Source organism: uncultured Eudoraea sp. (genome assembly GCF_947258925.1).
GTDB lineage: Bacteria > Bacteroidota > Bacteroidia > Flavobacteriales > Flavobacteriaceae > Eudoraea.
Window position 1 is genome coordinate 1 of the sequence record NZ_CAMYKG010000024.1, and the last position, 57,671, is coordinate 57,671.

Annotated in this window: 39 protein-coding genes and 1 pseudogene (1 of these 40 running past the window's edge); 16 read left to right on the forward strand and 24 right to left on the reverse strand. The window is 38.7% G+C overall.

Features of this window, described 5'->3' with window-relative positions:
- On the forward strand, positions 1 to 324 hold a 324-nt coding region (locus Q0X77_RS09740), incomplete at its 5' end, for a hypothetical protein (protein ID WP_297796647.1).
- Positions 325 to 360: 36 nt separating this feature from the next.
- On the opposite strand, the gene Q0X77_RS09745 is transcribed toward Q0X77_RS09740, so the two are convergent.
- The 9 genes and pseudogenes from Q0X77_RS09745 to Q0X77_RS09785 form a co-directional block, all read right to left on the reverse strand.
- Positions 361 to 1,614 (reverse strand): OmpA family protein, encoded by a 1,254-nt coding sequence (locus Q0X77_RS09745; RefSeq protein WP_297796650.1) that lies wholly within the window; start codon positions 1,612 to 1,614, stop codon positions 361 to 363.
- 116 nt (positions 1,615 to 1,730) lie between these two features.
- Positions 1,731 to 2,192, reverse strand: coding sequence for a hypothetical protein (locus Q0X77_RS09750; protein WP_297796653.1), 462 nt, complete (start codon positions 2,190 to 2,192; stop codon positions 1,731 to 1,733).
- An 11-nt stretch (positions 2,193 to 2,203) separates the two neighbouring features.
- Entirely contained in the window at positions 2,204 to 3,346 is a 1,143-nt protein-coding gene (bshA, locus tag Q0X77_RS09755; protein ID WP_297796655.1) for an N-acetyl-alpha-D-glucosaminyl L-malate synthase BshA, read from the reverse strand.
- A gap of 81 nt (positions 3,347 to 3,427) precedes the next feature.
- On the reverse strand, positions 3,428 to 6,352 hold the full coding sequence (locus Q0X77_RS09760; RefSeq protein WP_297796658.1) for a glycoside hydrolase family 3 N-terminal domain-containing protein: 2,925 nt from the start codon (positions 6,350 to 6,352) through the stop codon (positions 3,428 to 3,430).
- A gap of 121 nt (positions 6,353 to 6,473) precedes the next feature.
- Positions 6,474 to 6,956, reverse strand: coding sequence for an ABC transporter ATPase (locus tag Q0X77_RS09765; protein ID WP_297796660.1), 483 nt, complete (start codon positions 6,954 to 6,956; stop codon positions 6,474 to 6,476).
- 54 nt (positions 6,957 to 7,010) lie between these two features.
- Positions 7,011 to 7,802, reverse strand: a complete 792-nt coding sequence (locus tag Q0X77_RS09770) for a (Fe-S)-binding protein (RefSeq protein WP_297796662.1) — start codon at positions 7,800 to 7,802, stop codon at positions 7,011 to 7,013.
- 20 nt (positions 7,803 to 7,822) lie between these two features.
- Positions 7,823 to 9,148 carry a (Fe-S)-binding protein gene (locus tag Q0X77_RS09775; RefSeq protein WP_297796665.1) on the reverse strand — a complete coding sequence of 442 codons (1,326 nt, stop codon included), beginning with the start codon at positions 9,146 to 9,148 and terminating at the stop codon, positions 7,823 to 7,825.
- Positions 9,149 to 10,117, reverse strand: coding sequence for an MlaD family protein (locus Q0X77_RS09780; protein WP_297796668.1), 969 nt, complete (start codon positions 10,115 to 10,117; stop codon positions 9,149 to 9,151).
- Between the two features lie 766 nt (positions 10,118 to 10,883).
- Positions 10,884 to 11,648 (reverse strand): annotated as a pseudogene (locus tag Q0X77_RS09785) (N-acetylmuramoyl-L-alanine amidase); the annotation flags it as partial.
- Between the two features lie 294 nt (positions 11,649 to 11,942).
- Here Q0X77_RS09785 and Q0X77_RS09790 point away from each other — a divergent pair.
- Both Q0X77_RS09790 and Q0X77_RS09795 read left to right on the forward strand, forming a co-directional pair.
- Positions 11,943 to 14,600 (forward strand): putative LPS assembly protein LptD, encoded by a 2,658-nt coding sequence (locus Q0X77_RS09790; RefSeq protein WP_297796670.1) that lies wholly within the window; start codon positions 11,943 to 11,945, stop codon positions 14,598 to 14,600.
- 79 nt (positions 14,601 to 14,679) lie between these two features.
- Positions 14,680 to 15,060: a RidA family protein gene (locus tag Q0X77_RS09795; protein ID WP_297796673.1), complete on the forward strand. Its 381-nt coding sequence runs from the start codon at positions 14,680 to 14,682 to the stop codon at positions 15,058 to 15,060.
- Here the strand turns inward: Q0X77_RS09795 and Q0X77_RS09800 are convergent.
- The 4 genes from Q0X77_RS09800 to Q0X77_RS09815 form a co-directional block, all read right to left on the reverse strand.
- Positions 15,053 to 15,904, reverse strand: coding sequence for an N-acetylglucosamine kinase (locus Q0X77_RS09800; RefSeq protein ID WP_297796676.1), 852 nt, complete (start codon positions 15,902 to 15,904; stop codon positions 15,053 to 15,055). The two genes, Q0X77_RS09795 and Q0X77_RS09800, sit on opposite strands and share 8 nt — an antisense overlap.
- A gap of 79 nt (positions 15,905 to 15,983) precedes the next feature.
- On the reverse strand, positions 15,984 to 16,985 hold the full coding sequence (gene gap / locus Q0X77_RS09805; RefSeq protein ID WP_297796679.1) for a type I glyceraldehyde-3-phosphate dehydrogenase: 1,002 nt from the start codon (positions 16,983 to 16,985) through the stop codon (positions 15,984 to 15,986).
- Positions 16,986 to 17,007: 22 nt separating this feature from the next.
- A complete protein-coding gene (gene pfkA / locus Q0X77_RS09810) occupies positions 17,008 to 17,961 on the reverse strand; it encodes a 6-phosphofructokinase (protein WP_297796681.1) in 954 nt (317 codons plus the stop codon).
- A gap of 290 nt (positions 17,962 to 18,251) precedes the next feature.
- Complete coding sequence (locus Q0X77_RS09815) at positions 18,252 to 19,454, reverse strand: ATP-dependent 6-phosphofructokinase (RefSeq protein WP_297796684.1); 1,203 nt, start codon at positions 19,452 to 19,454, stop codon at positions 18,252 to 18,254.
- Positions 19,455 to 19,624: 170 nt separating this feature from the next.
- Between Q0X77_RS09815 and Q0X77_RS09820 the strand changes: the two genes are divergently transcribed.
- Entirely contained in the window at positions 19,625 to 20,677 is a 1,053-nt protein-coding gene (locus Q0X77_RS09820; protein WP_297796687.1) for a class I fructose-bisphosphate aldolase, read from the forward strand.
- A 126-nt stretch (positions 20,678 to 20,803) separates the two neighbouring features.
- Here the strand turns inward: Q0X77_RS09820 and Q0X77_RS09825 are convergent, their stop codons facing one another.
- Entirely contained in the window at positions 20,804 to 25,225 is a 4,422-nt protein-coding gene (locus tag Q0X77_RS09825; protein ID WP_297796690.1) for a translocation/assembly module TamB domain-containing protein, read from the reverse strand.
- Between the two features lie 92 nt (positions 25,226 to 25,317).
- Here Q0X77_RS09825 and tsaD point away from each other — a divergent pair, with 92 nt between their 5' ends.
- The 6 genes from tsaD to Q0X77_RS09855 all read left to right on the forward strand — a co-directional run bounded on the left by tsaD (position 25,318) and on the right by Q0X77_RS09855 (position 31,665).
- A complete protein-coding gene (gene tsaD, locus Q0X77_RS09830) occupies positions 25,318 to 26,343 on the forward strand; it encodes a tRNA (adenosine(37)-N6)-threonylcarbamoyltransferase complex transferase subunit TsaD (protein WP_297796693.1) in 1,026 nt (341 codons plus the stop codon).
- Between the two features lie 96 nt (positions 26,344 to 26,439).
- On the forward strand, positions 26,440 to 27,150 hold the full coding sequence (locus tag Q0X77_RS09835; RefSeq protein ID WP_297796695.1) for a 16S rRNA (uracil(1498)-N(3))-methyltransferase: 711 nt from the start codon (positions 26,440 to 26,442) through the stop codon (positions 27,148 to 27,150).
- Between the two features lie 153 nt (positions 27,151 to 27,303).
- On the forward strand, positions 27,304 to 27,945 hold the full coding sequence (locus Q0X77_RS09840) for a DUF4159 domain-containing protein (protein WP_297796698.1): 642 nt from the start codon (positions 27,304 to 27,306) through the stop codon (positions 27,943 to 27,945).
- 3 nt (positions 27,946 to 27,948) lie between these two features.
- Positions 27,949 to 29,037, forward strand: coding sequence for an AI-2E family transporter (locus Q0X77_RS09845; protein ID WP_297796701.1), 1,089 nt, complete (start codon positions 27,949 to 27,951; stop codon positions 29,035 to 29,037).
- 73 nt (positions 29,038 to 29,110) lie between these two features.
- Positions 29,111 to 30,223 carry a class I SAM-dependent methyltransferase gene (locus Q0X77_RS09850; protein ID WP_366939204.1) on the forward strand — a complete coding sequence of 371 codons (1,113 nt, stop codon included), beginning with the start codon at positions 29,111 to 29,113 and terminating at the stop codon, positions 30,221 to 30,223.
- 65 nt (positions 30,224 to 30,288) lie between these two features.
- Complete coding sequence (locus tag Q0X77_RS09855) at positions 30,289 to 31,665, forward strand: Gfo/Idh/MocA family oxidoreductase (protein WP_297796707.1); 1,377 nt, start codon at positions 30,289 to 30,291, stop codon at positions 31,663 to 31,665.
- A gap of 12 nt (positions 31,666 to 31,677) precedes the next feature.
- Here Q0X77_RS09855 and Q0X77_RS09860 read toward each other — a convergent pair whose 3' ends face one another.
- Together Q0X77_RS09860 and Q0X77_RS09865 are read right to left on the reverse strand one after the other, a co-directional pair.
- Entirely contained in the window at positions 31,678 to 32,622 is a 945-nt protein-coding gene (locus tag Q0X77_RS09860; RefSeq protein WP_297796710.1) for an alpha/beta hydrolase, read from the reverse strand.
- A gap of 13 nt (positions 32,623 to 32,635) precedes the next feature.
- Positions 32,636 to 33,352, reverse strand: a complete 717-nt coding sequence (locus Q0X77_RS09865; protein ID WP_297796715.1) for a M15 family metallopeptidase — start codon at positions 33,350 to 33,352, stop codon at positions 32,636 to 32,638.
- Positions 33,353 to 33,846: 494 nt separating this feature from the next.
- Between Q0X77_RS09865 and Q0X77_RS09870 the strand changes: the two genes are divergently transcribed.
- Both Q0X77_RS09870 and Q0X77_RS09875 read left to right on the forward strand, forming a co-directional pair.
- Positions 33,847 to 34,938 (forward strand): glycoside hydrolase family 130 protein, encoded by a 1,092-nt coding sequence (locus Q0X77_RS09870; protein ID WP_297796718.1) that lies wholly within the window; start codon positions 33,847 to 33,849, stop codon positions 34,936 to 34,938.
- The gene (locus Q0X77_RS09875) at positions 34,939 to 36,702 is read left to right on the forward strand and encodes an arylsulfatase (RefSeq protein ID WP_297796721.1); all 1,764 of its coding nucleotides are present in this window, start codon (positions 34,939 to 34,941) and stop codon (positions 36,700 to 36,702) included.
- 3 nt (positions 36,703 to 36,705) lie between these two features.
- Here Q0X77_RS09875 and Q0X77_RS09880 read toward each other — a convergent pair whose 3' ends face one another.
- The 5 genes from Q0X77_RS09880 to Q0X77_RS09900 all read right to left on the reverse strand — a co-directional run bounded on the left by Q0X77_RS09880 (position 36,706) and on the right by Q0X77_RS09900 (position 42,684).
- Positions 36,706 to 38,337, reverse strand: a complete 1,632-nt coding sequence (locus Q0X77_RS09880) for a sulfatase (RefSeq protein WP_297796724.1) — start codon at positions 38,335 to 38,337, stop codon at positions 36,706 to 36,708.
- Complete coding sequence (locus tag Q0X77_RS09885; protein WP_297796727.1) at positions 38,334 to 39,173, reverse strand: sugar phosphate isomerase/epimerase; 840 nt, start codon at positions 39,171 to 39,173, stop codon at positions 38,334 to 38,336. Before Q0X77_RS09885 ends, Q0X77_RS09880 begins: the two co-directional genes overlap by 4 nt.
- 14 nt (positions 39,174 to 39,187) lie before the next feature.
- Positions 39,188 to 39,904 carry a gluconate 2-dehydrogenase subunit 3 family protein gene (locus tag Q0X77_RS09890; RefSeq protein ID WP_297796730.1) on the reverse strand — a complete coding sequence of 239 codons (717 nt, stop codon included), beginning with the start codon at positions 39,902 to 39,904 and terminating at the stop codon, positions 39,188 to 39,190.
- A gap of 3 nt (positions 39,905 to 39,907) precedes the next feature.
- Positions 39,908 to 41,626, reverse strand: a complete 1,719-nt coding sequence (locus Q0X77_RS09895; RefSeq protein ID WP_297796732.1) for a GMC family oxidoreductase — start codon at positions 41,624 to 41,626, stop codon at positions 39,908 to 39,910.
- Between the two features lie 179 nt (positions 41,627 to 41,805).
- Positions 41,806 to 42,684 carry an AraC family transcriptional regulator gene (locus Q0X77_RS09900; RefSeq protein WP_297796735.1) on the reverse strand — a complete coding sequence of 293 codons (879 nt, stop codon included), beginning with the start codon at positions 42,682 to 42,684 and terminating at the stop codon, positions 41,806 to 41,808.
- A gap of 198 nt (positions 42,685 to 42,882) precedes the next feature.
- Here Q0X77_RS09900 and Q0X77_RS09905 point away from each other — a divergent pair, with 198 nt between their 5' ends.
- The 4 genes from Q0X77_RS09905 to Q0X77_RS09920 all read left to right on the forward strand — a co-directional run bounded on the left by Q0X77_RS09905 (position 42,883) and on the right by Q0X77_RS09920 (position 54,247).
- The gene (locus tag Q0X77_RS09905) at positions 42,883 to 44,706 is read left to right on the forward strand and encodes a sodium:solute symporter family protein (protein WP_297796738.1); all 1,824 of its coding nucleotides are present in this window, start codon (positions 42,883 to 42,885) and stop codon (positions 44,704 to 44,706) included.
- A gap of 699 nt (positions 44,707 to 45,405) precedes the next feature.
- Complete coding sequence (locus Q0X77_RS09910; protein WP_297796741.1) at positions 45,406 to 48,741, forward strand: SusC/RagA family TonB-linked outer membrane protein; 3,336 nt, start codon at positions 45,406 to 45,408, stop codon at positions 48,739 to 48,741.
- Positions 48,742 to 48,797: 56 nt separating this feature from the next.
- Positions 48,798 to 50,564 (forward strand): RagB/SusD family nutrient uptake outer membrane protein, encoded by a 1,767-nt coding sequence (locus Q0X77_RS09915; protein ID WP_297796744.1) that lies wholly within the window; start codon positions 48,798 to 48,800, stop codon positions 50,562 to 50,564.
- Between the two features lie 107 nt (positions 50,565 to 50,671).
- Positions 50,672 to 54,247: a VCBS repeat-containing protein gene (locus tag Q0X77_RS09920; protein ID WP_297796747.1), complete on the forward strand. Its 3,576-nt coding sequence runs from the start codon at positions 50,672 to 50,674 to the stop codon at positions 54,245 to 54,247.
- On the opposite strand, the gene Q0X77_RS09925 is transcribed toward Q0X77_RS09920, so the two are convergent.
- From Q0X77_RS09925 to Q0X77_RS09935, 3 genes are all read right to left on the reverse strand, one after another.
- Positions 54,244 to 55,752, reverse strand: a complete 1,509-nt coding sequence (locus Q0X77_RS09925; protein ID WP_297796749.1) for a sulfatase — start codon at positions 55,750 to 55,752, stop codon at positions 54,244 to 54,246. The genes Q0X77_RS09920 and Q0X77_RS09925 overlap by 4 nt on opposite strands.
- 253 nt (positions 55,753 to 56,005) lie before the next feature.
- Positions 56,006 to 57,094: a bile acid:sodium symporter family protein gene (locus tag Q0X77_RS09930; protein ID WP_297796752.1), complete on the reverse strand. Its 1,089-nt coding sequence runs from the start codon at positions 57,092 to 57,094 to the stop codon at positions 56,006 to 56,008.
- A gap of 93 nt (positions 57,095 to 57,187) precedes the next feature.
- Positions 57,188 to 57,671 carry the 3' portion of a PHB depolymerase family esterase gene (locus Q0X77_RS09935; protein ID WP_297796755.1) on the reverse strand. The gene runs 248 nt beyond the window's last position, so only the last 484 of its 732 coding nucleotides appear in the window; its start codon lies beyond the right edge, outside the window — the gene reads right to left on this strand; it ends in the stop codon at positions 57,188 to 57,190.

A 57,671-nucleotide genomic window follows, 5' to 3' on the forward strand; every position in this document is an offset into this window, starting at 1 on the left:
AAATCCAAAAATGTTCATTTGTTATATAGAGAAGTTAAAGCAAGATTTAAAAAGAAAGTAAAAGTTGATGAAAAACTAAATGAATCAGATCATAAATCAAAATACACCTTTGAAAAAGTAGCGGATTTACAGTGGTATGACAAGCTAGAAGAGGTTGATTTCAGAAAGAATTCCTTTTCTTTTTTGAAACAATCCGTATGCGATTTTTTGTATACTTCTTCGGAACATATTTCCAATATTGTAACTTTAGAAATAGAAAAAGATAAAACGTATTTGGTGAAAGGAAAACTGAATACTTCTAAAGTAACTTTTTATAATGATTAAATTCTTGGGCTACTGATTTCATAGAGTCAGCCCTCATTATTTATTCAAGCTAACCACATTTCCCATTACTTCTTCCACCATTTCGTAGTCTGTTATTCTGTTTATTCTATGCTCCTCTGAGGTACAGCGAACTCCGTCAGTACACCCATTAGAAATCTGAGTCTCACCGTAGCCTTTACCGTAAATTCGATCACTGCTGATTCCCGAAGCGACCACATACTTAACAGTCCTATCTGCCCTGCGCTGAGATAGCCATTGATTATACTTGGCCTCTCCCCTGGCGTCGGCATTTCCTTTGACTTCAATTATGACATCCGGGTACTTGTTCATAAATGCCACTAGTTCGTCCAGTTTTGCATGGTCTGAACTAACCAGATAAGAAGAATCAAACCTAAAATATACTTTATTCAGGTTGCCTAACTCATCCATTTTCTGCTTCTGCAGGGCTATTGCTTCCTGATTGGCACTCTTTTCAGCCGCAAGCCTTGCCTCCTCTTTTTCTCTCGCCAGTCTTTCTGCAAGGGCTGCAGCGGCAGCCTCGGCTTCCAATGCCGCATTTAATGAATCGTTTACACGTTTTGCCTCTGCGTCCATGGCCTCAATTAAAGCCAGTTTTTCCCGACCTTTTTTTGTCAGCTCCTTTTCTATCTTAAATTGATAAACAACACCTACAGCGTGTTGCAGATGATTAGAAGCCTCATTACCAAAGGACCATTTCCCTGTTGAATTGAAATCGAGTCCCCACCTATCCGAAAACCAGGTTCTAAAGCCGATAACTGCATTGTAAGTTCCCCTCGAAAGATCATTGGCGTACGTATAGCCTGCCCCAACACCCACATAAGGGTCAAACCAGCCTGTCTGACCAAATATTTTGTTTAAATCGTAACTAAACCTGGTATCAAAACCAAAATAGTCCTTATCCTCAGGGTTGACAACACCATCTATGATATTGCCTTCTTTGTATTTGTTATAAGTGACAATAGCTTCCAACCCTATACCACTTCTGAAATAACGGCCTATATTAATTCTGGAAGGAAAAGCAACAGCATTATACATATTTTTAGTCGTTGTGATATTGTTTAACCTGTTTCCCGAATCATTAATAAAATTCCAGCCTAAACCTACCATCCATGAACTTACCACCATACTGTCTTTTGCAGTCAACTGTAGCTCCTCCTGTTGATCCATGGATAGCGAATCGGGTTCTGTTGATTGAATTTCTTCCTGTGCGTAAAATGAAGTTGTTCCAATGAGAAGAATAGCAATGGCGCTTATTACGTAGGATTTCATAATGTAATGATTTAGGAGTATTACACTACAAAATTACTATCCATTACATACGATTCCTACAAAGTAAGTTGATGTGCAATTTTATTCGTTATGAAACCTATTATTATTATGGAAAATTACTTATTACTATCAAGGATAATTTCCTTTTCGATAAGTGGCATTTTATATAGATGAAAGGGCATTAAAACCGCAGTAGAAACATCTTTTTTTTGATTAGAATCAGTAACTCGTGAAAAGACCATTTTATTATCATTATCTTCTACCCTATTTAGTTCCGGAGTATTGATATCGGTCGTTTTTCCGTTGCAATAGATAACGACCATTTCTTTATTAAAATCTATTTCCGGAACAGAAAGTCCAGGCTTTCTGGTCATATTTACCTTGGTAAAGAAGCTTTTTAAAGTCTTAGTATCACGTATAACCATTAACTGTTCTGTTTCCGTACCACCATAATTATCGCTTAGCACAAGCATTAATGGGTTTTCTGCCGAAGCCTGATATTTGGTGTCATTATTCTTATCCTTTTGGCTTCCGCAAGTTCCCGTTAACATTAATAGTCCCAAAATAAGAATTCTCATGAGAAATTGCTTTAATAGGTATTATTGTAATGAGCCTTATAAGCCTTCTCATACAATGCCTCATACAGTGGTAATACGTTTTTAATATCAAAATTTAGGGCCACTTCGTACGCATTTTCTTTAAACTCAGCTAGTACAGAATCATCACCGAGAATTTTAAGGGCATTTTTAACCATATCATCCACGTCATTAACATCACTCAAATAACCGGTTACACCGTGTATGTTAACTTCAGGGATACCCCCGGTATTGCTGGATATTACTGGAGTCCTGTTGATCATTGCCTCCAGAGCAGCTAAACCAAAACTTTCCGATTTAGATGGCAATAAAAACAAATCTGAGAAGCACAAGATTCTGTCTATTTCATTACTGTTCCCCAGAAATACAACCTTATCCGTAATGCCTAGTTGTTCACATAAAAACTCGGCATGCTCCTTTTCAGGGCCTTCACCTACCATAATCAGTTTTGCGGCCAATTGCTTTTGAATACCATTGAAAACGTGAATTACATCCGGAATATGTTTTACTTTTCTAAAGTTACTTATATGTGTAATTATCTTTTCATCTTCATCCGCCATAAGAGTTCGCTGGCAATCCGTAAATTCTAAACTGTATTTTGTTTTATCTATAAAGTTGGGGATTACTTCTATTTCCTTTTTAACATCGAAAAAATCTATCGTTTTTTGCTTTAAATCTGCTGATACTGACGTTACTACGTCGCTCTTATTAATGCTGAAGTTTACTGCAGGTTTGTAAAAAGGATGATTCCCCACCAGAGTGATGTCCGTACCATGTAAAGTGGTGATCATAGGAATATAAATCCCGTCCTCTTCCAGTATTTTCTTTGCCATATACCCCGCATAAGCATGGGGTATTGCATAGTGCACATGAAGTAATTCAATTCCATATAACTTTATAGTATCAACAAGTTTACTCGAAAGTGCCAATTCATAGGGCTGGTAATGGAATAAAGGGTACTCCGGTACATGTACCTCGTGAAAATGAATTCTGCTGCTTAACAATTCCAATCGAACCGGTTGCCGGTATGTGATAAAATGAATCTCATGCCCCCTATTGGCCAAAGCTATTCCCAATTCCGTTGCAACAACACCACTACCTCCAAAGGTGGGATAGCAAACTATAGCTATTTTCATCTATTTAATTGTTTTAAGGCAATCACTGATTCCTTTAAAAATACTAAAAGAAGCGGTATTACTTTGGTACAAATCTAAGATTTAATTCTCTGCCTCATTGATAAGAGAATCATAAATTGCTTTTTGAATCCTCGACCTCAATTCTGATTTTACAAGAAGTCTATTTGTAGAAGAAGGGTAAGTTCGGTTCGACAAGAAAACATAAACAATCTCCTCTTCCGGGTCTGCCCAGGTAAAAGTACCTGTAAAACCACTGTGCCCGAAACTCTTTCTTGATACACATCCACATGTCGGTCCTTTCGCTTCCAGTTGTGGTTTATCGAACCCCACACCCCTGCGTACCTTTTTATCACAGAAATAGCACTTATTAAATTTTTCTATAGTACGTGCATTTAAGAATCGATCCCCACCATAATAACCTCCCTGAAGATACATTTGCATTATTTTAGCAACATCATTGGCATTACTGAACAACCCTGCATGCCCCCCTACTCCACCTTGCATTGCGGCTCCCATGTCATGTACATATCCATGGACGACTTTATACCTATAATACGTATCCACCTCTGAAGGTACGATAGTGTTAATTGAAAATTTGTCCAATGGATTATAAGAAGTGTAATTTGCTCCCAAAGGTTTAAAAAGGTAATTATCAATCAATCTGTCCAAACCGGAATTATAGGTATCCTCAATATATTTCTTGAACACATAATAAGGAACATCACTGTAGCGGTACCTATTGGATTTAAGACTTTGCCTTCCTATCCTATTGTAAATTGAATCCTTATAGGAGTCTGTTAAATACAAACCGTCCGTAATTTTTATAGAGAATTCGTCTGATGGGTTATTTCTATAAAATTCTGGTGAGGGTCTTCTTTTTTCATTCAAAGTCGCAAGGTAGAATGCAATCCATGATGGTAACCGGCCATAATGGCTTAAAGCTTTAAGAACCGAAACGTCTTTAAGTTCCGTATCTGCATATTCCGGTATTAAATCCTGAAAAGTATCATTCAGGGCTATTTTACCATCCTCTTCCATCTTCATAACTGCCGGAAGCGTGGAGAGTATTTTCGTAAGTGATGCAAGATCGTAGAGGTGATTTGTTGTAAGTGAGTCCTCAGATTTATATGTTGGCTTTCCAAAAGCTTTATTATAAATAACTTTGCCCCGTCTTGCAATCAGAACCTGTGCCCCCGGGAACATTAATGAGTCTATGCCATTTTGAACCAATTTATCGACCACCGCAAGCTTTGAGGAACTCATTCCTACCCTTTCGGGCTGACTATAGCCTAAACGCATTAGTGCCTTGGTTTTAACAGAAGTGTTTACAGGGAATTCGGAACTTACTGAAACAGGTAATACTCCTTTAGCGGAAACAGCCCCAAACAGTACTTCTGCCGCTTTCTGTTGCGCAAGCCTGCTGTTCTGATAAGCCATAACTACTCCGTCAACATATTGATAAGAAACAACATCCAATAGCGCATAGGGCTTCGCGAAAACAGTTAATAAAACATTAGAAGTCCGCTGCCTGGATATTTCCTGAAGCCAAAAAAGTTCTTTTTGAGAAAATTTATAAGGTTTCCATGGACTATCATTATTCTTATGAAGCCCGATAATAATGAGGTTATAATCAAATAGTTTCTTCTTTAAAGTCGCAATATCTTTGCCATTTACCTGAGTTACTTTTGCATATTTTTTTAATGTCTCCAAAAAAGTTGAATTCACTCCATCACCAAATTTTACATATGCAATTTTCTTGTTTTCAAGTTTTTTGATCCCAATAAGGTTTAATTTATCGCTGACAACCGTAATAGCATTTTCTATAGCTTCCTCATAGATGACATCATTTTCAGGACTATTAAGGTCTTCCAGAAGATTGTTAGTATCTACCGGTCTGTATTCATGCAGGCCTACCTTATATTTGGCCATTAATATCTTTTTCACGGAGTATGCCAAGCGTCGATCCGTTATCAGTCCATTCTGATAGGCCTTAATAAAGGTATCCTTACATTTTTTAAAATCTTTCGGCATAAGCAAAATATCATTACCCGCTAAAAAGGCTTCTAACTCTGTTATACCATTACTTGCGAAGTTCGAGACTCCTTTCATATTAAGTGCATCGGTAAATACCAGTCCTTCAAATTTCAATTCATTTTTAAGTAAATTGGTGATAATCTTTTTAGACAAGGATGAAGGGCGCCCATTTTCGGGTTCCAAATCCGGTACGTTTAAATGCGCAACCATTACGCTGCTAAGCCCCTCTTTTATAAGCTTTTTAAAGGGGTATAATTCAATACTGTCTAATCGTTGCCGCGTAAAATCTAAAGTAGGCAAGGATTTATGTGAATCTACAAAAGTATCTCCATGACCAGGGAAATGTTTCCCGCTTGAAAGCACTCCTGCACTTTCCATTCCTTTCATAAAAGCAATGCCTTTTAAGGCAACATTCTCTCTATCCTCGCCAAAAGATCTGTTCCCAATAATAGGGTTTCTCGGATCTATATTAATGTCAATATCCGGAGCAAAATTTATATGAACCCCAATTCTACTCGCATGTTTCCCGATTTGATACCCTACTTTTGAAACAACTGCAGTATCGGCGATAGCCCCCAAAGTCATGTTCCATGGGAAGGCATAAGTTGAATCCAGTCTCATCGCCAATCCCCATTCAGCATCCATTCCAATAAGAAGGGGTGTTTTAGCTAAAGATTGGTATTCATTCGTAAGTTTAGCCTGCTGCAAAGGCCCTCCTCTTGAGAAAATTAAGCCCCCAATTTTATGTTCTTTAACTAATCCTTTTGTTATTTCAATTCCTGCTTTGTCATTGCCCGAAGCCGCCATTACCATAAATAATTGACTAATCTTTTCATCCAAAGACATGACACTATACTGGTCGTTCACCCATTCAATCTGAGATAAGGTGTCTGAAGTTACTAAAGGTGCATATTGGCCCCTCGCAACGAGTAAAAAAGAAAATAAAAGAAAAGAAAGTAGGTGTCTCCCCATAAAATTCATATTCAAGGTACTAACTTAAAATCATAAATTATTATTGTCTTTCATCGATTAATGCTGCTGTATTGGGGTGTTAGAACTCCTTAACAGGAGTCCAGGCAGGCTAAATACAATTCTATAGAAAACGGCTATGCCAACTTTCTGATGCCGGCACCTCCCAGTGATTCATATATTCATATTTATTCGTAACCAAATTATTAAAAACAATGGTGTTTTTGGAAACTGATTTATTTTTAGCCATTTTTTTAAAATCTAACAAGGGTTTATATGCAATATATGTGCCTTGTTTGTACGATACATTCATTTTATCCATTAAATCTATGTCATAAGCCTTTTCCAACTGTTGGATAAAATGTACCGATGAATCAATAGAACAGCCTGAAGCAGCGTTAAAGTCCTGATCCAAGCCAATTATAATGAATCGTTTGTATTTAATTTCATATCCCGCTTTTAGGTCATCTCCGTGAGCAGTCCATTCGGTAATAAATGCATCGAAAGCTTTGGATATTTCTTCAAGTTCCTGTTCTGAGAGACTTCTGTTGGCCTGATATATCCAAACTCTTGCAGTATCAGGTAATGTTTCAAAATTTACCAGCATTATTTCTTTTTCATTTTTTTGTAATTCTAACTTCTAAAAGGCTGCATTTATCTCTTAAAGATCATTGGCGTTAGCTATCAACTCCGCAATATCCATTACCTTAACAGAAGCTTCTTTTTCCTTATTTTTTATTCCATCAGTCATCATTGTATTACAAAACGGACATCCGGCTGCAATAATATCTGCCTTGGTCTCCAGGGCCTGCTCTGTACGCTCAATGTTTACATCCTTATCCCCTTTTTCGGGCTCTTTAAACATTTGAGCCCCTCCTGCCCCACAACAAAGACCTTTTTTTCTACAATTCTTCATTTCTACCAAATGAGCGTCCAATTTCTCTATGATCTTTCTTGGTGCCTCATAAACATTGTTGGCCCTGCCCAGATAACAGGGATCATGGAAGGTGATTTTTTTCCCTTTATACCTACCCCCTTCCATAGTAATTCTTCCATCCTCTAACAATTTATTTATAAACTGGGTATGGTGCATAACCTGATAATTGCCGCCAAGTCCGGGGTATTCATTTTTAATTGTATTAAAGCAATGAGGACAAGCAGTAACAATACTTTTAATTCCATAGGCATTCATTACTTCGATATTCGTAACTGCCTGCATTTGGAATAAAAACTCATTTCCCGCCCTTTTTGCAGGATCACCGGTACAGCTCTCTTCGGTTCCAAGAACAGCAAAACTTACCCGGGCCTTATGGAGTATTTTAACCAATGCCTTTGTGATTCTCTTAGCACGATCATCAAAACTACCGGCGCAACCCACCCAAAATAATACTTCCGGTTCCTTACCGGCAGCAAACAATTCTGCCATAGTTGGTACTTTCAACTCCTCATTCATATGCTGTTGTGTTACACTTATTATGCTTCATCAACCCAATTAAGTCTATCCATTTGATTAAATGGCCAGGGTGCCCCATTATTTTCAATATTTCCCATCATCACATTGAGCTCACTTGGAGCGGCTGATTGTTCCATGACAAGGTACTGACGCATGCTAATAATAATGGATAATGGGTCTATGCTAACAGGACAAGCTTCTACACATGCATTGCAGGAAGTACAAGCCCATAATTCTTCTGGTTGTATAAAATTATTTAATAATTGATGATCATCTTGTACAAACTCTCCCTTGTTTTTATCCATATTCCTGCCAACTTCCTCCAGCCTGTCGCGCGTATCCATCATTATTTTCCTGGGAGAAAGTTGCTTGCCCGTAAGATTTGCCGGACATACGCTGGTGCATCTTCCACATTCTGTGCATGTATATGCATTCAACAGCTGTACTTTGGTAAGATCCATAACATCTGATGCTCCAAATTTATCAGGAGGGGGTGCATCCCCTGCAGGGACGGCATACGGATCGGCTTTAGGATCCATCATCAGTCTAACCTCCTTTGTTACCGCTTCAAGATTGGCAAATTGACCAGGAGTAGCCAGATTACCATAATAGGTATTTGGAAAGGCCAGCAATATGTGCAGATGCTTTGAATAATACAAATAATTCAAAAAGGCCAATATCCCTACTATGTGCATCCACCAGGCAACCCGCTCTATCAAGGTAATCGTACTTACAGACATTCCATCGAAAATTGAGCCCATAAATTGACTCACGGGGAAAAGCCCGGCTTTAGTATAATGAGGTGTATCTAGAAGTTGAAGCTGATAATCCGCAGCATTCATGGTAAGAAATAATACCATTAATACTAACTCAATGTATAAAATGAGGTTGGCATCCATTTTTGGCCATCCCTTCATTTCCGGCTTTATGAAACGTTTTATCCTTATGAAATTTCTTCGTAACCAGAAGATAATTACGGCTAGTATAACCAAAAGGGCAAGCACTTCAAAGGACGCAATAAGGATATTATAGACTGTTCCAAGGGGTGCAAAAACCCGATGTGTTCCAAGGACACCATCTATAATTATCTCCAGGACTTCAATATTAATAATAATAAAGCCCAGATAAACGATTACATGCAATAGACCGGCTATAGGACGAACCACCATTTTGGTTTGACCCAGGGCTATCCGAGCCATATTCTTCCAGCGCTGTGGCTTATTGTCTGAAGGCATATCTCCTCTGCCCAGATTTATATTCCTGCTTAGTTTCTTAACATTTCTTGTAAAAAAGCCAATCCCCAAAATTAGGATAAGAAGGAATATTAAATTTGGTAGATATTGCATTTATTCTTCAGGTTTTTTAGTCGCAGGATCATCTTCAGGAACCTCATAATCCTTTTGTTTTTTACCAAATACCGAAACATTCACATAGCGCTTAGGATTTAAACGAAAATCCTGAAGAAGGAGGTCCAATTCTTTGGAGGCCTCGGATAGGTTGTTATATAACTCCTCATTATTTACCAACTTACCAAGCGTACCTTCTCCCTTTTCAATTTTAGCCAGCATACTGTCCAGACTATTTAAGGTAGACTCCAAACTTCTAATAGTGTTGGCAAGTCCCACTTGCGCTATAGAATCAGAAAGTATAGAAAAGTTAGTTGTTATGGTATTAATATTGGTTATGGAACTATCCAGTTTACTCTTATTATCGGTTAATAATGAGTTTAGAGTAGCTGCACTGGATTGAAAACTGCCTACCGTAACATTGAGACCTTTTATGCTCTCGCGTAAGTTTCTTTTTGTGTCCTCATCCAAAACATCATTAAAATTTAATAGCAAGGAGTCGGCATTAGATACTGCTCCTTCAATTTTGGACTGCAGAGGAGCTAATTTTTGTTGTAACAAATCTGTCAACCCAGGCTTTATATTCGATCTTAAGGTATCCCCGGATTGGGCCATGGGCGCCCCGTCAAACACCGGGTTTATTTGTATTCCTTTACCCCCGATAATACCTGTATCATAAAGCTCCGCGGTACTATTTTCGGAAAATTCAAAATCACTATCGACAGAAAAAGTGACCAGCAGGTTACCACTACCGTTTCTAAAACTAATATTATTCACATTTCCTACATTGAAACCATTTATAGACACCTGGGTTCCAGGTTGCAAGCCACCAACGTGCTTATAAACTGCGTAAAATGTCCGGCTATTATTAAAAATCGGGGTCGCTTTTAGAAAACTGAAGCCCATTATAAACAGCAAAATACCTCCAATTACGATGATTCCCGTTTTAATTTCTCTGGATAGCTTCAAACGAATAAATTTAGATTACAAACAAAATTAGAAATAATTTTAAGAAGACCTCCCATTATTCCGAGACGTATTTTAAGGCTTCCGATAAAGGAATTCTTTTACCCTCTTTGTAGGCTACAATATAGGAAGTTGAATAACCTTTAGCATCCGCATTTGCCTTATATAGTTGTGCCTGAGAATAGGAATTCGTTTTTCCGTACATATAACGGACCAGGTTCTTATACCGTTCTGTTGAAAGAGAACTCAATCCATTAAATTCTTCCGGTAACAGAGGTAAAACTCTGGAACTGGCCAGTAATTGCACTTTAAATATTATTTGTGAATCTGAAACTATATCTTCTTTCTTGTATTCTTCTTTTTTCTTTTCAACGGCTGGTGTCGCTTCTGGCTCCTCAGTTAATGAAACCTTTCTCTCTGTGACCTCTTCCTGAGCCACTTCTTTTTTTACTGGTGGAATCTCCTCTTTCAATAGCTCCTCCTTCATTTCCGGGCTTTTGGCAGGCTCCTCAACTACTGCCTTTGGTTGTTCAGTTTTATTCGTATCGCTTGATGCTACAATAATTGCTTCTTTAAGTTCTTTCTGTGTTGCTTCCTTACTTATTTCAGCTTCAGCTTTATCTACAGACTGAGATGCGGTAACAGCCTCAGCGGCGACATCCTCGGTCGCTGTCGTTGTAATTTCTTTTGACGTAGTAGCAGCCTCTTCAGGCTTTGTGGTCGTGACCTCTCTGGAAGAAGTGGCATCCTCCAAATTTATCCTGGTATTATTTTTATAATTTACGATAGCATCGGCAATAGCCTTGCCCATTTCTTCCTGGCCTTTTTTAGAGTTGAGGTACAACCCTTCCGATTTATTGGTCAGAAAACCGGTTTCAATGAGAACACTAGGCATAAATGTCTGGTGAAGTACAATAAAACCTGCCTGCTTAACCTTTCTGTCGTTTCTACTCAAATGATTTGAAAAATTGTCCTGCATCATCTTAGCAAGCATAATGCTCTGATCCAAAAATTCTTCCTGCATTATGGTCAGACCAATTACAGACTCCGGAGAATTAATATCATAGGCTGCATAACGTGATTCATAATTGTCCTCCAGATATATCACCGAGTTCTCCTTTTTTGCGATTTCAAAATTCTGCTTATTCGCGTGCAAGCCAAGTACGAAAGTTCCGGCGCCATTGGCATCAGAAGTGTGCGAATCACAATGAACGGATACAAAAAGGTCTGCATTGGCCTTATTGGCAATTTCACCCCTCACAAACAGATCCACAAAAGAATCGTCTTTTCTTGTATAAATAACCTTTATTTCAGGATTGGCGGATAGCCTTCTGCCCACATTCAATACAATGCTTAATGCTATATTTTTTTCCATATATCCATTACCCAAATTACCCGGGTCATGTCCTCCGTGGCCTGCATCCAAAACCACTATAAATGGATCACTTTGAGGGTTTGTATTATCTACATCAAATGAACAGAGTAATAAAAAAACTGATGCCAGTGGTAAGAGAAAAAACTTATTAAACTTCATTTATATTGTTATTAGCTTTTAAAGAAAGTGAAACAAAATTCATCATTAAATCTTATCCGAAGGTAAAACACTTCAGAAATTATTCCTATTCCAAAACAAAAATACAAATATCTAATTTCATTTGACTAATGGATTTCTAAGCATTTACAGAGGTTAAATTTATTGTAATGTGCTACAAACAGACCAAAAAATATATGTAAGTTTGACTACCAAAAACGAAGCCTTACCGTTACAAAAATAGGATTTATCGCTTTGCAATCAAATAAACATTCTCTACTTTTCTTATTGCTGCTAATGACGGGCATTATCTCCCTCTCTGCTCAGGAAGACCTTGTGAGGCCTTTACCTATTAAAGCGGTAGGAGATACCATTACTGCACCTCTAATGCCTGCTCCGGCAGTAACAGATACCGTTTTAACAGATTCCGTTGCAACAGATTCGATTCGTCCAAAAACGAGTATTTTAACTGATAAAATTAAATATAAGGCAAAGGATTATGTTAAATTAAGTCAGAAAGACCAAAAGATTTACTTGTATAATGAAGCTGAAATTTATTACGAGGACATAGAATTAAAGGCCGGTATAATCATCATGGATTATGTTAAAAATGAAGTATATGCCGGAAGAATGAAAGATTCTTTGGGTAATTATTCGCAAATACCATATTTCAAACAGGGAGATAATGTAGTAATTCCCGATTCCATTCGATTTAATTTTGACTCCGAAAAAGCCCTGATTTTTAATTCCAGGACGGAACAGCAAGCAGGCTTAGGACAACTTGGTTCTGACGCTATGAAGGTATATGCTTCTGTTACCAAAAAGGAGAATGATTCTGTTTACTTCTTAAGTGAAGGAAAACTAACTACTTCCAACGATACCATAAACCCGGATTATTATATAAGGGTCCGAAAAGCCAAATTTGTTCCTAAAAAAAAGGTTATTGCAGGCTTCAGCAATATTTATATTGCAGATGTACCCACCCCAATAGCATTACCTTTCGCCTATTTTCCTCTGACATCGGGTAGAACAGCAGGGGTTATGATGCCTACTTTTGGAAATGATCCGGATAGGGGTTATTTTTTGCAAAACCTGGGATATTACGTACCTATTACTGATTACGCAGACCTCACCTTAACCGGGGATATCTACACTAATGGAAGCTGGGGATTCAGGACGCAGTCGGTTTACTCTAAGCGTTACAAATATCGGGGTAGTATAAATTTTCGCTATGAAAACCAGGTAACCAGTCAGAAGGGATTTGATGATTACAGCAGGGGTACCATTTACAATATTCAGATTTCACATTCGCAGGATTCTAAAGCAAATCCAAATTCCAGGTTGTCAGCCTCCGTGAACCTGGGAAGTAGCCAGTACTATAGAAATTCTTTACTTCAACAGAATTTACCCAACACGCAGATTAATAATTTGTCCTCATCAATTTCTTATTCCAGGACTTTTCCGGCTTATCCATCTGTAAATTTAAGTCTTACTGCCACCCATAACCAAAATACAAATACCGATGCTGTAAATCTCACCCTACCAACGCTACAAGCCAGTTTGGAACGAATTTTTCCGTTTGCAAAAAAAGATGGTATAAAAAAGGGGGCTTTACAGAATATAAATTTTCAATATGATCTTAACGCCCGAAACAGCATCACAACGACCAGTGAAGATTTTGGATCTTCAGATATGTTCAAAAACGCCCAGGTTGGGGCTCGTAACAGGATACCTTTGAGCACAAACTTTAAAGTAGCCAAATATTTTAGTGTAAGTGCCGGTGGTAATTATGAGGACATTTGGACCCTTGAAACATATAACCAACGTTTTGATGAAGAGTTGCAGGAAGTTGTCACTGACACCGTTAAAGGGTTTGACCGTTTTAATCAATATAGTCTTAACAGCAGCATTGGAACGACCGTTTATGGTACATTTAATCGTGGGGAAGACAAAAAAATACAGGCAATACGTCATATTATGAGACCTTCCATAAGTTACGGTTGGGCACCTTCTTTTGATCAATATTATGATGAATATATAAATGGAATTACCGGAGATACCATTGAGTACACCCGATTCCAAAACACGCTTTATGGAACACCGCGAAGCGGTAAATCCAGCGCATTGAGTTTTTCACTTGCAAATACCCTCGAGGCTAAGGTACGGGACAAAGATTCCACAAAACTGGAACCAAAAAAAGTGATGTGGCTAAATAGTTTTAATTTGTCTACGGGATACAATTTTGAGGCAGATTCGCTTAATTTAAGCCCTTTAGCTATAACCGGTGGAACCAATATTATTAACAACAAGATGTCCATAAATTTTGGTGCTAATCTGGATCCTTATGCCATAGATAATAACGGCAGACGTATAAATACGTTCAACATAAATAATGGAGGAAGCTTGTTTAGACTTACCTCGGCAAGGGCCAATGTGAGTTATTCCTTAAGCAGTAAGGATTTTCAACCCACCAAAGACCGTGAGGAATATCCAACGGAAGGTGATGCTTATGTCGCCGCCAGTGGAGGTAGGACAGATGATCTATTTGGGAAGGCCAATAATTTTGATGAAAGCAGGTTTGATGACCGGGACGAAAGCAAAATTGAGAATCCTATATATGAAAATAAAATAGAATGGGATCTTCGTTTACAATACGCTGTAACGTATAGCAATAGTAACAGACAGAATCAAATCTCGAATAACTCTTTAATGTTTTCCGGAAATATTACCCTTTCTCCCGGTTGGGACGTAGGTGTTTCCTCCGGTTATGATTTTGTGAGAAAAGGATTCACCGTAACGCAGCTCCGCTTTAGGCGTGACTTAAAAAGCTTTAAATTGAATTTTGACTGGACCCCGTTTGGTGATTTTGAAAGATGGTACTTCTTTATCGGCATAAAAAGTTCTATTCTTAAAGATCTTAAATTTGAAAACAGGAGTCAGCCTCCGCCCAGGTAATTTCGGGAATAATAGCAGTATTTTTCGATAATACTGCTCTATTTTTTAAGTAGTTTGAACTAAAGTTAAATTCAAAAGGATGAAAAAAATTATAAATACCCCAAAAGCTCCAGCCCCTATTGGTCCGTATAACCAGGCAGTGTTAGTCGGTAATACTTTATTTATTTCCGGTCAAATTCCTCTTAATCCATTAAGTGGTAAACTCGTTGAAGGCAATATAAAAAAAGAAACACTTCAATGTATGGAAAATCTCAATTCTATACTCGAAGCAGCGAATATGTCTTTTGAACACGTGGTTAAAGCCACAATCTTTGTTAAGGATATGAATTGTTTTTCGCAAATCAATGAAGTATATGGCACATTTTTTAGTCCTGAAACTGCACCAGCCAGGGAAACGGTTGAAGTCTCAAATCTTCCAAAATTTGTAAATGTTGAGATTTCGATGATTGCTGTTAAATAGTCTCTTTGTGAAATTCTACCAATCCTTCTATTGGCCTTTGACGAATTACACCTACAATAAGGTCATTTCTTTCAAGAACTGCTGTTAATTCATCTTTTAGGAAATGGGCAATACTACCCACAAAATTTACAGGCACCTTGGTAGCCAGCTCAAACTGCATGACGTAATTGTTTATGAATTGCTGAAAACCTTTGTCGATAACTCCCTTACAATAAGGGTGTTCTTTATTCTCAATTAAGAATCTGGCAAAGGTCGCCAAATAGGTATTCGGGTTTGGCTGCTTATAGAGGTTTTCCTTAATCACATCCGGGTCTAGATCATACTCTTTGTCAAACTTAATACCAAGATCCTGTGGCATTTTATGAAAATAGTAGTCACGAATCAATTTCCTTCCAAAGAAATTACCACTACCATCGTCCATAGGAATATAACCTAAAGAGACGACTTTTTGAAACAATTGATGACCGTCATAATAACTACAATTTGAACCCGTTCCCAAAATACACACAATGCCCTGGTGCCCAATTTTAGTCGTAGAATAGATAGCGGCAAAAGTATCCTCTTTTACCTCAGCTTTCGCATTAGGAAAAAAGGATTTAAAAATATTCTTTAGGAATTTTTTCATCCTGTCGGTACCACATCCTGCACCATAAAAATGGAGTCGGGTGACTTTATCTTTACTTTTAGACAACTCAAAATTATTGGCCAGCCTGTCTTCTATAACTTCTCTGGTAAGGACTTCCGGGCTTAATCCCAGAGTCTGTGTCATAAACAATTCGTTACCTTTATCGTCCAAGGCAATCCAATCTGATTTTGTTGCTCCACTATCAACTATTAGAATCATAATACAGGCATTAAAAAAGAATCCTCAAAGTAAGCAAAGTTTCGCTTATTCTGAGGATTCTTACTAAAAAAATAATTAATTACAATGTAGAAATATATTGTGCCAGGTCTAACAATTTATTGGAATAACCAGCCTCATTATCGTACCAGGAAATTACTTTGAAAAATTTTGAATTCAATTCAATTCCGGCACCTGCATCAAATATACTAGTGCGAGCATCGCCAATAAAGTCCTGAGAAACCACAGCTTCATCCGTATAACCCAAAATACCTTTCAATTCTCCTTCTGAAGCCGCTTTAAATGTCTTTTTAATCTCTTCGTAAGAAGTTTCCTTTTCAAGGCGCACGGTTAGGTCAACCACAGAAACATCTGCCGTAGGCACCCTAAATGCCATCCCGGTGAGTTTACCCTCTAAAGAAGGTATAACTTTAGTTACTGCTTTAGCTGCTCCGGTAGAAGCAGGTATAATATTGAGTAGTGCACTTCTACCTCCTCTGTAATCCTTTCGTGAAGGACCATCAACTGTAAATTGGGTTGCCGTAGTAGCATGCACCGTAGTCATTAAAGCCTCAGCTATCCCGTAATTATCATTTAATACTTTGGCTAAAGGTGCCAAACAGTTGGTTGTACAGGATGCATTAGAAACAATATTATCTGAAGCTTTCAAATCCTTGTGATTTACCCCCATTACAAACATAGGCGCGTCTTTGGAAGGTGCTGAGATTACTACTTTTTTAGCTCCGCCGTCAATATGATATTGTGCCATTTCCAGTGTGGTAAAAATCCCGGTACATTCAGCAACATATTCTGCTCCTATCTCATCCCACTTTAATACCTTGGGATCTCTTTCTCCGGTAATCCTGATGGTTTTGCCATTTACCACCAAATTGCCATCCTCTACTGCTACAGAACCATCAAAACGGCCATGTACCGAATCATATTCTAATAAATAGGCCAGGTGTTCTACATCAAGCAAATCGTTGATGGCTACAACCTCAACATTATCTCTTCTTACTGATTCCCTGAAAACAAGTCTACCAATTCTCCCAAATCCGTTAATTCCAATTTTTAGTGTTGACATTTTTTATTGTTTAAGATTAAAACTATATAGTCATGATATCTCCTTTAATGGCTTCATTCACCGGAGTTAATGTAATTTCATTATTAATAATGCCCGCCATCAAATTGGTTTGCCCTTCAAGTAATGCCTCTACAGACCTTACCCCCATTCTACTTGCCAATACCCTATCAAAACAAGATGGCGCTCCTCCTCTTTGCATATGACCCAGCACGCACACCCTGACATCATAAATAGGCAGGTTGGTCTCTACGTAGTCTTTAAGTTCGTAAACATTTTTTCCGGTAGTTCTATCTCCTTCTGCAACTACAACAATACTTGAAGATTTGCCCCGTGCCTTGCTACGCTTTAGAGAGTCTAAAAGTCGTTCCAAACCCAAATCTTCTTCAGGGATAAGGATTTCCTCAGCACCGGCCCCAACACCACAATTAAGAGCAATATGACCCACATCTCTACCCATAACCTCCACAAAGAAAAGTCTGTGATGCGAACTTGCCGTATCCCTTATTTTATCGATTGCTTCTACTACAGTATTCAGCGCCGTATCAAAACCAAGAGTATAATTGGTGCCAAAAATGTCATTATCTATAGTACCGGGAATACCAATAAAAGGCATTTTGTATTCCTCATAAAAAGCTAAAGCACCGGTAAAACTTCCATCACCGCCAATAACCACAAATGCATCAATATTGTTGGAAACTAATTGGTCATAAGCTTTTTTACGCCCTTCTTCCGTCCTAAATTCATCACATCTGGCAGACTTAAGTACAGTTCCTCCTTTGTTAATTATATTATTTACACTTCGGGCATTCAAGGGAATAAAATCCCCTTCGATCATTCCTTCGTATCCCCTGTAAATTCCAATGCAATCTTTCTTTAGAAATGCACATGTTCGTACTACCGCTCGTATAGCTGCGTTCATCCCGGGAGAATCACCTCCTGATGTAAAGACCGCAATTTTATTTATTTCTGAACTCATCTAAAAATTTAGAATGGCAAAATTACTAAACTTATCGCAAAAAAAGAATTCGACAAACCCTTAATTTAACATTTCATGGTCCATATCATACTATAATTCAATTTTTAGCCTTAAGTAGTACAAAACAATATAATTCCTTGTAAATTATAACCCTGTAGAACCCCATCAGACCCACAATTTTTACAACAAAAAGCTTTGTTCGAGAAGAATATAACAAATCGCCCTGAAATAGTTACGTTATCTCTTACATCGGAAAATGTGAAAACCGCGATTTTAACCAGTGTTCGTTCCTAGTCGTTAGTCATAATAAACAATGGCAGCATTTCAAAGTTTTTGTAATAGGGATGCAGTTTCGGACGGTTATAGAACTTATCCACATTGACAAATTTCTTGGATTCCGTAACAACTTCTATTGGTACATGGTCATATCGTCCATTTTTTAAAACTACCATGCGGCCGTCTATTCCTTTCAGTATTAAATCGAGTGCCAAATTACCATAGGCTGTTGGCACAACAGAATCAATAAAATCGGGGTCACCGCAGCGAACCATGTATCCGAGTTTCTGATTGATTACATTAACAGCGTTACCCTTATTATATTTAGGAGATACCTTTTTTAAAGCCAGGGATACCTCATCCCCAATACCTCCAAGTTTTGCATGGCCAAAGGCGTCTTTTTCCATTCCCTCGAATTTCATTTCACCGCCTTCAAATGTTGCCCCTTCTGAAATAAGAACAATGGAATAATTACTGGGATTTTTATTTCTGTCCTCAGTAAGTAATTCAGCAAGCAAATCTATATTGAATGGAACTTCGGGTATCAAACATCTATTAGCCGCACCTGCCAGGGTGGGCAACATGGCTGTAAATCCGGCGTAACGTCCAAATACTTCCAATACCAGGAACCTTTCATGAGATCCGGCTGCGGTACGGAGACTGTTTGTAAGACTTATGGTTCTGGTGACACAGGTACTGAATCCAATGCAATAATCCGTTCCGGGAACGTCATTATCCATCGTTTTTGGAATGGCCATAACTTTAACCCCTTGTTTAAAAAGATGTACGGCATAACTAAGTGTATCGTCACCTCCTATGGCAATTAAATAATCTACTCCCAGCCAATCGAGGTTTTTGATTACCTCCGGGGTAAGATCATTGATATCTTTATTATAAGTGTCTCGCAGGTGTTCAGGAACCGCGAGATTTGAAACATGACTTGCCCTGGTCCTTGAAGTGTGCAAGAAAGTTCCACCTGTTCTTGCTGCTTTGTTCACAACAACCTGCGACAACTCCATAAAGTTATTGCTATTGTCGTGCTTACTGTTTCTTACAATGTCTATTAACCCTCTCCAGCCTCTTCTAAATCCAATTACCCTGTATCCTTCACGTATAGCTCTGAATGTAACCGCCCTAATTGCCGGATTAAGTCCTGGCACATCTCCCCCGCCTGTTAAGATACCTATAGTCCCTTTGGTTTTTTTAATTTTTGCCATAATATATTTTTATTTAATTATCAATTTAAAATCACAACTGAAAAAGGATTGTTAAAGTAGTAAATTATGATGATAATCACATTAACATTTCCCAAAAAAAACCTCTGAAATGGAGGCTAAAAATGGCTTTATCACCGTATCTTTATAGGTAGTTTGAAAACAGTACAATTATGTCATTAAACATTGAGAAAATTTTAGGCAAAGAAGCGAGTTACCTGTTAGATCACAAGTGTAACACGGTAAAAAAAGAACATTTACATCTACCCGGTCCGGATTTTGTGGATCGTGTTATGACCTCATCAGACAGGAACCCTGTCGTATTGCGAAATATGCAGACCCTTTTTAATAATGGACGCATGGGTGGTACAGGATACGTGTCTATTCTGCCCGTAGACCAAGGGATTGAACACACAGCCGGTGCATCGTTTGCACCTAACCCTATTTATTTTGATCCTGAAAAGATTGTGGAACTTGCTATAGAAGGAGGTTGTAACGCCGTAGCATCTACACTCGGGGTCCTTGGATCAGTTGCAAGAAAGTATGCACATAAGATTCCATTTCTTCTAAAATTAAACCATAACGAATTACTTACTTACCCTAATAAGTTTGATCAGATAATGTTTGCCAGCGTTAATCAGGCCTTTGAAATGGGTTGTGTGGCTGTAGGCGCGACAATATATTATGGCTCAGAAGAGAGCACGCGGCAAATTCAGGAAGTTACAGAAGCCTTCGAATATGCGCATGAATTGGGCATGGCAACTGTTCTATGGGCATACCTGCGTAATCCGGGATTTAAAAAAGATGGTAAAGACTATCATGTATCTGCCGATGTAACCGGGCAAGCTAATCATTTAGCTTCTACTATTCAGGCAGATATTGTAAAACAGAAGCAGGCAGAAAATAACGGTGGCTTTAAAGCAATTAATTTTGCCAAAACACATGACAAAGTGTATTCAGAATTATCTTCCGATCATCCAATTGACCTTACGCGCTATCAGGTAGTGAATTGCCTAATGGGCAGGGCCGGATTAATAAACTCCGGGGGATCTTCCGGTGAAAATGATTTGGCTCAGGCCGTCAAAACTGCTGTAATTAATAAACGTGCAGGCGGGATGGGACTAATTTCCGGTAGGAAAGCTTTCCAAAAACCGATGAGTGAGGGTGTTGAACTTCTAAACGCCATTCAAGATGTTTATTTGGATAAAAAAATTACAATTGCTTGATTTTAAATAATTTATATTTTTCTATTTAAATTAAATTTTTAATTTAGTCCTATTGAAAAACGCCCGGGTTTTCCCCGGGCGTTTTAGTATTTACATGATTGAGGAATACGTTTTAAACTGCTCTCTTCATAATTTAGGTACGTTTGTTTTAGGATAGAATTTGATCAAACTATCCCTGCCCATAGTTTCCTGGGGAGCAACAACCGCCTGCGGTACTTCCGGCTCCATTTCCTTCTTACTAAAGATCTTTTGCATCAGTTCCTTAAAACTGTTGAAATCTACTTCATAAGAAATACCTACTCCTTGAGTATAACCTTGCTGTTGTGCTAAGAATTGTTGAATTTCATTCTCGCGATTAAATATTTTCGCCCTTAGTGTCCCTTCTTCATTTAACAACACCTGAACCTCTACATCACCGGCTACTACTGTTTCACTTACCCCACCTACAGGAACACCAAACCTGCCATTGAACAGAACTTTATCGCTAATTTGTGTTGATACTGTTACCCCCAATCTGTTTTCTGTCTCAATATTATTGGGATCAAGATATCCCTGTTCGTATGAAACTCCAAAATCAAACTTATCGTTACTTTCGCTAAGAACCTGATTTAAAAGGCCTGAAGCTGTTTGGATTAAGTTACCCGTTACTGCTTGTTGGTTTATTCCCGAGCCTTCACTCACAAACGTGCCCTGTGCCAGAAGAAAGAAGGCATTTCGCTCTTCAATAGTAGGATCCTGCAAGCGGTATTCCAGTTCTGATTTAACCGTTGAACTTGTCCCCGGAAATTCAATGTTTAAATCAATTGTGGGTCGCTCTAACTGGTCTGTAAGTCTTATTACAACATCTGTTGGAATTCTCCGGCTATAGCCGGCATTATCCAGTAAAGGAGCCGGATTAGCATTCAGAGAATAAACGGCTTCCATATCCAGAATCGCTTCAAGCGGGGCCCCGTCCCATACTATACTCCCACCGGGTTTAACCTTGAATGTTCGATCAATTATACCGCCAAATTTATAATTGTACTCCCCTGTGACAACCACAAAATCCCCAAACATATTGAATTTACCATTGGTGTTAATCTCTATAAATACCAAACCTGCCCCCGTGCCTTTCAAAGCACTGCCGGTTTGCTGATCAACTACAATTTCCACCTCTGCGTCCGGGGTTACGTCCAAATCGAATTTTAATTCCAATCCATCATATTCCTTTAACTGGCGCTGCAAGTCAATACTTTGAATTTTATTTTTGTCTATAAAGGTGATAAAAGAATAATCTCCTACAGAGGTAAGATCTCTAACAGGTATTTTCAAGGATGTCCCTCTGGCCGTGGAGCCTTCAAAGTCAATATTCAATGCTGTGGAAGGACCAAATATTCTTCCAATTCCGGTTACAAAACCGGTTCCATAATAAAGTATTTCCTCTTCAAATTCCTTGTTTAGTATTAAAAACCGATCCTGATCAGTTGCAATATCTAAATCAAAGTTCCATTTCTTAAAAAATTGATGCTGAATAGTACCATCCAAATTAGAATTTGTATTGTAGACGACGTCAGTTAATCCTATATTCTGAAAATCGAAAGTCTGTTCATATAAACGCACGGTCGAATTTGCCCCAAAATCATAATCAACATTTAGATAGGGAACAGATATACCTGCATTATTCATAGTTAAAAGACCGTCTATATCGGGATTCCTGATATCCCCCTTTATCTGGGCATTGCCATTAAGCTTTCCCCTAATATTGGATACGATATTCTTACCCAGTGGACTAAACGGTTGCATATTGAAATTACTGAAGGTAGCTACCAGATCTGCCTGGGGTATTTCCTGATCCCAGGTAAACTTGCCAAATACCCCAAATTTTTCCAATCCGTTTTCCTTTATTTGCGAGTTTACAGAAAATTCAGAAAGGTCGCGATTACCCACAATACCAATATTAAGGTCTCCCAGGTCTATACCATTTATTCCAAATTCAGCTATATCCAAATTACAGACGGGGAGGTATACATTGTCTTTCTGGAGAACATTCAGCGTACCATTAATCTCGCCTTTGAGCTTCAAGCTATCAATTGCGGGGGCAATTTTATTTAGTGAGACAAGTTTAAATTGAAGTTCCAGGTCTTTATAGGTAGAATCTGCCAGTTGGCCCCTTAGCCGTATTTGCTCCCTGTTATCGTTATTCATCACCACCTCTTGAATGATAATGCTATCCAGGGTGCTATTTACAATTACCTTGTTTTTTGAATTGCTTTCGCGGTTAAGAACCCATGTATTTCCTTTAAAACTGACGTCGGACTTCTTTAATCCAATAACAGATTTGTTATCCTGATTAAAGGTGTGATAAAAATTTAAGTTGTAGCTGTCATCATATTCACTGCCACCCTTAAATTCTGTCCTGAAAAACAGGGTGTCATTCAGGGTGGTATTTATCAGGCTAAAATCCTTAACATCATAATACCGGGTTGAAACATCTTTAACAGATAAATAGGTGTTAAAAAGTGGGTTCTTATTGTCAATTTTAACATCAATACTATCCAATTCATTGCCATAGGCAGATAGATAAGGAGATTTAAAATTCAGCTTAAAATCTCCCTCATCGGCTACTATATCTCCCCTAATAAATGTATTAGGCCCAAAAGCCACCTCAGGAAAGAAAACCTCCACTATTTTATTGTAAATTTTAAAATTAAATGTTAGTTCTTGTCCTTCTGAAATCTCAAATGGTTTGTAGTTGGTATAAATACTGCCAATAGAATTTCGGACTAATTTCCCTAACTCTCTGACCTTAAATTTACCCTTCATATAACCGGTAATAATATCAGGGGAATTAATTTCTATTGTTCTTGTGGAGTCTTCTGTAAAGTTGGATACTATTTTAAAATCTTCAAAGTAGTAGGTACTATTTTTATTCTGATAACTCGTTTTAGTAAATTTTATATCTCCTTCAATACTTTGAAAGGAACTACCTGTGATATCCATAGTTACATCCCCCTTAAATACAGAGACACTATCATTAATGAAATTTAAGGTTTTTAAATCCGCGTATTCCACCGCTGCTTTAAAATTAAAACTACTTTTATCCGCACTGAAATCTGCAAGTCCTTCAAATCGAAATTTTATATTCTCATCATTACTAATCAGGGAACCATCGAACAACTGGTCTTTGAGAATCCCTGAAACGTTGAGGTCTTTATAATCATAATTATTAAAATTAATGGAATACACCCGACCTAAAACTTCCGTATTCAGATTCTTGCTCACAAAGCCTTTCCCTTCAACATTTACATCAACCGTTGTTTTACCTAAATTTTTATTCTCTACAAAACGTCCTAAATCAAAATCAATTAAGGATACAAAGCCTTTATAAGTAGCATTGTCAATATTTTTAATATCCGTCAAAGCAAGATCTACATAACTGCTGCCAATAGCAGTATTTAAATTGGCCTGTGTAGCAATTGACGTTTCAGTAATAAAGGCATCACCCCGAACCGTAAACTGTCCCAATCTCCGGAACGTAGAGGGAAGAGATTTTCCTAAAATTTTCGGTAATAAAGACCTTAATTCGTAATAGCTCGTAGTAATATTTTTTATATCTGCATTTAGTTCAAACGGGGTCTCTTTTGTGAATATATTTTTGAAATTAAAATCCCCTCTAATCCCAGTATTATCTGATTGCAAAAACAATTGTTCCACATTCAAATCATTTAAAACTCCACTGACATTTGCTGAAAAATTTACCAATTTTTCCGAACCAAACTGATCATACAATTGATTTATCTCATCCAGGGCTACGGTCGATTCGACAAAATTGCCGTTCAAATTTACTTTATCAATGAATTCTACCAGGTCCTCCCTTTTGTAATTGAATTCCAAATTACCAACAATGTTAGATTTGGGGGTTTGAATTTGTAAAGAATCAAATCGCATTTGCTGCTTTGTATATTTGAATCTTGTGGCAAGCTTTTTAAGGTCAATGCCCAGCTTGCTTTTTAGTGATAATTCATTGATAATCGCAGTCACCTCGGGTCCTAGAATTTGAAAATCATCAGCTTCAATATTAAGGTTCGTGAAATTTAAAACTTCAACCTTATCCTTATTCATATCTGTTAACCTGAAAGTACTATTCCTGATTTCTACATCGGCAGAAGACAAAAAAAATGGCGGCTTATCCGGGTCACGTGGTTTTTTATCATCCAATTTGTCTACAAAAACACCCAGATTATTATCATTTTCGCCTTTATAGGTTTTTAAATTAAAAAGCAATCCATCTATGTCTATATCTCCAAACTGTAGTGTGCCTTTAACAATATTTCTCACACTTAAAATAGACGTTGATAACTCCTTGATATATATCAGCGTATCTTGTTTATAGTCTTCAACATAAACGTCCTTTAAGGCAGTATCCCAGGAAATCAGAGAAATCCTTATCCTGTCGACATTAATATTAGTTCCAAATTCACTGTTTATAGTATCCGTTGCATAACGCCCCAGTTTAGTCTGAACCGCGGGCAGAGAAAGAATAATAGTTCCTATAACGCATATCAGCAAGACGACTAAAAGCGTTCTAACGAGTATTTTTCTCAGTTTTTTGATAGGGCGAATATGTTTTACCTTTGTGCCACCAATTTTTGTTCCAAACCATGACGGATAAACAAAATATTTATATCCTTGCTATTGAATCCTCCTGTGATGATACTTCGGCAGCTGTCATGCATAATGACAAGAGGCTTAGTAACGTGGTAGCTACACAAAAAATTCACGAGGCTTATGGTGGTGTTGTTCCGGAACTTGCATCAAGAGCACACCAGCAAAATATAATTCCGGTTGTTCACCAAGCCTTAGCTAACGCAAATATCGACAAAAAACTAGTATCTGCCATAGCATTTACACGCGGACCTGGCCTATTAGGTTCTTTGCTAGTTGGGACTTCATTTGCCAAATCTCTGGCTTTAGGCCTGGATGTGCCGCTAATTGAGGTAAATCACATGCAGGCTCACATTTTAGCTCATTTTATAAATGAGGATGACAAAAGAACACCCCCTTTCCCATTTTTAGCATTAACCATAAGCGGAGGACACACTCAGATCGTTTTGGTTAAGGATTATTTCGATATGGAAATCCTTGGAGAAACCCTTGATGATGCGGTTGGGGAAGCCTTTGATAAAAGCGCAAAAATGCTGGGCCTGCCTTATCCCGGAGGTCCTTTAATTGATAAATATGCCGCCAGCGGTAACGCAGATGCTTTTCCTTTTCCAAAACCTAAGGTGAAGGATTTGAATTTTAGTTTCAGCGGGTTAAAAACCAGCATCCTATATTTTATACAACGAGAAACCAAAAAAAACCCAAGTTTTGTTGAACAAAATTTGAATGACATTTGTGCTTCTATTCAGTTCACTATTGTAAGTATTTTAATGGACAAGCTAAAAAAAGCGGCCAAACAAACCGGGATAAAGCACATTGCCATAGGTGGTGGAGTTTCTGCCAATTCGGGAATCCGAAAAGCATTAAATGATGCAGAAACGACCTTCGGATGGACCACATATATCCCCAGGTTTGAATACTGTACCGATAATGCTGCAATGATTGGCATTGTAGGCTATTTAAAGTATCTTAATGGCAATTTTAGTGATCAACGTATTGCTGCCAAGGCAAGGTATGTAATTTAATGGCACGCTATTTACCAGATCCCTTTATGAACACGCAAAACCGAAACCCTAATATTCAATACATATAAAAACACAGCAAAAATCATAAGTTTTAATATGCAACTTTTCTATAACCCTTTACTCGACAATAACAGCAATCAATTTTCCTTCAACAAGGAAGAAAGCAAACATATCATTAAAGTCTTGCGAAAAAAAGTAGGCGACGATCTTCAAATCACAAATGGAAAAGGTCTGTTATTCACTGCTGAAATAGTTGTTGCAGATATAGCCATGTGCAGAGCAAGAATTATTTCTAAACAAAAAAAACACCCAAAGATGCACAGGCTCCACATTGCTGTTGCGCCTACCAAAAATACAGACCGATTTGAGTGGTTTCTTGAAAAGGCCACGGAAATTGGCGTTCATGAAATTACACCTATTCTCTGCGACCATTCTGAACGCAGAATATTAAAAATGAACAGGCTTCAAAAAGTGGTACAGTCCGCTATGAAACAATCACTTCGCACCTATTTGCCCAAATTAAATGAGCCAATCCCATTTTTGGAATTTGTATCCAGGGAGCATAAAGAACTTCTCTTTATTGCACATTGCCGGGATGAAGAAAAACTGGATTTAAAACGCTGTATTGCCGCCGATAAAGATGTGACTATTTTAATTGGTCCGGAAGGAGACTTTTCCCAAAAGGAAATAAAAGAAGCTTATCAGCATGGTTTTTTGTCAATATCCTTAGGTGAAGCTCGTCTAAGAACCGAAACGGCGGCCATTGTATCCTGTACAGCCGTTGCATTAATAAATAGTGGTTCATAACCCCCCGAAAAACAGGTTTAAAATTAACTATTCTGTTCTTTTTATTGGCTATTGCCTGATCGCATATATTATTGCCGTCAATAAGTATTTTGTAAAGTATCTTATTAATGGTCATTTAAGTATCTTTAGGCCTGTAAGATGCGACACAATTCTATGAAAATACTGCTGATAATTTTTACTCTTTTGTGGACACTCCATAGTGATTCACAGGAAATCGCGATTTTGAAGTACAATGGCGGAGGTGACTGGTATGCGAATCCAACTGCTTTGCCTAACCTCATCAGGTTTTGTAATGAAAATATAGATACTGAAATTGAACTTACTCCAAAAACGGTGGAAGCCGGAAGTAAACTAATTTTTCAGTACCCATATCTACATATGACAGGGCATGGAAATGTTTTTTTTACAGAAGAAGATGCAGAAAATCTTAGGATGTATCTTCTATCAGGCGGTTTTCTCCATATTGATGACAATTATGGGATGGAGCCCTATTTGCGAAAGGAACTCAGAAAAGTTTTCCCCGAGAAGCAGCTCGAAGAGATAGGGAATGATCACGTTATTTTTTCGCAACAATTTGAATTTCCACAAGGGTTGCCTAAAATTCATGAACACGATGGCAAAAGGCCTCAGGCTTTAGGTATTTTTCATGAAAACAGGTTGGTTTTACTCTTTACCTATGAGGCCGACCTCGGCGATGGTTGGGAAGACCCGGAAGTCCATAATGATCCGGAACCTATACGGCTTAAAGCACTAAAAATGGGTGCAAATATTATTCACTACGCATTTAAAAATTAAGTTATGAATTCAAGGATGATCTCTGATGGAATACTAAGGGCTGTAGGAATTATTACGGCAATTGTGCTAGTTGGCTATTTTCTTTATAAAATCAATACATTACTGATTTACATTACAATAGCCCTTGTTATTTCACTCTTAGGAAGACCTATTGTTATATTCCTTAGAACGAGGTTAAAAATGAATAATACGCTTGCAGTAATAGTAACAATGGTATCTCTTTTAGGCGTGCTAATTGGAATTATTTTATTGTTCATCCCCTTGTTAATAAACCAGGGGCAAAATCTTTCTCTGCTGAATATTGAAGCCCTGCAACAGAATCTCGAAAACCTTTACAATGAGGTTACCACGTATTTTGGAATTACCACAGTTGATCTTAAATTGCAACTTCAAGAATCCAAACTATTTTCCAAGATTAATTTTGGGGTTATTCCAGAATTATTAAACACGGTCGTCAGTCTTTTAGGGAGTATCAGTATTGGACTATTTTCAGTATTATTTATAGCTTTCTTCTACTTAAAGGACAGCAAACTATTACAGGATAGTTTAATGGCACTTGTTCCTGATGAAAAAGAACCCAAACTTAAAAAATCGATATTTACTATAAAACATCTCTTGTCGCGCTACTTTGGTGGCCTGGTTCTGCAAATTAGCATCCTTTTCGGCATCTACACCGCAGTTCTGTTAATTTTTGGAATTGAAAACCCCGTGGTCATAGCTTTCCTTTGCGCTCTTTTAAACCTCATCCCATACATCGGACCAGTTATTAGTGCATTTTTAATGGCTATGCTCACAATGACCAGTAACTTAGGCGCAGATTTCAGCACTGTAGTTCTGCCCAAAACTATTTATGTGATGATAGGTTTTGCAATAGGGCAGCTTGTAGATAATTTTTTCTCTCAACCATTTATTTTTTCCAATAGTGTTAAATCACACCCGCTTGAAATATTCCTTGTCATTATTATTGGCGGACTTCTGTTTGGAATCGCGGGAATGGTCATTGCAGTGCCGGGATACACGGTAATAAAAGTGATATTAAAGGAGTTTTTCGCCGATAATAAGATTGTAAAGTCTTTGACTAAAAATTTATAGTTTTACTTTGAATAAAAACATTTTAAATACTGGTGTACAGACTTTTATAAAAAATAATTTAAATACTGACATCATGTCAGTTGTGCTTGGGAAGACTGAATTTGACCATATTTCTTCAAAAGAGCTTGCTCAGCAGTTAGAAAGTAAAAAAAAGTGTGCTTTTAAACTCCCTACCTGGTTTCATTCCGAAAATATATTCTATCCTCCAAAGTTAAATATTGAACAATCCTCTTCAGAAAAAACAGCCTCGTATAAAGCATCTTTAGTAAATGGTGAATCGCTCCTTGATCTCACCGGAGGTTTTGGTGTGGATAGTTATTTCTTTGGTAAGAAAATAGCAGATGTTACCATGTGTGAAATTAATCCGGAATTATCCGAAATTGCCGCGCATAATCTGAAAGTTCTGCAAGCACATAATATCAAAGTTTTAAATGCCGATGGACTTTACTATCTCAACAGTTCTGATAAAATATTCGATTGGATTTATATAGATCCTTCGAGAAGGGATAAAACCAGTGGAAAAGTATTCAAATTATCAGATTGTTTGCCCGATGTTACAAAGCACCTGGATCTGCTTCTGAAAAAATCAAATTCCATCCTCCTTAAAACCTCACCCTTATTGGATATTAGCAGTGGACTCAAAGACTTAAAGAGTGTTGAGGAGATACATATAATTGCAGTGAATAATGAAGTAAAAGAATTGCTGTGGATTATTAGAAGCGGCAATCAGCAAGAACCTATCCTAAAAACCATTAATATTAAAAACAGCAGTCATGAACTCTTTAGTTTTAAACGTTCTGAAGAAGCTAAGGTACGCTCAAGCTTCGCAGAACCCTTAAACTACTTATATGAGCCCAATGCGGCCATTTTAAAAGCCGGTGCTTTTAAAACTATAGGCGATCAATCAGATTTAAAGAAGTTACATGAACATACCCATTTGTATACCTCCATAAGCAAGGTAAGCTTCCCGGGAAGAGTTTTTAAAATTTTCTCTACACATCCCTACAATAAAAAAACCATGGCGGATCTTAATATTAAAAAGGCAAATATTACGATTCGAAATTTTCCCTTAAAGGTCGCTGATATTAGAAAGAAACACAAAATAAAGGAAGGCGGAGAACTCTATTTATTCTTTGTTAAAGATCTTCTCAATAACCTCCTTTTGCTTCAATGTTATAAAGCATAACAAAGAATTTTTTAGGTATATTTAGATGATGTAACTGTCTATTTATAACCATTAATCAATAATTCATGCAATCCGGAACATTCAATATTAACAGGAGAAACTTCCTCAAAGGAGCTACTGCGGCGGCCATCCTATCATCTTTTGGAACATATGGGTTTGAACTTATGTACAGGGATAAGCCATGGCGTGTTGGACTTATTGGTGCCGGGTGGTATGGAACCAGCGATCTCTTTAAACTTATTCAGGTTACTAATGTTGAAGTCATCTCCATCTGTGATGTTGACAGTAATTTTACAGCCGATGTGGCTAATCTGGTATCACAGCGACAAAAATCCGGCAAAAAGCCCAAAACATATTCCGATTACCGGGAAATGCTCGCAAAAGAAGGGTTGGAAATCGTATTAATTGGTTCCCCGGACCATTGGCATGCACTTCAATGCATTGATGCCCTGAAGGCAGGCGCCCATGTTTATGTTCAAAAGCCGATAAGTGTAGACGTAATTGAGGGAGAGGCCATGGTAGCCGCTGCCCGTAAATATAACAGGGTGGTCCAGGTAGGAACTCAGCGAAAGAGCACACCTCATCTTATTCATGCAAAACAAAATATAGTGGATACAGGGATGCTTGGGAAAATATCACATGTTGAAATGTGCTGTTATTTCCATATGCGTGCCAATGGAAATCCGCCTCTACAGGCAGTCCCGGATTTTCTGGACTATGAAATGTGGACCGGGCCTGCACCTCTTAGACCATATGATGGATTGCCTCACAAAAGATGGTGGCGGACTTTCATGGAATACGGCAATGGCATCATGGGTGATATGTGCGTTCATATGCTGGATACCGTTAGATGGATGCTAAATCTGGACTGGCCTAACCGAATAAGTTCAACGGGTGGAATTTATGTTCAAAAGGACGGTAAATCAAATATTTCAGACACTCAATCCGCAATTTTTGAATACGACAACCTCAACTGTATTTGGCAGCATAGAAGCTGGGGGGCACCGGACGATCCTGAATACCCATGGTCATTTAAATTATTTGGCGAAAAGGGAACCCTTACAGGTAGTACTATGCAATATGATTTTGTACCCTATGGTGATGGCAAACCATTGCATATGGATGTTGTGTATGAAAAGGAGAAATACCCGGAAGATTTGACTGAAAAAGATATTGAACTAAATGCGGCACCGGCAACAAGGATACATATGCTCGATTTTCTGGCCGCTATTGATCAGGGGACCAAACCAATTTCAGATATACAGGAAGGGCACATTTCAACAGCAAGTTGTATCCTGGCCAATTTATCTATGGAAGTTCAAAGACCATTGATTTATGACCCTGAAAATCTGCTAATCGTAAATGATGAGGAAGCAACAAAACTTTTGCAACGATCTTATAGAAGCCCGTGGGAACACCCTCATCCAAATCAGTTTATCTGAAGATAACCAATTCTAAAATTGGAGTGTCCATTCATACAAATGTTGAGTCCACCTGCTGAGACCGGGGTTTTTTGTAGCTAGAGAAAAACCATGCCCGCCTTTCGGGTAAATATGAAGTTCTGCCGATACCTTTTTTTGGTTTAGAGCCTTATAGAACAAAAGACTGTTCTCAGGTGGTACCACACTGTCGTCAGACGCATGGAATAGTATTGTTGGCGGGGTATTCTCTGATACCTGAAGTTCATTTGAAAAGTACAGCATGCTTTCATCTTTCGGTTTATCTCCTAAAAGAGCGTTTTTAGAACCACTATGGGCTGATAAAGCAGTAAATGAAATAACCGGATAAACCAAAGCCATGAAATCAGGCCGGGCACTCAATAAATCTGCACCATCGACATATTTATAAACCTCATCATCAAAATGAGTTCCAAGGGTGGAAGCCAGGTGTCCGCCCGCAGAAAATCCAATAACCCCTATCTTTTCATTATGAATGTTCCAGGTTTTCGCCATATAACGCACAAGCCTTATGGCCCTTTGTGCATCCTGTAAAGGAACATATTGATTATTTTCCAGGGAACCTGAAACAGGTAACCTGTACTTAACCACTATTCCGGCAATTCCTTTTGAATTCAAAAATTTGGCAATATCACTCCCTTCCCAATCATATGCCAGTATTTGGTATCCGCCACCGGGAAAAATTAACATCGCCTTACCATTACTATTGGCTTCAGACGGCAAATACACCTCAATTTGTGGGAATTGCACATAACTTATTCTTTGGATAGCCCCCTCCTCCACTATTTCTTCTTCATCAGATTCAATGCGGTTCGGAACCGCATTTGAGGGCCAAAGCGGCAATATGGTATCCTGCGCAAAAAGATCATTCCCAAGAAGAAATGCGAGTATAATTAAAAATGTTATCCTAACTCCCAGCCTTGATTTTATTCGCTTCGCCATTTTTGAAATTTATCTAATTACAATCCCATTTAAAATCTGCAATGGGATCATTAGAAGCTTTATTGAGGTTATAGTGCCACCATTCTGTCCTAACCGACCAAAAGCCATATTTTTCCATAGTACTTTTTAAAACTTTTCGATTGTTCAGGATTTCTTTCGGTAAATTCATATTGTCATGATACGCCCTCTTACCAAAATAATCAAAGTCGGTTCCCATATCTAACTCCATTCCATCCAGGCTTATCAGGGTTATATCTACCGCACCTCCCCTATTGTGGATAGAACCCTTATCAGGATTTGCCACATACTGAGGATTCGGGACAATTTCCCACATCTTGTACTGCACTGAATTAGGCCTGTAGCAATCAAAAAACTTAATTTTATAACCTTGCTTCATAAAATCATTATTAGCCTTTATTAAGGCCCTGGCTGTCTTTACACGGGTATAACATTCGGCACAGTCATAAACTTTTGATTTTAAAAAATTGTTTGTGGTGGCGTATCTTATATCATATTCAAAATCTTTGCTATAGTCCGCCAAACGGACAAACGCAGTATCTGCCAGTCCAACTAAAGTCTTAACCGGATTTTCAATAGGCGCTACTTCTATTTCTTTGATCGTATCAACAGCCACCGAATCGGTGCTCGATTCCTTTATTTTTTCCTGCTCCGGTTTGCTCTTGCAAGCAATGGAGAGAAGGATTAAACCCAATATTATGATTCTTTTCAAAGGCAAACCTGATTAATTCTTTGTTAAAAAACGAAGTTAGAAAAATTTTAAAAACACCTATGTTTAGTACTGCACTTTTCTTTAATCCTTATTTATAATCCCAATCATATTAAAAACATGTTACAGCATTTTAATAGTAGTAATAGTGATAAAAATCAAATTGGTTTATGATACAATTTTGTCAGACATCCTTTTGATTTTTACAGAACTTTATAAGGAATACATTCCTATGTCAAAAAAATAAAATATTACGGACGATAGCCCGGGCAAGGGAATTGAAAATATCAGGAGTTTTATTGAGAGGGCCATTAAGGATAGAACAAATATAAAATGGTTTTTCAGAGTTAATAAAGAAGGCGTACCTTATGACAATGAAAATAAGGTCGGTCCCTGGAAATGTCCTTACCATAACAGCAGGGCATGCATTCAAATTATAAACCTATATGAAGATAATGCCGTTTGTTCATAGTCTTCTAAAAATGATCTCAACACCTATGAAAAATAATTTTGTTTTATTCTGCATTACATTAATTTCCATTGGGAACCTTTGGGGGCAATCAGAATGGTTACTGGGGTTCGAGAAACCTCTACAGAATCCTATCATGAGATCAGATTCTACCTATTTGTTTAATTGCCCCATGGAAAAAAGAATAGTTAACTGGCAAAAAGCCGATGTTTTCAATCCTGGGGCCATAGTAAGAAAGGACACCGTATTTATGCTCTTTAGGGCAGAAGATAATCCCGATGCGATTTTGGGAGAAAGAACTTCGCGTATAGGCCTCGCCTATAGTACTGATGGTCTTAACTTTACTAAAGAAGCTAAACCAGTTTTATACCCACAGGAAGACGGGTTTCAAAAATGGGATTATCCGGGAGGTGTTGAAGATCCAAGAGTGGTAGAAATGCCGGATGGGAGCTATATTATGCTTTATACCAGTTGGAATAACGATGTAGCCAGACTCTCAAGTGCCTCTTCACGAGATTTAAGAAATTGGACCAAGCACGGACCGGTTTTTGAAAAATTTCAAAAAGGAAAATTTCTTAATATCTGGAGTAAATCAGGATCCATGGTTACCGAACTAGTTAATGGCCGTTTGGTTGCAAAGAAAGTAAACGGTAAATTTTTGATGTATTGGGGAGAATTATTTGTCAATTTAGCACAATCCGAAGATGGAATAGATTGGGAACCCTATTTGGATGAAAATGGGGAATTATTGCACGTGTTTAAACCTACTTCCGGTGAATTTGACAGTCATTTGACAGAACCCGGACCACCGGCAATCTATACTGAAAAAGGAATACTGCTGCTTTATAATGGAAAAAACCTCAGCGGATCAGGAGCGAGCACCAAAGTTGCGGAGGGTACCTATTGTGGCGGTCAGGTTCTTTTCGACAAAAAAGATCCTTCAAAATTTAAAAGCAGACTTTCGGAACCGTTCATATGCCCCGATCTGCCTCATGAAATAAGCGGCCAATATAAAGCAGGGACCACTTTTATTGAGGGGTTGGTATTTTTTAAAAATAAATGGATCCTTTATTATGGTACAGCAGACTCAATGGTTGGAGTGGCCATAAAATCTGAATAAATGAGACCTTATTTAAAATTCCTGCTATGCTTTCTTCTCCTGGGGTGTGCAAATAATACAGATCCTATAAAAGAGGATTTTAAACCCAATATTATCCTCATTGTGACCGACGATCAGGGATGGGGGGATTTAAGTTTTAACGGGAATTCAAATTTACAAACCCCAAATCTGGATAATCTTGCTAAAAATGGTGTGTCCTTTGAAAATTTCTACGTCCAACCCGTTTGTTCACCAACAAGGGCTGAAATTCTTTGTGGGAGGCAATTCCGGCGGCTTGGAGTTTATGCCACTTCTGCCGGCGGCGAAAGGCTGAATCTGGGAGAAACCACCCTTGCCGAAGTATTTAAAAAGGCCGGTTATAAAACCGCGGCCTATGGTAAATGGCATAGTGGAATGCAAGCCCCGTACCATCCAAATTCAAGGGGGTTTGATGATTTTTATGGTTTTGCTTCGGGGCATTGGGGAAATTACTTTGATCCGTTGCTGGAGCATAACGGTAAACTGGTCAAAGGAAATGGATTTATTGTAGATGAGCTTACGGATAAAGGCCTGGATTTTATTAGCAAAAACCGGGAAAGGCCATTTTTACTCTATTTACCTTACAATACCCCACATAGCCCGATGCAGGTGCCGGATAAGTATTGGAATAAATTTCAGAACAGGCAATTATCCAAAAAACACACAGACACTACCCTGGAAGACATTAGCTTTACAAAGGCAGCCCTGGCGATGATTGAGAATATTGATAACAATGTAGGAAGGATCACAAACAAATTGAAAGAGCTGAATTTAGAAGAGAATACCATTCTGGTATATCTATCGGACAACGGTCCTAATGGTTGGCGATGGAATGCTGGGATGCGTGGTAAAAAAGGCTCTACCGATGAAGGTGGTGTTCGAAGCCCATTGTTTATCAGTTGGAAAAATACAATCCCCGGGTCAAAAAGTATTACTCAAATTGCCAGTGCTATAGACATACTGCCTACTTTGGCCGGGCTGGCAGATATTGAGATAAAAACGATTAACCCCCTGGATGGAACCAATCTGGAACCCCTCATATTTGAAGAAAATCCTATTTGGAAACCCCGTTATATCTATAATAATTGGAATCAAAAAACCAGTGTGAGGTCACAGGATTTTCGTTTGGATGATAAGAACCGCCTCTATCATATTCCTACTGATATTGGTCAAACACGCGATGTGTCCAAAGAATATCCCGATGACTATAATAGCTTGCTAAGAGCAAAAGAACTTTGGTTAAAAGAATTACCAATCCCAACAACAGAAATTAGACCATTTACCATAGGGCATCCATCTATGAATACTACCCAACTTCCTGCCCGCGATGGCATTTCTCATGGCGGCATTGAACGCAGTAACAAATACCCCAATTGTTCCTTTTTTACCAATTGGAAAAGTCCTGAAGATTACATTAGCTGGGATGTAGATGTATTGACAGAAGGTTCTTATGAGGTTATCCTTTACTATAGCTGTGCCAAAAAAAATGTTGGTGCAACTATACTAGTTGAATTGGATTCAAATAGCCTGAGTAAAAAAATAACAGAATTTCATGACCCTCCGATTACCGGCATGGAAAATGACAGGATTCCACGAATTGAATCCTATATAAAAGATTTTAAACCCCTGTCAATGGGGATTATAAAACTACAAAAAGGACGAGGAAAACTCAAGCTAAGGGCTTCGCAAATACCGGGTGAAGGGGCCATAGATTTTCGATTGTTATTATTTGAAAAACGTTCTTAGACCTTAATCCGTATTGTATATAAACTCCTCGCTGTCTGAATAACCGATCCGAACCGCCTTTGCCACAAATGAGATATTACTGCTCAATGGTTCTATAAAGATTTTCCAACTTGTAGCACCGGGCTCCTTCCATACAATGGTAGCATCTGATTTATTTGATATCAAATGAATATTTTTCCCTTTTTCAAGCATTTGAAGCGGTTCTAACCGGGGTGCTTCACCTTTTGGAAACCACATAGAGAGCAATTCTTTTTCAGGATATCTTCCGAGGTCGTTGGTTTCATCCATCCAATTGGTAAGGACCTTTCTCAAATGAATTAAGGTATCATTCAGCTGTACTTTTTCAGAAAGGTTTTCGAGTTCGTAGGGGTCACTTTCCAAATCATATAATTCTTCCGCTGGTTTGGGTGTTCTAAACCATAGCGAAGGAATAGAATCCAATTTTCCTGTAGCTTGCAAGGACATCATATTCTGCATCATGGGCATCTGCTCGCGATATTTAACGGGGAGCGCATTTGATATAGCAGTATTAAAATTTCTTATATACTTATATCTTTTGGTTCGAACCGAGCGCAATTTATCATACATTCCGTCAAACCGGTCTGATGAAGAAAAAACATATTTTCTTACCGTACTATCGCTGAAAACCCCGAACTGCGCTTTTCCCTGCATCACGGCTGGAGGTTCTATTCCTGCCCATGAGAGAAGGGTAGGCGCAAAATCAATAAAACTTATTAAACGGTTGTCATAATCACCTTTATCTGAATTCCCCTGCATTTTAATAACCAATGGAATTTTAGTTCCTGTATCATATAAAGCCCTTTTATGCCTGGGGAATGGCCCACCATGATCACCATAAAAAAAGATGATGCTATTTTCATAAAGTCCGTCTTCTTTTAATCGGTCAATTATTTCCCCCACTTGTTCATCCATGCGCTTTAAGTTGGAATAATTCACGGCTAAATCATGACGGATAACAGCATTATCGGGAAAATAAGGCGGAACAGTAACAGAATCCGGGGAAACAAACAGTTCTTTTTCTCCCTGCTTCCATATTCCGGATTCATGGCAAACATTGAAATTAAAAACGGAAAAAAAAGGAGTATCCTCCGGCCTGTTTCGCCAGTGGGCACCGGAATTACTTTCATCCCAACCGGAATCCGGCGCTCTAAAATTGTAATCTTCTTTTGCGTTATTGGTGCAATAATACCCTTCTTTTCTCAAGTATTCCGTAAACATTTTAACACCATCCGGAACAAGGGGTGAATAACTGGGTATTCCTATTTCCGGCTGGTTCTCTTTGGCATATGCGTTATATGTGCGCATATTATGCGTGCCTAAAGAAGTTGGGTACATGCCTGTTATTATTGCACTTCTTGCCGGAGCACATACGGGAACCGGTGAAAAAGCGTTGTTGAATACAACACCATCATGAGAAAGAGACTCAATATTCGGTAACGGGATTGTACTATCCCCGTACATCGGAAAAAATTCGGGCGACTGATCCTCGGCGACCAACCATATTATATTAGGCTTTTCTGCTTTCTTTACTTTAATATCATTATGACCACATCCTATTGCCAAAGTCAACAAAATGAGGCAACCACAGCTAAGAAATGACCTGTTAAATATCAAAGTTTCTCCAGAAATTTTAAACTTTGCGGAACCTGCTCTACCACCCTGGAACATTCATCTTCTATAAACATATATTTGACTACGCCCAGTTCTTTGGAACGCTTAACTACACCGGCAATATCTACCTGTCCTGTTCCCAGCACAACATTGGTTTCTACGTCCTCGTGGCCTGTATCGTTCCCTTTAACCCCATGCTCCATATCTTTAAGATGTAACAGAACAAATTTATCAGGATATCGGTTCAATAGCGCCAATGGATCTTCTCCACCATGATGCACCCAATACACATCCATTTCAAAGGCAAAATCTCTGGCATTCTTGGCCATATAGTCAAATAGAGTACCATCTTCATAGGGTCTGAATTCATATCCATGCGCATGGTATGCCAGTGTGATACCTTCTTCTTTCAACTTTTTTCCTGCATTGTTAAAAACTTCAGTAGCTTCCTTCGTTTTAGCAATATCGAAAGTATTTCCATCATGTGGGATCCAGGCACACATTACAAAGTTTGCATCAAAATCTTTGGCATTTTTAATGACCTTATCCACATCGTTTTTAAGATCTTCATAACCCGCTCCTACGCTAACCATATCAAGATTATTCTTCTTTAACAGGCCTTTATATTCCTCCAATGGAAGACCATAGCTGCCACCGCCTTCAATCTTGGTAATGCCCCATTCATTAATTAGTTTCAATGTCCCGGGGACATCGGTTTTAAACTGATTACGAAGGCTATACAATTGTATTCCTACTTCCTGAGCATTACTTTGAAAGATGCCGAAAACAAAGCATAAAAGTGCCGTGCCAAAAATTAAAAAGTTGTTTCTTTTCTTCATGATATTAATTTTAGTTATGTCAATAAATTTCCTTCATCATCCCATTCCGCGATAATTCCCCGCTTGCTCTGATCTACACATTTTGCCAGCCATTCCTCATCATATGCCAATCCGTGTTGCTCCAATACATCTTCCGGAACCCCATCCCAAACATTAGGCATGTTTCCTTTATATCCAAGGTCTTCAATTCCAATCCTGGAAGTGTAATAGCCCGTTAGGGTTAGATTTCTCATTAAAGAGAAAAACTGTATCTCTAAAGGTTGTTCAGCCAAAGGGATTTCCGCATCGTAATATGCAATTAAGTCAAGTATTTGTTTTTGCTGCTCCTCGGTAACCGACTTAAATTCACTTCCATATTCTGTATTGCTTTTATGATCCAGCCACATAAGGCCTCCGCGCAGATTAGTTTGCAGTTCAGGTACATCCTTGGCCATAAACTCAATGAAATCGGGCACACCAGCATCGGTTGCTCCCCCAAATTTATCATTTGGAGGCAGTATAAGGTTGCTTAGGACAGCAATGGTGCCCAATTCATGTTCATTAAAAAACTGCTCAGAATTGATCTTATCTATCAGTTCTTTTTCCTCTGGTGTTCTTCCAAAGAAATTTTCGTCTGATGTAATCGCAGCTATTTCCTCTGTACTTGCCGATTCTGGTTTACAACCATGAACAACGAGTCCTCCGGCAACAGTTCCCAGCAAGATTGATTTTATACTCTTCCTTCTATCCATTTTTCAGATATTTTGCTGTTTTAATTGTTCTACTATATAGTCAGACGCACGCCAGGACAGTGCCAGGATGGTCCAGGTACAATTTTTATCGCCCTGTGAAACAAAGGGACCGGCATCTGTAATAAATACATTGTTGACATCATGCAACTGTTGAAATTTATTTACAACCGATTTTTTTGGGTCATCGCCCATTCTGGTGGTTCCCACTTCATGAATAATTCTACCCGGGGCCAGCAATCCGTAATCCTGTTCCTTTGATGGCGTTTCACCCAGAACTTCTCCTCCCATATTATGGATAAGTTCTTCAAAAGTGGCTTGCATATGCCTGGCCTGATTCCTTTCAAAGTCCGACCATTTATAGTGGAAGCGAAGTACGGGAATACCGAATTGATCAACCGTCGTAGGATCTATTTCGCAATAGTTATCTTCTCTTGCAACGGCCTCTCCCCTTCCTCCAAAGCCCAGTACTGAGCCATAGTATTTTTTTACATCCTTACGAAGACTTTCGCCATAACCACCCGTAGGTAAGCCAAAGAATTTGTTGAATTCATTTGGATTAAAACCAAAGCCGTAATTGGGCATTCCCATGCCTCCCCAAACCTCGATATGATAGCCTCTGGGGAAATCCAAATTCTTATTATCCAACCACCAGGGGGTATAAACATGCATGCCACCAACACCATCCTCGTTGTATACTTTTCTATTCATCAGGCCTGGAATAAATCCTGCCCTGCTGCTTCCAGTAGAATCGTGAAGATACTTGCCTACTATATTGCTGCTGTTTCCAAGTCCGTTAGGGTGTTGTTTACTTTTTGAATTTAAGAGAATGCGTGCAGAACTGCAGGCAGAAGCAGCAAGCACCACAACTTTACCTTTTAGTTTATATTCTTTACGATCGTCTTTGCTTATATAAGATACTCCGGTAGCTTTTCCTTCTTCATTAGTTGTCACTTCCCGAACTACAGAATTTACATAAAGGTCCACTTGTCCGCCACTTTTCTGTGCCGGAAAAATCAAACATGAACCAGATGAAAAATCGGCATAAACCTGACATGATCTGGAACATTGGCCACAATAAAAGCATACCCCGCGATCATTGTTAATTTTTTTTGTAAGCATAGACATCCTTGAAGGAATAACCGGGATATTTGATTTTCGGGCTCCCTTTATATACATGAGCTCATGTAACCTCGGTTTTGGTGGAGGGAGAAAGAATCCATCCGGATCGTTAGGTAGTCCTTCATTGGTGCCAAAAACACCAATAAGCTTATCTACCTTATCATAATAGGGTTTTACGTCTTCATATCCAATTGGCCAATTTTCACCAAGTCCATCCTCATCTTTATGCTTAAAATCCTTAGGTCCGAAACGCAGTGAAATCCTGCCCCAATGATTGGTTCTGCCGCCCAGCATATGAGAGCGATACCAGTCAAACTTTGTACCGTCTTTACGTGTATAGGGTTCACCTTCTATTTCCCATCCCCCATAAGCCATGTCAAATTCACCAAAAACCCTGGTTGTGTTGGCTCCTCTTCTAGGCGATTCATAAGGCCATTTCAACTGGGTCTGTTGTTCAGGATCCTTAGGGTCAAAAAACGGTCCTGCTTCAACAACTGCTATTTTTAAACCTGCATCAGCCAATACTTTAGCGGACATGCCGCCTCCGGCACCTGAACCCACTATTATAGCATCATACAGTGTTGGTGATTCCTTTATTTGCATAGTAAATTTATAATTAATTATAGGCCTTTTAAATAAATTAAAGCATGCTTAAATTACATTATTTATTCCAAATATTATCAAGTCTGAACGGTTTGGTAGAAATGCAGAAGAAATTGACAATTTAATGTAAATATAAACTGGAATAGATAAAATAAGTGCTGTATAAACTCCAAAATGGACTATAACACTCGTCGTATCCCGGAGAAATCCTGTCGGTATTGGGTTGGGGTACTACCCTTGCTTTTTCTAAACACCCGATTAAAATTTGCAATACTGTTAAATCCGGACATAAATGCAATTTCTGAAATGCTCAAATCCCTTTCAATTAACCATTTGGAAGCATACCCTATACGTACATCGTTTACATATTCTACAAAAGTCTTGCCTGTTCGCCGTTTAATAAATCTATTAAAGGAAACACTACTCATGTTCATGATATCAGCAACTTCCTGAAGGGTCATCCTTGAGGCATAATTCTCCTGAACATAGTCATATAAGGTTTTGAGTTTATTGTTGTGCTCAAAGTTTTCCAGATGAATTGTAGTTGTAGAAAGCAATCTTTGATTTCTTGACGTTGCCAGGTCGTACAATATGGAAAAAAGTTCGATAAAATAATCTATGCCTCCAAGTTTTGACACCTTCAATAATCTGGGTTTCATCGCAATGGTTACCTGTTCAGAAAAAAGAATACCATGAGCAGATTTGTCAAACAAATCTTTTAAGGGTTTCATAATTCTCCTACTCAAAAAAGTTGAATTAAACAGGTTACTATGAAATTGAATGGTTATTTCATGTATATCTTTATTGGTACATTTATATTGATCCCAGCCATGAAAAAGATTAGAGCCAACGAGCACTAATTCCAGGTTTTCAATTTCTTCCATACTATCCCCTACAATTCTGCGAATCCCTTTACCATTAGATATGAAGTTCAGTTCTAATTCGGGATGGAAATGCACCGGATAGTCAAAAAAGTCCTTTACCCTGTCAAAAACCAGAAAACTGTCTTCATTGGAAAGTGGTGTGATCTCACGATGAATACTTTTAAGTATATCCATTATTATCAATTCTAGTTGTTGTTATACTTCAATCAAATGACAAAATAATACCAAAACAACATATACAAATATTTTAGATTTAAACAGAAATCACTAAAAATAGGGCGATTATTTTTATAATTTATCAAAAAATTGGACTTAAAAGTAATAATCCCTATTTTTTTGCTTGAATATTTTCTATTTAAGATATCCTAAAATATGCTTAAGGGATTAGATATTGTCATTATCCTATTATATCTTTTAGCTACTGTACTTATTGGTCTTATTCTAAGAAAAAGGGCTCAAAGAAGCAAAGATGATTATTTACTTGGTGGCAAATCCCTTCCCTGGTATATGCTGGGTTTGTCTAATGCTTCAGGGATGTTCGATATATCGGGCACCATGTGGCTGGTAACTCTGACATTTGTATACGGTTTAAAAAGTATCTGGATCCCATGGTTGTGGCCGGTTTTTAACCAAATATTTCTTATGGTCTATTTGAGTGCATGGTTAAGGCGCTCTAATGTCACTACAGGAGCGGAATGGATCTTATTCAGATTCGGTGAAGGCAGGGGTGGCAGGTTATCTCATACAGTAGTGGTCGCATTTGCCATCATTAGCTGCCTCGGTTTTTTGGCCTATGGATTTATCGGCCTGGGTAAATTTGTAGAAATTTTTATTCCCTGGGAAGCAGTAAGCACTTATATTCCCTTTGACGTTCCTTTGGAATATGTGCCCCATTTCTACGGTACAATATTCACGATGTTTGCGGTGTTTTATTCAGTACTCGGAGGCATGTCTGGTATTGTCTGGGCAGATTTGCTTCAATTTTCCATAATGACTATCTCTTCTATTGCCATAGCCTTTATAGCCTGGCAGGCAATGGGTACAACTACACTAAATGTGCCCGACAGTTGGATGGATCCTTTTTTTGGATGGACTCTCGATATAGACTGGACTGGCATTATTACTGAAGTCAATGAAAAAATTGCTTCGGATGGTTATACCTTATTCGGATTGTTTTTCATGTTGGTGGTATTTAAAGGTATCCTGGCTAGTATTGCCGGTCCTGCGCCAAACTATGATATGCAGAAAATTCTATCTACAAAATCCCCTAAAGAAGCCGCTAAAATGAGTGGATTTGTCTCTATCGTACTTATGCCCACCAGATATTTGATGATAGGAGGTTTTGCTGTTTTAGGAATCCTTTTTTACGACCAGCTCGATCTCCAGCGCGCCGGAATTATTGATTTCGAAAATATTTTACCTTCGGCTATACGCGAATTTGTGCCTGTTGGTTTAATGGGCCTCTTGTTAGCTGGGCTTTTAGCGGCCTTTATGTCAACATTTGCCGGAACACTGAACGCTGCACAGGCGTATATAGTTAATGATGTTTATTTAAGGATAAAGAAGGATGCCAAACCCAATCAAGTAAAATGGATGAACTATGGCAGTGGAATATTGGTAGTAATCATCAGCATTGTCCTTGGCTTTTATGTTGAAGACGTTAATTCAGTTCTACAATGGATAGTATCTGCCTTATGGGGCGGTTATGTAGTCTCTAATACCTTAAAATGGCACTGGTGGCGTTTTAATGGATATGGATTTTTTTGGGGAATGCTTTCCGGTCTGATTCCGGCTATAATTTTTCCTCTTGTATTTCTGGAAACGCTGGAGCTTTATCTCTTTCCGCTATTTTTAATAATTACGACCGTGGGTTGTATCATCGGCACCTATCTTGGGCCACCAACCAATGAAAAAACACTAATCAACTTTTATAAAAAGACAAGACCCTGGGGTTTTTGGAAACCTATCCGGGAAAAGGTAATCGCTGAGGATCCGGACTTTAAACAAAACAAGATGTTTAAAACGGACATGTTCAATATTTTAGTAGGTACCACAGCCCAGACACTCCTTATGATTATCCCAATTTATCTAATCCTGAGAGAATATACGTCCTTGTGGTTATCGCTAGGGATATTCGCCGTTTGCGGATTTTTACTTAAAAAATTCTGGTGGGACAGGTTAGATCAACAAATGTAAAACAAGGAATTCTGATAGTGTACATATAAAAAATCGGATAAGTAATTTTGAAGTACTTATGGAAAAGCATCTGCGTCTTATTCATAAACCAAATAGTGAATTACTACAGAAGAATGGAATACTATCCAGATATAAAAACCCGGAAGTTATTTTATGGCTCCCGAAGACGAAGAGATTATCGTAAGATACACCAACAGACCAGTTATCATCTAATGAATCTGTAAAGAATATTTTAAACCTGATTGAGCGGAATAGATTAATGTCTTAATGATAGTTTCCCCTTCTGCGCTGAATTATTTTGAATTAGCGCGGCGTTTCCCGCATCTGACTGGCAAATTATGGGAAACGATTGCAGATGTTTTGTGAACCCAAATAGAGGGATCGCAAGTAGCGTAGTGAACAATGCCTTTTGTATAAAACCAAAAGGTATTGTTTTTTCAAAAAGAAGGATTTAAACCATAAAAGGTGTTAAAAATTAACAGACTAGTTAATTTATGGATATGACAAATTCGCAATAATTCATTATTTGACTAATAAATGACAAAATAATGTAAGCTAACATTATATTATTCGTATAATTTTATTAATATTATCAAAAATTTATGGTTTATTTTAACATTTACCGAAAACGATTTCGCTAAAATGTTGAATAAAAGCATCAAAATCAATTAATTAAAGCTAACTAAACAACAAACGATTATGATTCTAAAAAGTGATTATCATTCGTTAAAACCTTCTTTTGGTGAAATTAAAAAGTTCACCACTAAGGTTTTTTCATTACTTATGGGTCTTGTTTGTACGATCGCAATTGCAGCTCCTACAACAAGTTTCGAAACAGTAACAACGATTGAAGCATTTCAATCCACTATCACGGGAACAATTACTGATGCCAGTGGGGTGCCACTTCCCGGTGCCAATGTGGTGATTAAAGGAACATCAACCGGTGCCGCAGCCGATTTTGATGGAAATTATTCCATCGAGGCCAGTCCCGGAGATGTCCTTGTATTTACCTATACGGGCTACAACGCATTGGAGTTGACCGTAGGCTCGGCTAGTGTTATAAACGCAACCCTTGAAGAAGGACTTGCTTTAGACGAGGTTGTAGTAACGGGGTATACAGTTGAGTCAAAAAGAGAAACAACTGCAGCTGTGTCTATTGTAAGTGCAGAAGAATTGGCAGCAATTCCTTCTGGTAACGTTGAACAGCAGTTGGCAGGTAGGGTTGCCGGTGTTACAGTTATCACCAATGGTCAGCCGGGAACTGCCAGCCAGGTTAGGGTTCGTGGTTTTGGAGGCTTTGACGGTAACCAACCCCTTTACATTGTTGATGGAGTGCCAATACAGGATATCGGATTTTTAAATCCGGATGACATTGCCACCACTACGGTACTTAAGGATGCTGCCGCCGCTTCTATTTATGGAGCCAGAGCAGCCAACGGGGTAATTGTTTATACTACAAAACAGGGTTCCAGGGGAGATCGTAAAACACGTATTTCCCTTAACATTCAGAGTGGGGTAACAGATCCTAATGTAGCCGGTTCTCCAAAAATGCTGAATCCACAGGATATGGCAGAATATACCCATATTGGTTTTAGGAACAATGCAGCTGCCAATGGTACTGCTCCTCAGTATACACATCCGCAATACGGACCTAACGCGACGCCAACCTTCCCTGATTATCTGCATGCAGATGGTCAGAACGGTGTTTCAGCCAGTGATATAAATTTAGCACAAATACAGGCAAACTATGAAGCAGATCCTGAAAATGTGTTCTTAATAAGACCAAACCTTGCCGGAACCAACTGGTATAGGGAAATTACAAGAGTTGCGCCAGCCTTAAGGGCAACCCTTGGTTTCGATGGTGGAAATGAGAATGGTCGTTTCTACATAGGTTTGAGTATGCAAAACCTGGATGGTATTCTTTTGGCTAACAGGCAACAAAGATTTACGGCCCGTTTTAATTCAGAATTTGATCTGGCACCCTGGTTAAGTATAGGTGAGAACCTTCAGTTTACATATAACTCAGTTGTTGGTCAAACAGGGGCCAATGGTGGTCTCGGTATTTCTGATGATGAATCTGAAGTATTATCCGCATACCGTATGCCAACTATAATTCCGGTATTTGATGATTTTGGAAGTTATGCCAGTACAAGAGCAGCCGGTTTCAACAACCCGCGTAATCCTGTAAGAAGGCTGGAACAAGACAGGGGTGATGATGTAGCATTTTCAGTAAGTGGATTTGGAAATCTTTATGCTTTAATTAAGCCTTTTGATGGATTGACTTTCAGAACAAGTATTGGAGGCCAATATTATAACTTCACTAACCGGGATTACAATTACAGGTATTTAGGTGATTCAGAACCACAGGCTAGCTTTAGCTTTAATGAAGGGTCTGAATATGGATTCTCATGGACTTTTACAAATACACTTACCTATGAAAAATTATTTGGAGATAAACACAAGGTAAAAGTGATCCTTGGACAGGAAGCAATTGAAGGAACAAATACGCCGAGAGCGGCGCCTAGAGGAAGAAGAATCCAGGGTTCCGGTATTAATCCTTTCTCTACCGATCTGGATTTTGTAACACTATCTGCCGTACAAAGTCCGGTAGTACAAAGTTTTATAAGAACGGGTGTTAATTTTAGCTCTTTGTTTGGTCAGGCTCAATACAACTATGACGAACGCTATTATGTTTCTGCGGTTGTTAGACGTGATGGTTCTTCTGTCTTTGGTGCAAATAACAGATACGGTACTTTCCCTGCATTCTCAGGTGCATGGAGAATTATTGGAGAAAACTTTATGGATAACCAAAACTTCTTCCAGGATTTAAAAGTTCGTGTAGGTTGGGGTCAGATGGGTAACTCAAACAACGTGGATCCGGCCAACCAGTATTCTTTGGCAGCATCTAACCTTGGGAACACTTTTTATCCTATTGGTGGACAAAATAGTGGAGCCGATGAAGGTTTTGCTACCAGCCGTATTGGAAATCCTGATGCAAAATGGGAAACCAGTACAACGACTAATATTGGTTTTGATGCTACCATAATCGATAACCATGTGGACATTGAATTTGACTGGTGGAAAAGGGATACGGAAGATTTATTATTCGTGGTACCATTGGCAGGTGTAACCGGTAATTTCGCTAGTGCACCATCCAGGAATGTTGGTTCTATGTTTAACCGTGGTGTTGATGTAAAAATAGGATGGAGAGGTAATTTCACTGAAGATTTTACTTTTGATTTTACAGTTATTAATACATTCCTTAAGAACGAGGTGGTAAGTTTTGCGCCTGGTATCGAATTTTTGGATGGCGGTACTTACAGAGGAATCTCACCAACGAGAAACCAGATAGGCAAGCCCTTATCTTCTTTCTTTGGTTATGATGTAGTGGGATACTTTGAAAGTGATGCAGATGTTGCCAGTTCTCCTGCTCAGGATGGAGCCGGAGTTGGTAGATTTAAATATAGAGATGTTGACGGAGATGGAGCAATTACTCCTGATGACAGAACCTATCTTGGTGATCCTATTTCAGATTATAGTGGTGGAGCAACCATAGATCTTAATTATAAAAATCTACGGTTTGAGATGTACTGGGTCTGGGTTACCGGAGTTGATATTTTTAATCAGTCCAAATGGTTCAGAGATTTCTTTGGTACGTTTGAAGGCTCTGCAAAAGGTATTGCAGCATTCAAATCATGGACACCGGAATTGGGCAATAGCGCTGAGGCTCCTATTTGGGAAAGTGCTTCTAACTTAAGTACAAGTGGGGCTTCAAATTCCTGGTATGTTGAAAAAGCTGATTATGGAAGACTTCAACGATTAGCGTTCACCTATTCCTTCAAGGATTTAGTTGACAAGTCCAATACGTTAAGCAAATTTGAATTAGGTATTTCAGCGAATAATATATGGACAATAACCGGATATAGCGGTTTAGACCCGGTTGTTGGTGGGGATGCTGATACCAGATTTGGTATTGATGTAGGTAACTATCCTGTAACACCATCTTATTTGATAAATATCAACCTAGGACTTTAAGATCTTGATTATGAATTATTTTGATAAATTTTTAATTATATTTGAAAAAAAAAGTTATGATGACAATTAAAAAGATTAAGCAATTTGGAATTTTCCTCATGTGCGCCCTTGTTCTGGGCATCTCATGTAGTGATGAATTTTTAGAAGTACCACCGGCGGGTTCTTTAGGTGATGCCCAGCTGGGAACAGCAGATGGTATTGAAGCCTTACTTATTGGAACCTATTCCGCCCTGAACGGCGTATTTGGAAACCGATTTGAAGGACCCAATCATTGGGTAACCGGCTCTATTATGGGCGGTGAAGCCAATAAAGGAACTGATGCCGGGGATTATTCTACTATTAATCCTATCCAGCGTTATGAAACAGATCCGACAAGTGGAGATTTAAATGAGCTTTGGCGAGGCAGATACGAAGGTATTGCAAGGGCTAATAGGGTGCTTGCAACGGTTACGGCCAACCCTGACGCACTAATTGCTGCAGATGCCGCCAGAGTTACAGGTGAAGCCAGGATGCTACGTGGTCATTTTTATTTTGACCTCAAGAAACATTTTGGAAATATCCCGGTTTTTGATGAAACTGTTCCTGCAGAGGAAGTTATTCTTGTTCCAAATAATGGAGATGCCTGGGCGCAAATCGAAGCTGATTTCCAGTATGCCTATGACAATTTACCGGAGGTAACGGATGCAGGACGTGTAAACAAATGGGCTGCTGCTGCATACATGGGCAAAGCAAAATTGTACCAGGGAAAATTTTCTGAGGCCATAACATGGTTTGATGATGTTATTGCAAATGGAGTTACTTCTAATGGTCTTGCCTATGCATTATTAGATGATTACGCTCAAATTTATAATGCCGAAAATGACAACCACGCAGAAGCTGTAATGGATGTTGAATCTGCGAATAATACAGGAAGTACTGCGAACGCGAATTATTTTGATGATTTAAACTATCCTTATAACACGGGTCCTGATGGCCCAGGTAACTGCTGTGGATTTTTCCAGCCTAGTATATCAATGGCCAATTCTTTTAGAACACAGGCAAATGGATTGCCATTGCTAGACGGGTCTTATAATGATCCTGCCAACGAAGTGGATAATAACTTTTTCCATGTCGTTGTTGATGGAAATGATGAAGCTACTTTTGTGCCAGATTCAGGGCCATTAGATCCTCGAATTGATCATTCCATAGGTAGAATAGGTATACCATACTTAGATTGGATAGATTTTCCGGGATCTGCATGGATACGAAGTTTTCCTTATGCCGGGCCTTACTCTCCAAAGAAATACATTTATTATAGATCACAGGAGAATTCGTTTACCGATGGGAGTTCCTGGACACGCGGTTATGCCACAATGAACTATACCATTATTCGATATGCCGATGTGCTTCTTATGGCAGCTGAAGCTGAAGTTGAAGCAGGATCGTTAACAAAGGCTTTAGATTATGTGAATCAGGTAAGAAGAAGAGCTGGACTTTCCGAACATTGGGTGAAGAAATCAGATGGTTCCGGCGACAATGCTGCCAACTATAATATCTCTGAATATACCGCAGGCGATTTCGCTTCTCAGGACGCAGCAAGAACAGCGGTTCGTTTTGAAAGAAAGCTTGAGCTTTCAGGAGAAGGCCACCGTTTCTTTGACCTGGTACGCTGGGGTGTTGCAGCTGAGGAATTAAATGAGTATTTAGCATACGAAGGTCAGTACCTTGTAACAAAATTTGGTGGAGCTAGCTTTACTGCTGGTAAAAGTGAATTATATCCTATTCCACAAGCGCAAATAGATATTCAAGGCTCTGATGTATTATCTCAAAATCCTGGATATTAATCCAAGTGACTGTATAATTTTTAAAAGGCCGCTGAAAAGCGGCCTTTTTATTTGTGCATGTTGCAGGGTTCTTGCATTTTTGTAAGATGATTCAAATTACCAATCCAATGAATTCAAAATCCGTTGTGGCAGGTTTTGCCATCCTTGCCCTTTTATTTACAAGCTGCGATAAACAGGAAAAAAAAACTAGCCTATTCAATAGTGTTCCACATACGGTTTCTGGTCTTAATTTCACCAATGCATTGACCGAAAATGACTCTATAAATATCCTGGATAATGAATTTGTTTACAATGGTTCCGGGGTGGCATTGGGAGACCTTAATGGCGATGGCCTGGAAGACATCTACCTTGCAGGGAACCAGGTAGATAATAAATTATTTATTAATAAAGGAGCTTTGAAATTTCAAGATGTATCCGAAGCTGCCGGAGTAATTAAACCAGATTCACTCCTATGGTCCTCCGGAGTTTCTATTGTGGATATTAATTTGGATGGGAAACAGGATATCTATGTATGTAATACGTTTTATAAAAATCCCGACAGAAGAAGGAATCTACTCTATATAAACCAGGGCAATTCAGCTGATGGCACTCCCCTGTTCAAGGAAATGGCCGAGGCCTATGGAATTGCAGACAGTACCTACTCCTCACATGCACAATTTTTTGATTTCGATAATGATGATGACCTGGATCTTTTTATAGGAGTGAACAGGATTGAGGGAATTAACCCTAGCCAATTTAGTCCCCTGGAAGACGATGGTACCTCTCTAAGCCGCGATCGTCTTTATATAAACGAATGGGATGAGAACTTAAGCCACCCGGTCTTCAGAGACATTTCTGATGAAGCGGGGATACGATTCCACGGATATAGTCATAGTACGCTAATTCACGACTTTGATAATGATGGCTGGATGGATATCTATGTGGCAAATGATTTTCTGAGTAATGACCTTATTTATATAAACAATCAGGATGGAACGTTTACCAATCGTGCCGGGGATATCTTCAAACATTTTAGCCTGTCGTCCATGGGCAGTGATATTGCCGATGTCAATAATAACGGACAGATGGATATTTTTACTTCCGAAATGCAACCCTATTACAACAAGCGTAAGAAGCTATTCCAGGGTCCCAGCAGTTATCAGAAGGAGATTTTCACCAAGAAGTATAATTACGAATTACAGTATACCAGAAATACACTACAAATAAATCTTGGCGTGAATCCTGAAACGGGGCTACCAATATTCGGAGACGCGGGTATGTTTGCCGGGATACAGGAAACGGATTGGAGCTGGGCACCCCTTTTTGCGGACTTTGACAATGATGGCTGGCAGGATTTGTTTATTACCAATGGGTTTCCAAAAGATGTTACCGACAGAGATTTTGGGGATTTCCGGATTACAGCCAGCAGATTGGTAAGCAAGGAAAAACTAATAGCCTCAATTCCTGAAATTAAGATCCCAAATTTTATGTTCCGGAATTCCGGGGGCATGGAATTTGAAGACGTTACAGATGCCTGGGGACTTAATTTTGGCACCTATTCAAATGGCGCTGCATATGGAGATTTGGATAATGACGGGGATTTAGATTTGGTAATTAATAATATCAATGATCCTGTCTTATTAATGGAAAACAAGCATTCACAACTTTATCCGGAAAATCATTACCTAAGAATAAAACTCAATGGCTCAGATAAGAATCCTGGTGCCTTCGGCAGTATTGTAGAGATTTATTCGAACGGAATGAGACAGAAGAAGTCATTGCTTTCCGGAAGGGGATATCTTTCTAAGTCCGAAAATGTATTTCATTTTGGAATTGGTTCTGAATCCCAGGTAGATTCCATAAAAATCATCTGGCCAGGCGGAGGTATTCAAAAATTGATTAACCCGGAATCCGACAAGGTCCTCAATATTGCCTATAATCCGGAATTACTGGAAGTTTCCCTGCCCAAGGATACTTTGTTCGTACCAATTGCAAGAGAAATGGCAAAGCATTATAATCTGGTACATGAAAGTAAAGACCAGGACTTTATAGATTTCAACTTTCAGCGCACATTGCCCCATAAGTTTTCACAATATGGTCCTGCCCTATCGGTAGGTGATATTAATAATGATGGCCTGGACGATATGTTTGTAGCCGCCACAAGGGGTTTTAAAGAAAAATGGTTTATTCAGCAAAAGGACGGAAGTTTCGTTCAAAAGGAAGTAAACTATAAAAAAGGAAAAGATTTGGAAGAAGAGGATGCGGGAACGCTGCTTTTTGACGTTGATGGTGATAAGGATCTGGATCTGTATATAGCCCGTGGATGTGCTCAGTATCCCCCCGGAGATGCACTTTATAGGGATGTACTGTTTATAAATGATGGAAATGGTACCTTTTCAGAATCCAGTGATGGATTACCTGATATGCGAACTAATTCTTCTGCAGTAAGGGCTGCAGATTTTGACAGAGACGGAGATCTGGACCTTTTTATCGGAAGCAGAGTTCTTCCTATGGCCTACCCTAAAGCAGACCGATCTTATGTCCTAAGAAATGAAAGTACCGCTGATAAGGTTCGCTTTGTTGATGTAACTGAGGAGGTTTCTTCTGAATTACAATATCCAGGGCTTATAACAGATGCTCTATGGACCGATTTCAATGGAGATTATTGGCCAGATCTGATTCTGGCCGGGGAATGGGCCCCTATTCGCTTTTTTGAGAACCGTGAAGGAAGGCTTCATGAAATAACCAATACCAGTGGAGTTCAGGATAATTTAGGTTGGTGGAACAGCCTGGCAGCAGCCGATCTTGACAATGATGGTGATATAGATTATATAGCAGGGAATTTTGGTAGGAATATCAATTTTAAGGCAGATAAGGATATGCCTGTCCGATTGTACGCAAAGGATCTGGATGATAATGGAATGATTGATCCGTTTATATCCTATTACCTTCGGGATAGCGTGGGGACAAAGAAAGAATACCTTTATCATCCCTGGCAGGATGTTGTTAAACAATATGTTGGGATAAGAAAAAGGTTCAACTCTTTTGGTGAATTTGGTGAAGCTACGTTATCGGAAGTCTTTCCCCCCGGCCTTCTGGAAGATGCCATAAAGCTTACATTTAACTATATGCAGACATCCTGGATTGAAAATCTGGGAGATGGAAAATTTAAAACCCACCCATTGCCAATAGGTGCTCAGATTGCCCCTGTCTATGGGATTATTACAACAGATTTAAATAATGATAATCTTTTGGATATAGCCCTGGTTGGCAATGATTTTGGAATGGAAGTTCAACAAGGTCCTGCCGATGCTTTTGTGGGTATGCTGTTAACCAATAATGGGGATGGGAGTTTTGAAATCCTATCACTCGAAGAAAGTCATTTCTTTGTCCCGGGTGACGCTAAAAGCCTTATAAAATTGACCATCTCCAATGAAAAATCTGTAATTGTCGCTTCACAAAACAATGACTTTTTAAAAGTTTTTGAAACAACTATCAATCCTGCACCCCGCTTGGTTCCTTTAAAAGCTTATGAAGTTAAATGCGAGCTTTACTTTGATGATAATAGCAGGCAGATACAGGAATACTATTGGGGTTCGTCATTTCAGTCACAATCCAGTAGACATGTAGAAGTGAATTCTAATGTCCGTCAAATCAGATTTTTTGATTCAAATGGTAAGGAAACAAGAACTTTAGATTTTTAATGCTCCTTTTGATGTTTATAGTCCCCGAAGCGATATTTAACTGTACGCTTTAATGGAATATTCATACCATTTGTTGCCTCGAGCCAGTCATATATGGCACCAGACATAGATTTGGCAATTTCCTGTTTATCCGGATCTGCTATCAAATTGTACATCTCATCGGGGTCGTTCTGAAGGTCATATAATTCATTTCTATCCCATATCCCCTGATATTTGATGTATTTGTATTTATCGGTGCGCATTCCAAAAACAGTAGGTGTCATGGGAAAATCATATTCCCAGTAGTATTCATAAAATATTTCTTTTCGAGGGGAATGATCAGTATTCCCTGTCAAAATAGGTATAAATGACACGCCCGGCATATTTTCCGGTTGTTTAACACCTGCTTCAGCAAGCACCGTTGGACCTATATCTATATTCTGTACCATTTGCTTTGGAACCTTTCCACCATCAAACAATTCGGGACATCTGACAAGTAAAGGAACTTTGACCGACTCCTCATAAAAATGTCTTTTGTCAATTAAACCGTGCTCCCCCCAACTAAATCCATTATCGCCCATATAAATTACCAGAGTGGAATCATCAATACCTTCTTTCTTCAAATATTCCATTACCGCACCAACACTTTCATCAACGCCCAAAAGTGTTTCACAGTAATCCACAACCATTTCATAAAGATCCCGGTTAGAATGGTACATATAATCAACACCATGCCAACTAATACGCTGGTCAGCCACCCATTGTGGCCATTTTAAATCTCGATATTTACCTGTCTTTGTTTGATCATAAGTGGCCGGTAGTTTTATGCGTTTACCTTTATAAATTCCTTTATGTCTTTTTGCGGGTTGAAAACCAGCGTGAACCGCTTTATGAGACAAATACAGAAAGAATGGTTTACTCTTATCCCTTTTCTCCATCCAATCTACGGCATGTTCTGTTAAAAGATCGGTGATATAGGTAGAATCCTTGTAGGCTGTTCTTTCCCCATTAATATTCAATGTAGGGTTGTAATATACGCCCTGTCCCGGAAAACTTTCCCAATGTGTAAAACCGGGTTGTGGCTCATCTCCATGATCGCCCATATGCCATTTTCCAAAGAAGCCTGTCTGATATCCTGCTTTCTGTAAATACTCTGGAAAATAAGTCAGGTTCCCGGGATCCGGTGCCTGGTTGTCCACTATAGTATGGCTATGAGAGAACTGACCCGTTAAAATAGATGCCCTGCTTGGCGAGCACAGCGAAGTAGTTACAAAGGTATTGGGTAAGTATGCCCCTTCCGCGGCTAATTTATCCATATGCGGTGTTTGCAACCACGGCACCTTACCTGTAAAGCCCATATAGTCATACCTGTGGTCATCGGTAAGTATAAAAATTACATTTCTTGGCTTCTTTTTTATTGTAGTACTAGAGTCATTCTCTACTTTTAAATTTGCGTAAGCATAGCCCGCACTGGTGTTAAGGACAAAAAGTACTAATAAGGCGATAATCGTTTTTAATAGTCTCATAATTTGGTTATTTAGATTCTTGTTCCTGGAAGCCCGGTATATAGGTCAAAGGGGAATTCCAGTTTAAACATATTTCATTGCTTGCGTTACTGTCCTAATGATCCGTCCAGCTTTTCATTGGCGATATATTTTCGGGATAAACGACCCCGGCAACCAAGAGTACCAAAACCACATTAAAACAAACTAATTTATTAAGTCGATTCAAATTTTTATATTATTTCAAAGTTCCATTTCTTTATAAATAGCGGAAAGACTAATCATTTTCCTGCACCCCTTCCTTAATGGGTTTTCCTCTCCACCAGGTTGCTAAGCTTGAACCGGTAATATTCATCATGGGTCCAAAAACGGCAGGTGCCAGTCCCATAGTACCTACCCTACCCATTTCCAGTGCAATACCAGAGGCTAGTCCGGCGTTTTGCATACCAACTTCAAAGGCAACCGTGCGTGCCGATCTCTTATCGAGACCAAATACTCTGCTCCCCCAATATCCGAAGAAATAACCAATAATGTTATGTAAAATTACTGCAACGATTAAAAGTAAGCCTAAAGCTATTAGTGAGTCCCTTCCGGCAGCGGTGATGATTGTAATAATTATAGTAATTCCTGCCATCGATACCACCGGCATGGCTTTGTCCAGCCATTGCATTCTCCCATGTGCAAATCTATTAAAGACCAATCCGGCAATAATTGGAAGTATGACAATTTTTACAATACTCCAGAGCATTCCCAGAAAGTCAATAGGGACCATTTGATCTGCCAAAATCTTCATAAGCAGTGGCGTAAACAAAGGAGCTAAAAGAGTTGCTACTGCGGTCAAAGTAAGCGAAAGGGCGAGATTCGCTCCTGAAATATAGGCCATGACATTAGAGGCGAGACCACTAGGGGAGCTGCCAACTAAAATAATTCCCGCTGCAATTTCTGGAGGAAAACCAAAGGCCGAAGCCAGGCCATAACCAACAAAAGGCATAATTGTAAATTGACATAAGAGACCTACCAGGACACCTTTAGGCATTTTTACTACTCCCGTGAAGTCTTGCAAACTCATTGCCGTTCCCATCCCAAACATTATTACCATTAAAAGGGGAACAATGAGGTTTTTAAGGTCAAAGTTTCCTGCTTTCAAAAAAAACTCAGGATAAAACATAGAAGCCACAACTGCCGCAAAAATCATTATTGTAAATGAGAATCCTTTTAATGAATCAACCTTTCGTAATACTAAGGCAAGGGATAGAAAGAAAAATATTAAAACTGGGCCCAGGGTATTGATATCTCCAACAATAAGTAAAACAAGGGCAAGTATTCCTGAACCAATGGCCAATCCTGATAGAATCCTTATGTACATTCAGGTTTTAATTTTTCTACGATAAATATACTATGAATTGTATGGGGTACTGTTCATATTGTTCAAATTTTTATACATAAATAACCGCTGAAACTATTTTAATCGTTTTTGATTTATAAACCACTCATATAATGCTTCGGTGGTATATGCCTGTGTCCAAGCGTTATGCCCTACCCCTTCGTATCTGGTAAATGTAACATTATAGCCCATTTGTTTAAGTTTACTTACCATCTCATCAGATTCGGTAACAGGAATGGATTTGTCTTCAGCACCGTGGAAGACCCAAATTGGCATATTTTTGTTAATCCATGAGGCATAAGGCACAGGTGTCATGCCGCATACCACGGCCATTGCAGCGAATTTATCAGGGTATTGAACAGCTATTTCCCAAGCTGCACTCCCACCCCTGCTTAAACCTGTAAGATATACTCTGTCTAAATCAACCCGGTTGTTCTCTACAATGGTATCTAATAATTGTATTACCGCCCTCGTATTCCACCATTTTTTCTGATAAGGATTTTGAGGAGCGAGAATTAAGAAGGGAAATTCTTTCCCCTCTGCTAATAACTTTGGAGGG

Coding starts and splice junctions, on each gene's coding strand:
- Q0X77_RS09745 (WP_297796650.1), bottom strand. CDS start 1,614: ATGAAATCCTACGTAATAAGCGCCATTGCTATTCTTCTCATTGGAACA.
- Q0X77_RS09750 (WP_297796653.1), bottom strand. CDS start 2,192: ATGAGAATTCTTATTTTGGGACTATTAATGTTAACGGGAACTTGCGGA.
- bshA (WP_297796655.1), bottom strand. CDS start 3,346: ATGAAAATAGCTATAGTTTGCTATCCCACCTTTGGAGGTAGTGGTGTT.
- Q0X77_RS09760 (WP_297796658.1), bottom strand. CDS start 6,352: ATGGGGAGACACCTACTTTCTTTTCTTTTATTTTCTTTTTTACTCGTT.
- Q0X77_RS09765 (WP_297796660.1), bottom strand. CDS start 6,956: ATGCTGGTAAATTTTGAAACATTACCTGATACTGCAAGAGTTTGGATA.
- Q0X77_RS09770 (WP_297796662.1), bottom strand. CDS start 7,802: ATGAATGAGGAGTTGAAAGTACCAACTATGGCAGAATTGTTTGCTGCC.
- Q0X77_RS09775 (WP_297796665.1), bottom strand. CDS start 9,148: ATGCAATATCTACCAAATTTAATATTCCTTCTTATCCTAATTTTGGGG.
- Q0X77_RS09790 (WP_297796670.1), top strand. CDS start 11,943: ATGACGGGCATTATCTCCCTCTCTGCTCAGGAAGACCTTGTGAGGCCT.
- Q0X77_RS09795 (WP_297796673.1), top strand. CDS start 14,680: ATGAAAAAAATTATAAATACCCCAAAAGCTCCAGCCCCTATTGGTCCG.
- Q0X77_RS09800 (WP_297796676.1), bottom strand. CDS start 15,904: ATGATTCTAATAGTTGATAGTGGAGCAACAAAATCAGATTGGATTGCC.
- gap (WP_297796679.1), bottom strand. CDS start 16,985: ATGTCAACACTAAAAATTGGAATTAACGGATTTGGGAGAATTGGTAGA.
- pfkA (WP_297796681.1), bottom strand. CDS start 17,961: ATGAGTTCAGAAATAAATAAAATTGCGGTCTTTACATCAGGAGGTGAT.
- Q0X77_RS09815 (WP_297796684.1), bottom strand. CDS start 19,454: ATGGCAAAAATTAAAAAAACCAAAGGGACTATAGGTATCTTAACAGGC.
- Q0X77_RS09820 (WP_297796687.1), top strand. CDS start 19,625: ATGTCATTAAACATTGAGAAAATTTTAGGCAAAGAAGCGAGTTACCTG.
- tsaD (WP_297796693.1), top strand. CDS start 25,318: ATGACGGATAAACAAAATATTTATATCCTTGCTATTGAATCCTCCTGT.
- Q0X77_RS09835 (WP_297796695.1), top strand. CDS start 26,440: ATGCAACTTTTCTATAACCCTTTACTCGACAATAACAGCAATCAATTT.
- Q0X77_RS09840 (WP_297796698.1), top strand. CDS start 27,304: ATGAAAATACTGCTGATAATTTTTACTCTTTTGTGGACACTCCATAGT.
- Q0X77_RS09845 (WP_297796701.1), top strand. CDS start 27,949: ATGAATTCAAGGATGATCTCTGATGGAATACTAAGGGCTGTAGGAATT.
- Q0X77_RS09850 (WP_366939204.1), top strand. CDS start 29,111: ATGTCAGTTGTGCTTGGGAAGACTGAATTTGACCATATTTCTTCAAAA.
- Q0X77_RS09855 (WP_297796707.1), top strand. CDS start 30,289: ATGCAATCCGGAACATTCAATATTAACAGGAGAAACTTCCTCAAAGGA.
- Q0X77_RS09860 (WP_297796710.1), bottom strand. CDS start 32,622: ATGGCGAAGCGAATAAAATCAAGGCTGGGAGTTAGGATAACATTTTTA.
- Q0X77_RS09870 (WP_297796718.1), top strand. CDS start 33,847: ATGAAAAATAATTTTGTTTTATTCTGCATTACATTAATTTCCATTGGG.
- Q0X77_RS09875 (WP_297796721.1), top strand. CDS start 34,939: ATGAGACCTTATTTAAAATTCCTGCTATGCTTTCTTCTCCTGGGGTGT.
- Q0X77_RS09885 (WP_297796727.1), bottom strand. CDS start 39,173: ATGAAGAAAAGAAACAACTTTTTAATTTTTGGCACGGCACTTTTATGC.
- Q0X77_RS09890 (WP_297796730.1), bottom strand. CDS start 39,904: ATGGATAGAAGGAAGAGTATAAAATCAATCTTGCTGGGAACTGTTGCC.
- Q0X77_RS09895 (WP_297796732.1), bottom strand. CDS start 41,626: ATGCAAATAAAGGAATCACCAACACTGTATGATGCTATAATAGTGGGT.
- Q0X77_RS09900 (WP_297796735.1), bottom strand. CDS start 42,684: ATGGATATACTTAAAAGTATTCATCGTGAGATCACACCACTTTCCAAT.
- Q0X77_RS09905 (WP_297796738.1), top strand. CDS start 42,883: ATGCTTAAGGGATTAGATATTGTCATTATCCTATTATATCTTTTAGCT.
- Q0X77_RS09910 (WP_297796741.1), top strand. CDS start 45,406: ATGATTCTAAAAAGTGATTATCATTCGTTAAAACCTTCTTTTGGTGAA.
- Q0X77_RS09915 (WP_297796744.1), top strand. CDS start 48,798: ATGATGACAATTAAAAAGATTAAGCAATTTGGAATTTTCCTCATGTGC.
- Q0X77_RS09920 (WP_297796747.1), top strand. CDS start 50,672: ATGAATTCAAAATCCGTTGTGGCAGGTTTTGCCATCCTTGCCCTTTTA.
- Q0X77_RS09925 (WP_297796749.1), bottom strand. CDS start 55,752: ATGAGACTATTAAAAACGATTATCGCCTTATTAGTACTTTTTGTCCTT.
- Q0X77_RS09930 (WP_297796752.1), bottom strand. CDS start 57,094: ATGTACATAAGGATTCTATCAGGATTGGCCATTGGTTCAGGAATACTT.